At 39.2% G+C, this 56,623-nt stretch carries 45 protein-coding genes and 1 pseudogene; 25 read left to right on the top strand and 21 right to left on the bottom strand.

The features are described from left to right. Window positions 1-228 precede the first annotated feature (228 nt). Complete coding sequence (locus ORQ98_RS21360) at window positions 229-1,224, bottom strand: polysaccharide deacetylase family protein (RefSeq protein WP_274690858.1); 996 nt, start codon at window positions 1,222-1,224, stop codon at window positions 229-231. A 365-nt stretch (window positions 1,225-1,589) separates the two neighbouring features. Between ORQ98_RS21360 and ORQ98_RS21365 the strand changes: the two genes are divergently transcribed. The 5 genes from ORQ98_RS21365 (at window position 1,590) to ORQ98_RS21385 (ending at window position 4,988) form a co-directional block, all read left to right on the top strand. Beyond that, window positions 1,590-2,084: a cupin domain-containing protein gene (locus tag ORQ98_RS21365; protein WP_274690859.1), complete on the top strand. Its 495-nt coding sequence runs from the start codon at window positions 1,590-1,592 to the stop codon at window positions 2,082-2,084. Window positions 2,085-2,235: 151 nt separating this feature from the next. Continuing rightward, window positions 2,236-2,778, top strand: coding sequence for a DUF2058 domain-containing protein (locus tag ORQ98_RS21370; RefSeq protein WP_274690860.1), 543 nt, complete (start codon window positions 2,236-2,238; stop codon window positions 2,776-2,778). Further along, complete coding sequence (locus tag ORQ98_RS21375) at window positions 2,778-3,269, top strand: gamma-glutamylcyclotransferase family protein (RefSeq protein ID WP_274690861.1); 492 nt, start codon at window positions 2,778-2,780, stop codon at window positions 3,267-3,269. Before ORQ98_RS21370 ends, ORQ98_RS21375 begins: the two co-directional genes overlap by 1 nt. 161 nt (window positions 3,270-3,430) lie before the next feature. Further along, on the top strand, window positions 3,431-4,222 hold the full coding sequence (locus ORQ98_RS21380) for a type 2 periplasmic-binding domain-containing protein (protein WP_274690862.1): 792 nt from the start codon (window positions 3,431-3,433) through the stop codon (window positions 4,220-4,222). A 55-nt stretch (window positions 4,223-4,277) separates the two neighbouring features. Further along, on the top strand, window positions 4,278-4,988 hold the full coding sequence (locus ORQ98_RS21385; protein WP_274690863.1) for a substrate-binding periplasmic protein: 711 nt from the start codon (window positions 4,278-4,280) through the stop codon (window positions 4,986-4,988). 17 nt (window positions 4,989-5,005) lie between these two features. Here ORQ98_RS21385 and ORQ98_RS21390 read toward each other — a convergent pair whose 3' ends face one another. Beyond that, window positions 5,006-5,950, bottom strand: a complete 945-nt coding sequence (locus ORQ98_RS21390) for an AEC family transporter (protein ID WP_274690864.1) — start codon at window positions 5,948-5,950, stop codon at window positions 5,006-5,008. 134 nt (window positions 5,951-6,084) lie between these two features. Continuing rightward, window positions 6,085-6,963 carry a LysR family transcriptional regulator gene (locus ORQ98_RS21395; protein WP_274690865.1) on the bottom strand — a complete coding sequence of 293 codons (879 nt, stop codon included), beginning with the start codon at window positions 6,961-6,963 and terminating at the stop codon, window positions 6,085-6,087. Between the two features lie 699 nt (window positions 6,964-7,662). Here ORQ98_RS21395 and ORQ98_RS21400 point away from each other — a divergent pair. Next, complete coding sequence (locus tag ORQ98_RS21400; RefSeq protein ID WP_274690866.1) at window positions 7,663-9,750, top strand: trypsin-like serine protease; 2,088 nt, start codon at window positions 7,663-7,665, stop codon at window positions 9,748-9,750. A 206-nt stretch (window positions 9,751-9,956) separates the two neighbouring features. Here ORQ98_RS21400 and ORQ98_RS21405 read toward each other — a convergent pair whose 3' ends face one another. The 5 genes from ORQ98_RS21405 to ORQ98_RS21425 all read right to left on the bottom strand — a co-directional run bounded on the left by ORQ98_RS21405 (window position 9,957) and on the right by ORQ98_RS21425 (window position 16,670). Further along, window positions 9,957-10,784: a hypothetical protein gene (locus ORQ98_RS21405; RefSeq protein ID WP_274690867.1), complete on the bottom strand. Its 828-nt coding sequence runs from the start codon at window positions 10,782-10,784 to the stop codon at window positions 9,957-9,959. Between the two features lie 264 nt (window positions 10,785-11,048). Then, complete coding sequence (locus ORQ98_RS21410) at window positions 11,049-11,357, bottom strand: PepSY domain-containing protein (RefSeq protein WP_274690868.1); 309 nt, start codon at window positions 11,355-11,357, stop codon at window positions 11,049-11,051. Window positions 11,358-11,838: 481 nt separating this feature from the next. After that, window positions 11,839-14,928: an efflux RND transporter permease subunit gene (locus ORQ98_RS21415; RefSeq protein ID WP_274690869.1), complete on the bottom strand. Its 3,090-nt coding sequence runs from the start codon at window positions 14,926-14,928 to the stop codon at window positions 11,839-11,841. Then, on the bottom strand, window positions 14,906-15,967 hold the full coding sequence (locus ORQ98_RS21420; protein ID WP_274690870.1) for an efflux RND transporter periplasmic adaptor subunit: 1,062 nt from the start codon (window positions 15,965-15,967) through the stop codon (window positions 14,906-14,908). Before ORQ98_RS21420 ends, ORQ98_RS21415 begins: the two co-directional genes overlap by 23 nt. 109 nt (window positions 15,968-16,076) lie before the next feature. Continuing rightward, entirely contained in the window at window positions 16,077-16,670 is a 594-nt protein-coding gene (locus ORQ98_RS21425; RefSeq protein WP_274690871.1) for a TetR/AcrR family transcriptional regulator, read from the bottom strand. A gap of 470 nt (window positions 16,671-17,140) precedes the next feature. Between ORQ98_RS21425 and ORQ98_RS21430 the strand changes: the two genes are divergently transcribed. Further along, window positions 17,141-17,785: a hypothetical protein gene (locus tag ORQ98_RS21430; protein ID WP_274690872.1), complete on the top strand. Its 645-nt coding sequence runs from the start codon at window positions 17,141-17,143 to the stop codon at window positions 17,783-17,785. 69 nt (window positions 17,786-17,854) lie between these two features. On the opposite strand, the gene ORQ98_RS21435 is transcribed toward ORQ98_RS21430, so the two are convergent. Continuing rightward, window positions 17,855-20,041: a M14 family zinc carboxypeptidase gene (locus ORQ98_RS21435; protein WP_274690873.1), complete on the bottom strand. Its 2,187-nt coding sequence runs from the start codon at window positions 20,039-20,041 to the stop codon at window positions 17,855-17,857. Between the two features lie 612 nt (window positions 20,042-20,653). Between ORQ98_RS21435 and ORQ98_RS21440 the strand changes: the two genes are divergently transcribed. The 8 genes from ORQ98_RS21440 (at window position 20,654) to ORQ98_RS21475 (ending at window position 30,600) form a co-directional block, all read left to right on the top strand. Next, a complete protein-coding gene (locus ORQ98_RS21440; RefSeq protein WP_274690874.1) occupies window positions 20,654-21,847 on the top strand; it encodes a putative manganese transporter in 1,194 nt (397 codons plus the stop codon). Window positions 21,848-21,942: 95 nt separating this feature from the next. After that, complete coding sequence (locus ORQ98_RS21445) at window positions 21,943-22,782, top strand: 23S rRNA (adenine(2030)-N(6))-methyltransferase RlmJ (protein WP_274690875.1); 840 nt, start codon at window positions 21,943-21,945, stop codon at window positions 22,780-22,782. Between the two features lie 164 nt (window positions 22,783-22,946). Beyond that, entirely contained in the window at window positions 22,947-23,852 is a 906-nt protein-coding gene (mepA, locus tag ORQ98_RS21450) for a penicillin-insensitive murein endopeptidase (protein WP_274690876.1), read from the top strand. A 361-nt stretch (window positions 23,853-24,213) separates the two neighbouring features. Further along, window positions 24,214-25,482: an ABC transporter substrate-binding protein gene (locus ORQ98_RS21455; protein ID WP_274690900.1), complete on the top strand. Its 1,269-nt coding sequence runs from the start codon at window positions 24,214-24,216 to the stop codon at window positions 25,480-25,482. A gap of 185 nt (window positions 25,483-25,667) precedes the next feature. Then, window positions 25,668-26,639, top strand: coding sequence for a carbohydrate ABC transporter permease (locus ORQ98_RS21460; protein ID WP_274690877.1), 972 nt, complete (start codon window positions 25,668-25,670; stop codon window positions 26,637-26,639). Between the two features lie 270 nt (window positions 26,640-26,909). Then, the gene (locus tag ORQ98_RS21465) at window positions 26,910-27,746 is read left to right on the top strand and encodes a carbohydrate ABC transporter permease (protein WP_274690878.1); all 837 of its coding nucleotides are present in this window, start codon (window positions 26,910-26,912) and stop codon (window positions 27,744-27,746) included. Window positions 27,747-27,757: 11 nt separating this feature from the next. Beyond that, window positions 27,758-29,398 (top strand): alpha-amylase family glycosyl hydrolase, encoded by a 1,641-nt coding sequence (locus ORQ98_RS21470; RefSeq protein ID WP_274690879.1) that lies wholly within the window; start codon window positions 27,758-27,760, stop codon window positions 29,396-29,398. A gap of 146 nt (window positions 29,399-29,544) precedes the next feature. Then, window positions 29,545-30,600: a LacI family DNA-binding transcriptional regulator gene (locus tag ORQ98_RS21475; RefSeq protein WP_274690880.1), complete on the top strand. Its 1,056-nt coding sequence runs from the start codon at window positions 29,545-29,547 to the stop codon at window positions 30,598-30,600. Window positions 30,601-30,738: 138 nt separating this feature from the next. Here the strand turns inward: ORQ98_RS21475 and ORQ98_RS21480 are convergent, their stop codons facing one another. The 8 genes from ORQ98_RS21480 to ORQ98_RS21515 form a co-directional block, all read right to left on the bottom strand. Continuing rightward, window positions 30,739-32,700, bottom strand: coding sequence for a winged helix-turn-helix domain-containing protein (locus ORQ98_RS21480; RefSeq protein ID WP_274690881.1), 1,962 nt, complete (start codon window positions 32,698-32,700; stop codon window positions 30,739-30,741). Between the two features lie 199 nt (window positions 32,701-32,899). Next, window positions 32,900-33,514 (bottom strand): hypothetical protein, encoded by a 615-nt coding sequence (locus ORQ98_RS21485; RefSeq protein ID WP_274690882.1) that lies wholly within the window; start codon window positions 33,512-33,514, stop codon window positions 32,900-32,902. A gap of 777 nt (window positions 33,515-34,291) precedes the next feature. Further along, window positions 34,292-34,747, bottom strand: a complete 456-nt coding sequence (locus tag ORQ98_RS21490; protein ID WP_274690883.1) for a hypothetical protein — start codon at window positions 34,745-34,747, stop codon at window positions 34,292-34,294. A gap of 547 nt (window positions 34,748-35,294) precedes the next feature. Continuing rightward, entirely contained in the window at window positions 35,295-35,489 is a 195-nt protein-coding gene (locus ORQ98_RS21495; RefSeq protein WP_274690884.1) for a cold-shock protein, read from the bottom strand. A 219-nt stretch (window positions 35,490-35,708) separates the two neighbouring features. Further along, window positions 35,709-36,299 carry a thymidine kinase gene (locus ORQ98_RS21500; RefSeq protein ID WP_274690885.1) on the bottom strand — a complete coding sequence of 197 codons (591 nt, stop codon included), beginning with the start codon at window positions 36,297-36,299 and terminating at the stop codon, window positions 35,709-35,711. A 146-nt stretch (window positions 36,300-36,445) separates the two neighbouring features. Continuing rightward, a complete protein-coding gene (locus ORQ98_RS21505) occupies window positions 36,446-37,186 on the bottom strand; it encodes a substrate-binding periplasmic protein (protein WP_274690886.1) in 741 nt (246 codons plus the stop codon). 219 nt (window positions 37,187-37,405) lie between these two features. Next, the gene (locus ORQ98_RS21510; protein WP_274690887.1) at window positions 37,406-38,050 is read right to left on the bottom strand and encodes a lysophospholipid acyltransferase family protein; all 645 of its coding nucleotides are present in this window, start codon (window positions 38,048-38,050) and stop codon (window positions 37,406-37,408) included. Window positions 38,051-38,084: 34 nt separating this feature from the next. Continuing rightward, complete coding sequence (locus tag ORQ98_RS21515) at window positions 38,085-39,008, bottom strand: phosphatidate cytidylyltransferase (protein ID WP_274690888.1); 924 nt, start codon at window positions 39,006-39,008, stop codon at window positions 38,085-38,087. Window positions 39,009-39,429: 421 nt separating this feature from the next. Here ORQ98_RS21515 and ORQ98_RS21520 point away from each other — a divergent pair, with 421 nt between their 5' ends. From ORQ98_RS21520 to ORQ98_RS21530, 3 genes are all read left to right on the top strand, one after another. Then, entirely contained in the window at window positions 39,430-39,990 is a 561-nt protein-coding gene (locus ORQ98_RS21520) for a hypothetical protein (protein ID WP_274690889.1), read from the top strand. Between the two features lie 67 nt (window positions 39,991-40,057). Further along, a complete protein-coding gene (locus ORQ98_RS21525) occupies window positions 40,058-40,831 on the top strand; it encodes a ferredoxin--NADP reductase (RefSeq protein WP_274690890.1) in 774 nt (257 codons plus the stop codon). A 165-nt stretch (window positions 40,832-40,996) separates the two neighbouring features. Then, the gene (locus ORQ98_RS21530; protein WP_274690891.1) at window positions 40,997-41,899 is read left to right on the top strand and encodes a hypothetical protein; all 903 of its coding nucleotides are present in this window, start codon (window positions 40,997-40,999) and stop codon (window positions 41,897-41,899) included. 135 nt (window positions 41,900-42,034) lie between these two features. Here ORQ98_RS21530 and ORQ98_RS21535 read toward each other — a convergent pair whose 3' ends face one another. Beyond that, window positions 42,035-42,901, bottom strand: coding sequence for a LysR family transcriptional regulator (locus ORQ98_RS21535; protein ID WP_274690892.1), 867 nt, complete (start codon window positions 42,899-42,901; stop codon window positions 42,035-42,037). Between the two features lie 101 nt (window positions 42,902-43,002). Between ORQ98_RS21535 and maoP the strand changes: the two genes are divergently transcribed. The 3 genes and pseudogenes from maoP to rimK all read left to right on the top strand — a co-directional run bounded on the left by maoP (window position 43,003) and on the right by rimK (window position 45,074). Beyond that, complete coding sequence (gene maoP, locus ORQ98_RS21540) at window positions 43,003-43,356, top strand: DUF413 domain-containing protein (protein WP_274690893.1); 354 nt, start codon at window positions 43,003-43,005, stop codon at window positions 43,354-43,356. 287 nt (window positions 43,357-43,643) lie between these two features. Beyond that, window positions 43,644-44,057, top strand: a pseudogene (locus ORQ98_RS21545) (ATP-dependent zinc protease family protein); the annotation flags it as partial. Window positions 44,058-44,096: 39 nt separating this feature from the next. After that, on the top strand, window positions 44,097-45,074 hold the full coding sequence (gene rimK, locus ORQ98_RS21550) for a 30S ribosomal protein S6--L-glutamate ligase (RefSeq protein WP_274690901.1): 978 nt from the start codon (window positions 44,097-44,099) through the stop codon (window positions 45,072-45,074). Window positions 45,075-45,411: 337 nt separating this feature from the next. Here the strand turns inward: rimK and ORQ98_RS21555 are convergent, their stop codons facing one another. The 3 genes from ORQ98_RS21555 to ORQ98_RS21565 all read right to left on the bottom strand — a co-directional run bounded on the left by ORQ98_RS21555 (window position 45,412) and on the right by ORQ98_RS21565 (window position 52,073). Further along, window positions 45,412-48,837: an ATP-binding protein gene (locus ORQ98_RS21555; RefSeq protein ID WP_274690894.1), complete on the bottom strand. Its 3,426-nt coding sequence runs from the start codon at window positions 48,835-48,837 to the stop codon at window positions 45,412-45,414. Between the two features lie 793 nt (window positions 48,838-49,630). Continuing rightward, window positions 49,631-50,674, bottom strand: a complete 1,044-nt coding sequence (locus ORQ98_RS21560; protein ID WP_274690895.1) for a sensor histidine kinase — start codon at window positions 50,672-50,674, stop codon at window positions 49,631-49,633. Then, on the bottom strand, window positions 50,664-52,073 hold the full coding sequence (locus tag ORQ98_RS21565; protein WP_274690896.1) for a sigma-54-dependent transcriptional regulator: 1,410 nt from the start codon (window positions 52,071-52,073) through the stop codon (window positions 50,664-50,666). Before ORQ98_RS21565 ends, ORQ98_RS21560 begins: the two co-directional genes overlap by 11 nt. Before the next feature lie 415 nt (window positions 52,074-52,488). Between ORQ98_RS21565 and ORQ98_RS21570 the strand changes: the two genes are divergently transcribed. The 4 genes from ORQ98_RS21570 to ORQ98_RS21585 form a co-directional block, all read left to right on the top strand. Beyond that, window positions 52,489-52,656 (top strand): hypothetical protein, encoded by a 168-nt coding sequence (locus ORQ98_RS21570; protein WP_274690897.1) that lies wholly within the window; start codon window positions 52,489-52,491, stop codon window positions 52,654-52,656. A gap of 81 nt (window positions 52,657-52,737) precedes the next feature. Then, window positions 52,738-52,980 (top strand): hypothetical protein, encoded by a 243-nt coding sequence (locus ORQ98_RS21575; protein WP_274690898.1) that lies wholly within the window; start codon window positions 52,738-52,740, stop codon window positions 52,978-52,980. A 655-nt stretch (window positions 52,981-53,635) separates the two neighbouring features. Continuing rightward, window positions 53,636-55,843 carry a DUF6531 domain-containing protein gene (locus ORQ98_RS21580; protein ID WP_274690899.1) on the top strand — a complete coding sequence of 736 codons (2,208 nt, stop codon included), beginning with the start codon at window positions 53,636-53,638 and terminating at the stop codon, window positions 55,841-55,843. A 67-nt stretch (window positions 55,844-55,910) separates the two neighbouring features. Continuing rightward, the coding region (locus ORQ98_RS21585) for a hypothetical protein (protein WP_425347700.1) at window positions 55,911-56,623 on the top strand (713 nt) is incomplete at its 3' end.

Genomic DNA, 56,623 nt, shown 5'->3' on the forward strand with positions numbered 1-56,623 from the left:
GAGGAGTTACAATCTAAAGTCACGATCTGATTAAGTTATGTCCAGATTGGTTGTATTCTCACCTTGAAAGGGCTGGTTAATAACACTTAAACTACGTCAGCTAATTGGTAGAATATTTGGTACTACTTTTGTTGGGTCGGGTTTGGTTTTAGCGTTTCAGTCTAGTAAGTAGGAAGTCTAGCCCATTGTTAGATAACAATGGGCTAGATAATTAACGGTACCCTAAAGCTAATTAAAGCTAGCTGGATCTAAGGGTAATGTAGCCCACTCAAAAGGAATATTATTTTCTTTTGTATAATCTTCAAAAAGATCTACCGCTTCACGAATACGGCTGATATATCGTGAAGCAGATTCTTGATGGAATCCAATAGAAATATATACATTTTTCTCAGGGTTTTGACGCCACTTATTTACGTTGCGCTTTAAAACGGTGAGCATTTCTTTGCCAGTAATATAGTCAGCCAATATCCCATTATCAGGTAGTTCCCATAAGGGAGCATAGCTGGGGCCAATTAAATAGGGTTGAGAAACGGTATTAACACCACCCCATAGTTCAGTGAGCCAATTATATAATCGATCTGACCATCGCCTTCCTTTTAATAAAATGGTGGCAGCTGCTGAAGAGTCAAATTTGAATCCTTCTGCAGAAAGTGCATTGATGACGTGAGGAGCAGCCATCCAACCACCAGCACGAAAACTAACAGGGTAATTAAAACCCGCATCAACCAACATTTGATTACTAAACTGAATAATGCTTCTTAACTCATTATGTGTATAGGCACTTATGGGTACATTATGACCACAATCACCTGTTAGGCGACACCTGTTTAGCGTGATAGGGCCAGGGTATGACCAGTTGGGTTCTGTACGAAAGTTGACACCTGCTGCTTCAACTAAAGAGCGCCAGGCATGAATATGCAAGCCATGCTCATCACTGGGTCTTAATACTGAACGGATGGCTTGAGTAACCATTTGATGATTGGTATTTGGTTTAGTGTAGTAAGCAGCATTTAAAAACTGAAGTAAACCTACTTGGGGGTAGTCATTACGAAAATCATTCATGGCTTGTAAGTTTTCAGCCTCTAAGGTCCTACCTTCCCAGTCTACACTAACAATGGCAATCACTTTGCCTTGTGCATTTGCCGTATTCCAAAGGGTTAAGAATAAGAGGAGAAAAAAAATAATTATTTGAATAGAGGTGTGATGGTATTTACTCGCTTTCATTTAAATCCCTTTTATACTCTTCGCGAACGATTTTGATGGCTTGTTGTCATCACTTTTCGCCAGAATCACCTATTATTTATAGGATTATAAGGCTTGGTCACTTGATGGTCGCTTCTAAAATCCATTTGCACTGAGTACATTATTGTTAATAAGAGTTTAGCGCTATATTGCTTATATTCGGTACAGCTTCTGCAGATCATACTTAAAAGTAACATTTTATGGTAGAAATGAATGCAGTATAATTTTTAGAAAATGATTAAATATATTTTATTAGTACAACAATACTAATCTATACCCTTCGCGAGTGATGTGCCCTAATCTTGGGAATCCACTGAAACTACTTTAAGGCATAATAAGGCAGAGCTATGAATAGGGTTGAAGATATCATTTCGTTGTTAGGCTTAGAGCCGCACCCTTTTGAATCTGGGTACTATCGACGTACCTATGAGTCAAAGTATTATGTTGAAGGGATGGGAGAGGATAATAGTAATAGAAGTCTATGTACTTCTATTTTTTATTTGCTCACTAAAGACCGTCCAATTAACGTGCTGCATCGTAACAAGTCAGATATCATTCACTTCTTTCATTTGGGTGGTGCAATTAAGTATACAACTGTTACCAATGCAGGAAAGATAAATCAGCAGATACTAGGTTCTAGGCTTAACCAAGGTCAACACTTACAACTGTTGGTATCGGGTGGTATTTGGAAAGCAGCTGAACTGCTTGAAGGAGAGTATGGGCTAATCAGTGAAGTGGTAATCCCTGGCTTTGAGTATGTTGATAACGAAATAGCCACTGCTGAACATTTGCAAGGCTTTGCGGCTGCCATCCAGGCAAAACTGCAGCCGTTGCTCAAATGATAGTAAGATTACGTCAGTTTTAGCGGGTATATCTACTATCCCTGGTAAGATTGCGTATAATAAGGGTGCCTCTACTAAGGTTTACAGTCAGGTTAACAAAGGGTTGGGAGTAGCAAAGCAAACCAGCCCTGATCATTATCAAGGTTACAATATGAGCAAGTCGTTACAAGATCAGTTACTAAAAGCGGGGTTGGTTGATAAGAAAAAGGCAAACCAAATAAAGAAAGACCAACATAAGAAGAAGAAAACCAAACAAAAGAGTAAAGAAACAGCTGTTGATGAAACTAAGCTTAGCGCTCAACAGGCTATCCAAGAAAAAGCTGAGCGAGATAGACTATTGAACTTAGAATTAAAAGCTGAGGCTGAAAAAAAAGCTATTACTGCACAAATAAAGCAGTTAATTGAACTGAATAAAATTAATAAGGGTGATGGAGAGGTCGGCTACAATTTTACTGATGAGAAGAAAATTAAAAAAATTTATGTAACCGAAACACTCCAAATTGATCTTAGCAAAGGCCGACTGGCAATTGTAAGACTTAATGAAGGTTATGAGTTAGTGCCAAAAGCAATCGCAGAAAAAATTATGTTAAGGGATGAGTCTTGTATAGCATTTTTGGCTGAAAATACACAACAAGAGATGGATGAAGATGACCCTTATGCAGATTATCAGATCCCTGATGATTTAATGTGGTAATGTTGTATTTTGCCTACGGTTCTAATATGTCTGTGCCACGTTTGCAACAGCGTATTGGCGATGTCAGCCTGATTGATATCGCCAAGTTGAGAAGTTATCAGCTACGCTTTCATAAATGTGGTATGGATGGATCAGGTAAATGTGATGCTTACTATACTGGGAATAATATTGATTATGTTTGGGGCACCATTTATCAATTAGAGTCAAACCATAAACATCAACTTGATAAAATTGAAGGTCTTGGTAAAGGATATTTAGACAAAATAGTTCGTGTAATTAATCCACAAGGAAAGGAGTATAATGCTGTTACATATTATGCTACCTGTATCGATGATAGCTTGATTCCTTTTGATTGGTATAAAACACATGTTGTATATGGTGCAAAATCTGCAAATTTGCCTTCTGATTACGTTCAAATGATTTTGTCTGTAAGCGCTATAAAAGATGCTAATTCTTTTCGAACTCAGCAAGAATTATTGATTTATAAATAGCGCGCATTAAATATATTGTAATTGTTTGGCAATGTTTTTGAGAAAACACATAAATAAAGTTTGACTTATCATAAAAACAAACTAGCCTTAAAAAATATATTTGTCTACTGAAAATTATAATGGCGTTTAGTGGTGTGTATTACCTCTTTCGTGGGTGGCTGTTGATAGTATTGGTCTTTTACTGTTTGCTGACTTATGGAGAAAAAATATCAGTAGTTATTCATGTCGATGATAATTATAAGCCTTACTCATATAAACTCAAGCAACAAGCAAAAGGAGTCTATATTGAAGTATTAGAGGCTGCTTTTAGCAACATGGAAGATTTTCAGGTGACTATGGTTCCTGTCGCATGGCAACGTGGTAAACAAATGATGGAAAAGGGCCAAGGCTTTGGTTTGGCGCCGGTATTTTTTCATGGGCATGACTGGCCATATTTATATCCATACTCAATCCATTTTTATGAAGAAAAAATATTAGTAATTTGCCAACAAAAGGTGCTGGAAAAAAAGCGAAAATTTTGGCCAGATGACTATACAGGTCTACATATTAATAATGTTGTTGGTTTTGATGGATGGGGTGGAAGCCGATTCAGGGAGTTTATCAAGCAGGGTAAAATAAAGTATGGTGAGGTGAGAGGTATTGAAAATATTATTCTGATGACAGGGCTTGGGAGAGGGGATTGCTTTTTAGCAGAAGAATCATCATTTGATGTAGTTTATGCTAAATTAATACAGTCAAAGCAGTTTTATGTTGGAGTAAGGTATGTAAACCTGGTAAAAGGGGCTGTGGTGGGACTAGACCCTGTTTATATTGGCTACTCGGAAGTGGCGATAGAGCAAGGTAAGTATCCATTTTATAAAAAATTTATGAAAAGTTTTGATATAGAGTTATATAAGCTCAAGAAAACTGGAGTGGTTAAAAAAATTATGCAAGAGGCTTTGCTGAAGCACTAATATTAAAAATCAATGTTGCAACCCTAAAAATGGTAGTGGTGCGGGAGTATAAACAATGAAAATTTATTATTTAGTTCTGGCTTTTTGTGGCACTTGTTCAATGTTTGTAAATGCTGAAAAACTAATGATTAATACTGAAGAATATGCACCACTAAGCTTTACTGATAAAGATGGTAAAGTAAAAGGCATTGCGACAGAGCAAGTTGAGTTAATACTAAAAAGAGCAAGTATTGATTATGAGCTGAAAGTATACCCATGGGCTAGAGCGTATAAAAATGCTGAAACTACAAAAAATCACTGTGTGTTTACAACTTCGAATACCCCCGCAAGAGAGAAATTGTTTAAATGGGTTGAGCCGCTTTCGCTAAATAAGTCTATTTTAGTTAAATTGAAAGGCTCAGATATTAATGTGGCAAGTTTAGATGATGCTAAAAAATATAAAATTGGTATCCAAAACCAGGATGTAGGTGGAGAGTATTTGAAAAAATCAGGCTTTCCTAAATTGAGTGCTGCTGGTGATGCAGATAAATCGTTGAAGAAGCTAAAGTCAAATCGAGTAGATATGGTTGCAATGGCTGAGTCTCGTTATAAAGCTTTAGTTGATTCTGGAGAACCTTTGGAGAAAGTTACTGATATTTTTGCACTAAAAATGGGGTTAGCTTGTAATCAGGCTGTATCAGATGACACAATTAGTGCATTACAAAAAGAGTTAGATAAACTCATTGCAGATGGTACTCAAGAAAAAATAGCTAAGAGTTATCAGTAGCTATTTTTATCGCTGTCTCATAAATTACTGTTGAATATAAAGAACTGATTTGCTATCCACAGCGAGATTGGCATTGTAATAAATGACAACATGGTTTGTGCTGTAATAATTGATGCCATAGACTGATGATCGCCTCCCAATTGCCTTGATAAAATATAAGATGAAGGGGCAGTGGGAACACTAAAAAATATAATAATTACGGTAGCTGTAATGGGCGTTAGGGAAAAATAACTGATGATAAATAGCGCCACTATAGGTTTAAAGCCAAACTGAACAAAAGAAGCTAATAGTGAAGGTTTCCAGTCACTGAATAGTCGCCTTAATTCTAAACCAGCACCTACAGCCATTAATCCAATAGGAAAAGCTGCCCGGCCTAGTAGTGAGATTGAGTCAGCGATTGCTTTTGGAGGATGAATATTAAAAGCGTTGAAGAGTAATCCAATTAAGCAGGCAATGATTAGAGGGTTTTTTATTAACTGGTTGATAAGAGACGGTGAAGCTTGATTTTCTGTTTTAATTAATAAACAAAAGGTAGTGACACATAAAATATTGATTAATACAATCATGGTGACAGCGACGAGCGCACCAATCACTAAACCTTCATCGCCAAATAATGCATTGGTAATAGCAAGGGCGATAAATGTGTTAAAACGAATTCCTCCTTGAAATACCGAGGTAAAGGTTGGCTTAGATAAAGACTTGTCAAACAATAGCCAAAAGGCTAGAACCAGACAACAGGCAAAAATGGTCGTGTTTGTCACCATCACAATGGTTGGCCAAGGTAATTCGGCTAAAGAGTGGCGAGTAATGGTATCAATGAGAATCGCTGGGGCGAGTACATAGTAGGTGATCTTTTCAATACCAGACCATACGTTGGTTTGGATATTTGCCAGTTGTTTGATGATATAACCACTGGCAATGGCAAAACAGATGGGAACAAGTGCTTCAATTATAGTAATCATAACCAGGCTTTTAAGCTAGAATATTTTTTGTTTAAAGCAGTGATGGCGACTGCTTAGGCATAGACAGAAAGTATTATAATGCTTAACTAGCCTTTAAAAAATTTTAATTTTCTTGATGGATAGTTTAAAAAAACTCAACTAATAACATTCTTCACCATCAGCTCATACACAAGCTTGGTAACAGGAGCACGACTATTGTTGAGTTTTTGGTAAACCCCAATAGAGCGCTTTAAAGGCGGGGCACCAAATGGAATTAGCTGGAAAGATTTAGCCAGCTGTTGTGATCGCTGCCTGCTTAATGGCATGATGGTAATACCCAAGCCATACTCCACCATCCTTAAGGCTGCTTCCATTGAATCCAGTTCCATCCACTCGTTAACTTGGATTCCACGCTGCATTAGTTCTTCATCAATAATGGCACCAGCCCAGGCTTTTTTGTCAAAGCGAATAAAGGGAACTTGATGCAATAGCTTGGTTTCATTGGCTATAGTTGTTCCTTGATTCGAAACAATATAGAAGGGCTCTTCGGCATAGGGAGTAAAAGAGCAGTTAGAAGCATAATGGGTAATCGGCTCGGTGATTAGGGCTGCATCAAGGCGGTTTTTTTCAACCCCTTTTGCCAGCTCAGCTGACTGGCCTCTTCTGACTTTAATTTGCAGGTTAGGGTGGTCTTTATGCAGGCTAGCCAAAATAGGGGCTAAAGGGCCAATTTGCACACTATGAATTGCCCCAAGAGAATATTGACCAGAAAAATGCTCACTGTCGTCTAAGTCGTAGCCTAGCTGATTATATAGGTTAAGTATCTGTTCAGCTCTAGCCAACACTTGTTGCCCATTATGATTGAGCTTTGCATTACGACCCGATCGATCAAATAACGAGGTATTGAGCTGTTGCTCAAGTGTCTTAATTTGCAAGCTTACAGCAGACAGTGTTAACCCCAGCTGGTCGGATGCAGCAGCAAAGCTACCAGTTTCTGCAATGGCTTTTAAGGCACGTAGCGCTTTAATAGACATGACAGTAGTAGATGGCTCCTATTACTTTTGGACTGATCGTTAAATAAGCTGTTTCTTGTATATTGGTTATCTCTAGTCTTCTATTATATAACTTTTTTCAGATGATTGATTGTTATTTCATGTAGTTAAATAGGGGCAAGTAACCAGCCTACCATTAGAGCGTGAGTTCTAGAATATTTTAGAGAAAGTAGCAAAGTCTCAGAATATGAGCTTAAGTGCATTCATTGAAACGTTGTATGAAGAGACACTTAACTAACTATCATGACCAGGTACGTAACTTCACATCGCTGTTAACGCTCTGTTCGTGTTATTTATTTAAAAACAACATAAAGCTAGCTATTCAGAAGTAAATCCACTTAATTTGTGAGTAAATAATAATAAATATATGGGCTATTTGTGTCTGATGTATAAATGATTGTGTTTGATATATAGTTGAAAGCTTGTTCATCCCATATTTATGAGATAAATAACTGGATCTAGCCATAAATAATTTGCATTGATCTTATGAAGAATGACTAAAAATTACGATAAAAATAAAGGGATGCTTAGTTTATTATGCTTTAGTGTAATAGTTACTATTATGTAATGAAATATCTGATTAATCTTCACGGCCATACCTTTCACAAATAAATTTTTTAGGGTTAGTTACACCTTAATTTTTAGTATTTTACCAGATCAAGATTAACAGGACTCACCGCAATGATAGTGAAGCCATTTCCCCCATACTCTATACGATTAACGTTATCTACTTTATGTTTGGCAATTGCAAGTGCCAGTCATGGAGCTTCTATTAAGCATGAAGCAATTCAAATTAATAATAAACTGGTGCATGATAATGCAAGAATGGAAACAATAGTTGGAGGGAAGGAATCGAACTTTGCAGAACGAAAATTTATGGTCTGGCTGGATGGCTGTGGTGGTAGTATCTTGAATAATGAGTGGATTCTAACTGCTGCTCATTGTAAAGGTATAAAGCGAGCAACAATTGGACGTTTTGATCGTACTAATACCCGTGAGGGAGAAGTGATTTCTATTGAACGCTTTATACCTCATCCAAATTATAAGCGTGGTTCTTCAGATAATGATATTGCATTGGCTAAACTGAGCCGTCCAATAAAAGCAGATATAGATTTTATAAAAATAGCTGACATTAATATTCATCATTCAGCTGCTCAACCAGGCGCGATGATGACAGTTGCTGGTTGGGGAGAAACCCGGCAGAAAAATATTACAGCTGCTTTAGGTTTGCCTAGAAAATTACGTGAAGTAGACGTACCTATTGTTGAACAACAGGAATGCCAGAGAGCTTACTATGGTTTAACTGACAATATGGTGTGTGCTGGCTATAAAAAAGGTGGCAAAGATTCTTGTCAGGGTGATAGTGGTGGTCCTTTATTTGTTAAGTGGTATAACGAGCTATACCAAGTAGGCATTGTTAGTTTTGGTCAGGGCTGTGCCAAGCCAGGATATCCCGGTGTGTATACTAAAGTGGCTAATTACACAGATTGGATTAAAAAATATGTGGATGTAGGCTCCAATCCTAAGCCAAACCCGAATCCAAAACCTAATCCTGATCCAGGTAAGCCAGATCCAAATGACCCGAATGGGCCTGGTTGGCCAGACAAGCCTGGCCCTGGGAAACCAGATCCTACTGATCCAGATGGCCCTGATCAGCCTGACCCAAGTGATCCTAATGGTCCTGGCTGGCCTGATCCTGATAATCCAGATCCTAATGGTCCTGGTAAACCTAACCCTAAACCAGATCCTGACCAGCCAAATCAAACCTGTAATAAACCCGATTTAACTAAGGGTAACTTACTTGAGCAGCCAGACTTTAACCAGTTAACAAAGTGGCGTGCGTACTACACTAAAGCAGTAAAACTAAAACAAATAACAATGAAAAAAGACTGTGGTAATGATTACCAGGTCGATGTGAGTGGCCGTGGCAGTTATTATGATGGTGTCATTCAGAAAATTAAAACCCCATTGAAAAAAGCGACAACTTACCAGTTCAGTGCCAAAATGCAATTAGCAAAAGGGCAGGCTAAAGACTTTGGTTTTGCGGCTTTAGCGTTGAAAAGCGAAATAGGAGTTTACTACTATCAATACATTGGCATTGACCAAATTACTGATCAGCAAAAAACACTAAAAGGTGAATTTCAGTTAAATACGGTAGGTGGAGAAGTAAAAGCAGCACACTTATTATTATTTGGTCCAAAGGGTAAAAAGAGTCTGATAATTGATGAGGTAAAAATTGCTGAAAAAAATCCTAACCAGCCGGATCCAGATGTAGTACTTAAGCATGACTTTGAAACCAATACTCAAGGCTGGCAGTCAGCTTGGAAAATGGGTGATCTCAGCCAAAGTGCAGATCGAGCGAAAGATGGCCAATTCAGCATGCATGTTGGTAAGCGTAATCATTGGTATGTCGGTGGCGTTCTAGAAATTACTGATAAAATAGCTACAAATCAAGGTTATACTTTACGCTTATCTGCAAGCCTCGGTAAGTCTGTTAAAACACCACAAACGTTGGATGTACGTATATTTTATGTCGATGATAAGGGCTACCACTGGAAGTCAGTTAATACAAGTAAAATCCCTGTAGGAGAGAGCTGGTATGATATTGCTTCAGATTTTGTGATTAACCCTACAGGCGAACTGAAAAAAGCAGAGCTTTATATATTTGGTCCTGAGCCAAAAGCAGACTTATTTGTTGATGCAGTGAAGCTTGTCAAAATAAATAATGTACCTAATCCGAAACCAGATCCAAAACCCGATTCCAGATGATAATGACAAACCAGGTGATGACATCAGTGGCTCTGGATGCCCATTATCCATTTGGCGCAGAAATCCAGGCCCCATCAGTGTAAATAAAAAAACTCGGCAAGTCATGCTCTAGTTGCTTGCCGAGGATTCCCTCAAAACCCCCTAGTAAAGACAGACAGTTTCTTGCACTGACTTTACGTTAAATAAATTTTTAAATAGTAGTATATCTATACTCTATGGGCATTTGGAGTTAATGTGACTATTGATTTTTCAGCTAGCAACTTTTCAGCTTCTATTCTTATTGTGGTTAATGAATTAAAAGCTGTTTTTAACCAGAAATCATCTTTCCCGCTCATTGCAAGCTCTGAAAATTCACTCATTAGTGCTTCATTCTTATTTGGGTTTATTTTTCCAAAGTAGTCGAAGCTTTGCAGTTGAGAGGTAATCCACTTATTTATTTCTGGTTTTGTCAAAGAAATCTCACTACCTTTTCCATTATCAGCTTCAAACTTATCTTTTAAGAATTGTAGTCCAATTCTAGTTTCATTACCTCCACTTACATTTTTCCACTGATTATTTTCAATTTCAACTTTATCGATTGCTGCTAATACAGCTTCTGGTGGAGCATCTATGTCAATAGGAAGGTATTGTGAATGATTGGTGAGTTTTTGCTCTCTCACTGCTGCTAACTCGTCAATAAGGTCACCGTATTCAACGGAAACAATTTCTTCAGAGTTAAAACTTCCTTGAAAGAGGTATGAACCATCATTTAACTGTGTAATTGTTCCATCAAATTTATCCTGGATATCACCAGTAAATATATTTTTTAACTCGACAAAGCTAGTCATTTTAGTCAGTGCCGATAAACTACCAGTTTCATCAGGAGTTGATGAGGTTAGCTGTTCGATAAGCGCTGCTGCTTTTTGTTTATCTGGTCCATTTAAACTTTGTAAATGGTTGTTAAGTCCAGTTAGCCCACCTTCTTTTGTTGCTTGTGAGCTCGAGCTTATATTATTTCCAAGATTAAAAACAGACAAGAAACCATTAATATTCATACTCTTCTAGCTTCCCATTTTTGATAAAAAATTCTTATAGTCAAAGATAAAAGAGTTGTAACTTGATAACTTGTACATTAATCCGTTTTTTTTTATAAAACCAGTGTGTTTTTATTTAAAAACAAAACCGCATGTATAGAATAAGAGGGAGCGTAAAACTGGCCAGAATGGTATCCTTAACTTTATAGTCAACGTTAAAAACTAACCAGCTCCTGGGAGTTGGTTAGTTTATTCACTATTTACTTCATAGCTAAAAAGACTTTATTAGTCGTCTAGCTCAACCTCTACAATAGCACCAGTCTGTGCATTGATTTGGATTTCCCATAATTTGTTTTGAGCGTCTTGTACTTTAGCCTCATACTCATACACACCAGTATCATCATCTTGCTCTATATTTGAATAAATAACGGTTGTGCCTTTCACCTGGTTTTTTGCCTTATTTTCTAACTCAGCTAGCGGCTTGATAGTACCAGCTTTTGCTAATTGGTCGGCTTGTTGTGGAGTGATATTAATATCAGCAACAGCAGTACTGGCAGCAAAGACTGAAATAAAGGCGACTAACATAGGTTTCATTGTAAACTCTCCATTCTCATACGAACTAAGTTTGTTTGACAGTAGTGTCGGTTGATGGGGTAGAAGTCTATAGTGCTTAGCTTAACTCAAGCTTAAAAGAATTAAATTTATTCTGACCGGTTAGGTCGGGTGCTATTCTAGTTAAATGCAGATGCATGATAAATGGTTGTAGATACCAGGTTGTTGGGCTGACTAATAAGGAGTTTCCGTAATCAGTTTGTAAATATCCTTATACGGTCTTTGCATCGATATTTGATACGGCAATGGTGCTATAAATAAAGTGAAAGACTGAGCTGTAAACAATAGTTGTGTATAAAATAGAACTGAGTCTGGTTGGATATTGTTATGTCACCTGATAGGTTTTCTTTTTCAATATAGGTTCACAATGTTTGTCTTCAGAAAACTTCTTGCCAAAAAAGCAAATGACTGTGAAATTTATACATGGGCTGTCAAAAGCTGGACGAATTAGCCCAGCGCTAAACTATTTTTTTGCTTTCCGTTGCATCGACATTTGATACAGCACCGGCACTACAAATAGTGTTAAAAAGGATGAAAATACTAAGCCCCAAACAATAGCGGTAGCCACTGGTGACCAAATTAGCGAATGCCCCCCTAAACCAACTGCCAGGGAAAATAACCCGGCAATTGTTGTTAATGTCGTAATAATAATGGGTAGCATCCTTCTTCTAGCGGCATAAAACGTGGCATGCATTAAGCTCATATTTTTGGCCAGATTGTTATTGGCGGTGGAAATTAAAACAATAGCTGCGTTTACAGCAATACCTGCTAACGCAACTATGCCATACATTGTAAATAAGCTGAGTGGGTTACCAGAAACTAACAGGCCTAACACTACCCCAACAAATGCCATTGGAACGGTTATTAAGACCATCAGTGGTTGGAAATAACTTTGAAACTGGGTGCTTAAAATTAAATACATTAAGCCAATACCCAGTAAGAAAAGCATGGCAATGGCATCAATACTTTCTTGAATATCATCCAGTTCACCAGAAAAATCTAATGAAACATTCGGGTAATTTGCGGCAATGGTTGGCCAATAGTCTTGGATCAACTGATTAGCTGCTACTGTGTCAATTTGTAGTTTGTCGATATCGGCTTCTAAGGTAATGGTTCGCAGGAAGTTATAGTGACGAATATTACCTTTGACTTGCTCAGTATTTGCAATGACCAGTTCGCGTAGCGGTACGTTGTTACCCTGAGCAGTGGGTACTGATAGCCTAAGTAATGCTTCAGTGTCATCGAATTGATTATTGACGGCAGATGCAGACTGTAAGCGTAGAGCAATGCGATCTCCCTCATGTTGTACATAACTGACAATTTCGCCATCGATTAGCATTTTAACGGTACGGTGGATATCTGAGGGAAGGATATTTAATTGATTAATAGCATCGTAATTTAATTTTAACGTTAAGCTATAGCGGCCTTGACTGTCGTCGTCAGAGATATCTCTAAACCGATTGTCTTTTGCCATAAAAGACTTTAGTGCGTCGGTAGCTTGGCGTAATTCCACATAATCTTTGCCTCTGACTTTCACGCTAATCGGTTTGCTGGTAGGTGGGCCGCCAGCTAATTTTAAGAAGGAAATATTAGTGGGGCCTACTACAGTGGCAACATCGGCACGCATATCTTCAATAATCTGCTCGACACTGCGTAAACCATCAGCTGGTGGCTTTAAACTCACTAGGACTTGACCTAAGTGTTCACCAAACAGGGGCTCTGTTTCAGTGAACATTTGTCCGGAGTAACTCACAATAGAGCGAGTTTCTTCTGTTGATAAATCCTGGTACGCCAGCCGTTCAACTTCCAGCACCTTCTCCATGGTTTCGTCTAGTGAACTGGTAGTGGGCATTTCAACATTAATATAAAACAGGCGGATGGTGTCGGCGGCAAAGAAATCCATTCTAATTAAACCGCTGCCTACGGCAGTTAAAGAAAGAATAAATAACAGAACCAAGGTAGCCAATGTTTTGATAGGGTGGCGCATAATTTTGATTAAGGCAAATCCATAATACACTTTTAATCGGTGGATGAATATTTGCCGGTATTTATCTACTTTTGAGGGGTTAGCAAACGACACCTTAGCAGCGAGAATATGACCTGGTAGCATCCAGTAAGCTTCAATTAAGCTGATTGCCAGCGCGGTGGTAACTACCAGGGGAATAATCATCATAAATTTGCCTAAAATCCCTGGCAGCAGCATGAGCGGTAAAAAGGCAGCAATTGTTGTAAGCACCGAGGCTGTAACAGGGCTGATAACTTCAGTTAACCCTGTCCAGGCTGCTTCAATGCCTGTGATTCCTTGTCTTAATTTGCTGTAAATGGACTCTACCACTACTACCGCATCGTCTACGAGCATACCGAGAGCGATAACAATAGCTAACAGCACTGATGTATTTAAGGTTTGATCAAGAATATTCAGGGTTATAAATGTGCCAGCCAGGGTAAAGGGAATACCAATGGTTACCAGAATGCTGATCCGTGACCCCAGGAATATCCAGGAAACAAACAAAACAAAAATAAGCCCCAGTAATGCGTTATTTTGCATAATACTAAGCGCATTACGAGTAATTAGCGTTTGGTCGTCGATTAAACTGATATTAACACCAAGCTCTTCAGCATAGGTATTTTTCTGTGTAACAAATTGACTAATGCGCTCAACAAGCTCCAAAGTGTTGGTGCTTTCCTGCTTCATAATGGCAAACAGAACCGCTGGACGGCCTTGAAAGCGAACCAGTCGATCTGCTTTGGCTCGTGCTCGTACGACAGTAGCTATATCGCCCAAGCGGATTTCTGACAGGGTACCTTCATTAGAGAGGATGGGTAATTTAGCTAATTCATCAGGGTTGGTGGTGGTGCCTTCAATACGAATTAACCATTGATCCAGGCCAATACGGGCACTACCTGCTGAAATATCTGCATAAAAACTACGAATGGAATTAGCAATAGTGACTGGAGAAATATTGAGTAATTGAATTTTTTCAATGTCAAATTGTACTTGAATTTCTGGGTCTTTTTCACCGGTTAACTGTACTCGATCAACACCGGGGATACGAGCTAACTCGTTTTCTAAAATACTTGCCTGGCGCCGTAAGTTTTCATCATCAGCAGGGCCTGCTACTACGACTGTTGCAGTAGGGAACGCGTTTGCAGAAGTGATTTCCACAATATTGGGGCGTTCAACTTCTTCGGGTAGCTCATCTTCAACATTATTAATTTCTCGACGAAGATCAGCCATTCGTTTATCAAAAAGGCGTTGACTGATATCTTGAAAACGCACCAGAATGCTGGATACTCCCTCGCGACTGGTACTGGAAACAAACTTAATATCTTGAACCTTTTCTAACGACTCTTCGAGAATATCAGTAACTTTTTTTTCAATATCTTTTGCTGAAGCACCTGGTAGCAAGGTAGTAATTTGAACCCAATTGAAATTAATACTGGGGTCTTGCTCTCGTGGCAGTTGTTGATAAATTAAATACCCCATTAATAATACTAACCCAAATAACAGGTTAGTTAGCTTGTGGTTTTCAATTAAACTGCGAAGCCACATTATTGTTCTGCTCCTTGGCATTGGTAAGCTTAATGGTTTGCCCTTCAACAAGGCCATGACGACCATCAATAACCACTAATTGGTCAGTGGCAATACTTAAAGGGATTGGACGGCCTTCCTGGGCTTGTTCCGCTGCTATAAATTGTGCCTTATTATCATGAATAATAAATACACCATATTTGCCATTACGTTTTTGTAATAAATGAGCAGGTAGGTGGGGGGTAGGGCTTTTCCATTGCAGTCGGCCAGTGGTGCCTGCAATAGTATTGTTAGATGTAAACACTAAACGTGCTTCGCGGCTTCTGGTACTATTTTCGATAAATGGCAGAAAAGACCGTAACTGTAGTGGATATTGTTCACCATTGGTTTTTAAAGAAAAGGATTGTGCCTGTTTAAATGAACGTTCATCAGTCAGTGCTATTTGGGCTGAGACTTCTAGTTGGTTGGTTTGTAATAACTCAATAACTGGCGTACCAATGGCTAGCATTTCTCCCACATCAGCCATTTTTTTTGTTACCAAACCTGCGAAAGGTGCAGTGATTTGACAATATTGGGTATTCAGTTTGGCAATAGCTAAAGCTGCTTGCTGAGCTTGTAATTGTGCTTGAATATCTGCCACATTGGTTTTATTGCGATCAAACTCTGCTTCACCGATATTTTTTTGTCGAGCCAGCTTTTCACTACGCTTAAGCTCACGTTGATTAAATGCCAGCAGGCTTTGTAACTGAGCATACTTGGCTTGTTGCGACTGTTGATTGAATTGAGTTTGTTGGCAATCTAACTTGGCAAGCAGCGCTCCTTGCTTAACTAAATCACCGACATTAACAGGCATATGAATTAACCGAGCATTTATTTCTGCAGGTATCTGACTTTGATTAAGGGCTACAACCTTGGCGGGAGCAGACTGCTCTGGATAGAACTGTAGTTGGTTGACAGTTTTAGCGCTGACCAAAGTAGGAGTGTCAGACCAGCTCAGTTGGGTTGTGGCCGTAAGACTGATAGTGATACAAGCTTGAAGAATGATTAAAAGAGATCTCATATTAAAGCCTGCTATTTTACAGAGTCATTGCGTTGCAATGACAGTAACACCGACCGACTGGTCGGTCAATAGAGTAAGTGCAAAATTTCCATATGCTGTGATGTTGTTGTCAGGAGTTATTTAAGTAACTTTCCAACATATCAACAAAATCTTGCCAAATAGCCTGATAACGCTGCTTGTCTTGAAAAATACTTTGATGCACGCCAAAGCCAATACTGAAGATATCTACCATACGAATGGCTCTTGTTACTTTTTCATCACTGACTTTATTACTATAAAATTGCTTTATAGCTGGAGAAATCTGAGCGCAAACACTATCTAACAGCTCTTGGGCCAATGACCGAAATTGAGGGTCTTGCATTCCTTTTGGTAGAAAGCCATAAACCGTGTTAATTAGTCGTGGATCTTGAAAAAAGCAATCAAGCTGGTACTGCCCAACTGCATAAAGGTATTCTCGCATAGAGCGAAATTGTTTAATAGGCACACTTTGCATACAGTCTTCTACGATTTTTCTAATAACCGCAAAAACCACTTCATCTAAATTTTTGAAGTGATGATACAGTGTACCTTTGGCAATGCCTGCCCGTTGAATAAGTGCATTAGTCGTCAGCGCCTCATAGCCTGAGTCGCCAACAATTTCAAAAGCTGCCTGGATGATGTTTTGCCGGGTTATTTCTGCCGAAGCTTTGCGTGTAAGTGACATATGCTTTCATAACTATTATGAGCTAAGAATCCATTTTAGGTTTCACCGACTATGTGGTCAATGAAATCTTGAGGATGAGTTAAGGGCTGGCTATGAGAGTAGTGGTGCCCTTAAGTGCGTAGTAAAGTAGATTCAACAAGATTATCTGATATGACGTGCTAATATAGGCTCGTGCTCAACGCTTAGTTAAACAAAGGGATTGTGAAGGCTTCTTTATTGCGTCACAAAATAATGTTCGTGACCAATATGCAAAAATTTCTGTTCCAATTGCTGCCCAGGTATGGACGGGGTATTTGCTGAAAAAAATCCACCTTTTTTGACTGAACTCAATAAAAAAGTATCACTGTACTTAGAGAGAAATAACCACTAGCTGGTAGAGAAGAGCATTGTAAAAGAAACAGTTGCTTTAAAAAATAGGAGCGTGATATACCTAAGTTAATTCTTAAAAGGACATATTTTAAAGGACGTTTATGCTAACTTCAGCAAACCATGCTGGTAACCGTAATACTTGTTACGCTGGTAATAAGAATGTTGATAATAAACAACTAGCGGAAACATCTATTGCCAGAAAAAATACGAATAGCAATAACCAATGTACTGGATTAGTAAAAAATAAGGTAAATCAATATAAAGATAAGACTAAAAGTGTAGTTGGTAATAATAGCTCTAAAGTGAGGAGTGTTAAAGAACAAAGCCCTTTTAGAGGCATAATGTCAGATTTGGTTTCTGTCAATAGCAGTAGACTTAGAAGTGTGAGTTTTAATAAGTTGTTAATGAATACATCTGGTGTAGGAGATATCGTTTCAAGATCAAACTTACCGGAAGATTTTCCTGATATCAGGCCTGCACAGGAGGCTGTAATTCCCTACGTGCTTGAACAAAAAAAGCATTATCTTAACGCTTCAACTAAACCAATCATTATTGATGTTTGGCAAAACCCCAGAAATAAAGCTTTATATATACAAGATGGTCAACATCGTTTTGTAACTGCTTGTATATTAGGTAAGCAAATCCTGTTAAGACTAAAAAAAATGGGTTTTTCTGCTTTTAATGGTAGCTGGGAACAAACTAAATATATTAATACACTGGCTGCTAAGGATCGAATTAAAGCCTAAAAGCCAGTTGTGAAGGATATAATATGACACGGACTATTGAATTTAATAGTCCGTGTCATTAAAGGGCAATTAACGAGAGAACTGAATTGACCAACCTATAATAACCCCAGTGATAGGGTCTGAGTTATTAGATGTGTCTTTAAAAGCGAGTTGCCAGTTTTTTCCTTTTAAGTTATTAAAAACATTAGCAGGGATCGTTGATGTATAGGTTTTTTGTATACCGTCTGCATTGTTGCCATTATTCCGCAAGATAAAGTAGCCTGCTCTTGTCGCTTGACTGACCAAAGCTATTCTTAGTTTGCTATGATCCCGGTGTTTGACTGTAAAGCGAACAATGGCTGATTTTGCGTTTGGCGCATTCTGCGGAATATCAAGTCCTTTGCTGAATTCATATTTACCCGGTTTAATGCCATAGGCTTTACGGTCCTGATAAATATACTGACCATTGTCGTTGTTATCGCCATTATCGTCATCTGGAGTAGTATTGCCTTCTTTAATCTGTAAGAACTGGGCACTAACGGGTCCCCATTGACCACTAGTGTCTTTCGTTCTTACATACACAATATGTCGTCCAGGCTCTAAACCAGTGGTGTCTATAGTGCCGGTAATATTACCCTGTCTTCCTGTTATCTCGAGTGGTACTGCCGTGTGGCCTGCAGTCCAGAAAGGGGTATCGATTGAATATTGGGCTTCAGTTATCCTTTGTGTGCGTTCTCTACCATTGCTGTGGTTAAAATTGGCATCAGTTGCGCTAGCTGTTAGCCTGACTTGGGTTCCAGGTTCTACTTCACTATTCTCAGTGTTGAGGGTTAAATCAAGTGTTTCTGGACCTGATGGGGTCATATAAGGTGTTCGGGCAACTTTTGCTGCATAAAGCAGTGCTTTTAAGTTATTTGGCTTAACTGTTTTATTAAATGACTCACAGGGTTCAAAAAAGGTGCCTGATTTACCTAGCTCAAAAGTAAATGCAGCAACGCCTAACTCACCATAGGCAAAGTCATCACTGGCGCCAGTAGTAGGGTATAGGCCTGAGGCCTGCTTAGGTGAGTATTGATTAAACCAGGCAAAACGACGCCCTAATGTTTGTAATTCCTTGTTATTTGGTGCTTCTTGGCTTGAATCCCCCCAAGGCCATAATACGAGGCCACCATGGCTATGGATATCAATAAAAATACCTTTGGTATTTAGCGGGGCTTTGTCTGTTCGGTTGGGGGCTCTGTTATCTTCCCATATTTTTCTCATATAGTTTTGGATTGCTTGGGTTTCTAACTCAGAAGCCTCTCTTAAGCCGCGATAAGTATCGTCACATGCATTATCACTCGCGCCAGTAATATTATCTTCCCAGTCGTGGGAGAAGTTGCGATTCAAGTCAACGCCATTTTTATAAACAGGGCGACAGCTCCCTCCACTCTCAGTAAAATTAGCATTTTTTCTTTGAAACTTGGTTAAACGGTTTTCAGCTATTTTTCTGCCATCAGGGTTTGAGTGAAGCATAAAGTGGACTTCATGATGATCTAAAATCCAGGTAATATCAGCATCTTTACCATAGTTGTTGGTCAAATGACGAGCAAATTCTAATGCCAGAGGGGCAGTGGCATATTCTCTAGCGTGTAATCCACTATTTAAAAATAGCTTGGGTTTATCACCTTTAATTGCTGTGTTGGTTAATTTGAGTACTTTGATATCGTAACCTTGACTACTATTATCTGGATGCTGTTTTTTCCAGGAGTTACCGACATCCAGCCATTGAGCAATATTGGAGAACTTGTTAGCTATTTGTTGCGCTTCTGCAAAGGTTTCTTCAACTGTCTCATAACATTGAAAGCCAGGAATACCGCCAGCGCTTTCATCGAAGCCTGAGCGTAAAGAAAGAGAAGGTTGTTGCATTTTTTCTTTTATTTGCTCGAGTTCGCGACTTCTTTTTTTAATCCACTGAGTGGCCTTTTGGATATCAACTTTAAAGCCTTGCTGTTTGGCTGTGTCGGTTAGTCTTTGTTTTTCTTCCTTGGATAAGTCTACAATTAAGCTAAACGATTTATCATGAGACTCTAGCATTTGACCATGAAAGCTTATTTTGGCTTTATTGTAGATTTCTTTGCTGGCAAAGGTTACTTTGTAAATAGTGCTGAGCGCAGCTTGTTCCTGATCTATAAAGATTATGGCTTCAGAATTCTGTTCATTCTCAGTAGCTGCCGCTGGAAGGGTTATAACCCCTAAGGTTACACCTAATAATGATGCAAGTGTATTTTTCAGCATGGAATTCCTTACTTTAATTTAGTAATGAAGTAGTCTATTTTTTTGCTCGGAAGTATGGCGACTGATTGAGCTTGGTTGTTTATTAAATGCAGTCAAATAAAGGATTGACTGTTAATAGGATTATAGGCTTTTGATATTATTTAAGTTATTAACTACGTCATTAAGTAAATTGTAAAAACACTTATTGTTGATTTGTGTGATAAAAAGCTCATCTGCTAATGTGCGCTACATATAGGGTAAATATTGATTTTATGTTTCTTTAGTGTCTGAGTTTTTATGAAATATTTAGCGTTGTTTTAAAGTTTGTCTTTTTTTGATTTAAATACCTGAGGAATATAAAGAATAATAGTTGAACATTTTTTCCAAAAAATAATTATTAGCTTATAATTTTTCTTCAATATCCTGTGATTCCATATCAGACACTAGACTTATTTTCTGCAATATACTTAACCCGTTACAGCTAGCGAACAATCCAGCCCCCTTTGAAAAAGGGGGGGACTATTCAAGGGTTAATCATAGAGATTAGCTATCTACTTGATAATATCTATCATTTTCATTTACCATCTGGCTTTCCTTACACTGGCGATATGGTGCAGTAGGGGAGGTTTGGTGATGTTCATACAGCGACAACAAGGGTTACGTGTTTCATTGGCTCAGCAAGGTTGGCAGCTAACTAATAAACGGTTGTTGCTGCCAACCGTTTTATTTGCCTTGTTGCTTACTGACAATACAAGAGAATTAACCATTGGAGTATTGGCTGATGCCTTTTGGCAAGTGGCTGCCTATGTCGCTGCCACCTTGGCACTGTTTCATTATTTAACCGAGCGTTTTGATAAAAGTGGTTTTTTTCAGGAGAAACTGGCCGGCAGTAATACACTGCAAGTATTGTTTGCTGCTTTTATGGGGGCTTTGCCTGGCTGCGGTGGTGCGATTGTTGTTGTTACTCAATATGTTAAAGGCAACTTGAGTTTTGGTGGTGTAGTTGCTGTATTGACGGCCACAATGGGGGATGCAGCTTTTCTACTGCTGGCAAGCAAGCCAGCTGATGGTTTATTCATCATTGCTTTAGGCTTTGGAGTAGGCTTGGTTTCTGGGCTATTAGTGGACAAAATCCATGGTGTGGATTTTATGCGCCCTAAACTGAAGCAGCAATCTGCTCAAATCAATTGTGATAAACCCAATCCGTGTAATCGAAATATAATCAAGTTGCAGGGTAAGTTTTGGCAGTGGATGTTATTACCTGCCATGACATTTGCTGTAATGGGCTCATTCCAGGTGGATACCGACCAGCTATTTGGCTTTGCTGAAGGGACTTCTGCTGGACTAGGAGCGGCTGCTGCAATGATTGCTATTGTGTTGTGGGCAACCACACGAGAAGTGACTAGCTATGAGTCTGCAGTTGCGGAAGACCCAAAAGCTAATAATGTGGCATTGTTCCAGCGAGTGGCACAGGATACTAACTTTGTAACAAGCTGGGTAATTGCAGCCTTTTTAATGTTTGAGCTGGTTGTATATTGGTTTGATATTAATCTAGCTGCTTTATTTTCTGACTGGGCACCTCTTATGCCTCTAATGGGCGTATTGATTGGTTTGCTGCCTGGTTGTGGCCCACAAATATTAGTGACCAGCTTATATATCGGTGGTGCTGTACCAATGTCAGCACAGTTGGGAAATGCAATCAGTAATGATGGTGATGCACTGTTTCCTGCTATTGCCTTAGCACCTAAGGCTGCGGTAATGGCAACCTTGTACTCAACTATTCCGGCACTGGTTGCCGCTTACGGCTACTTCGTGATCTTTGAGTAACAATATACGCTTCATGAATGTAATAAGCACCTGGAGTGGTGCTTTATCAAGTTTGCACTATTAGAATGGCGCTTTTTGGAAAGTGAAGCGCCTTTATGCTCAGTTATCGCCACGCCTTTCATGCCGGCAACCATGCCGATGTACTTAAGCACCTGACAGAGGTGCTGATCCTGGATCATTTGCTGCAAAAACAGGGTAAGCCACTTTGCTATATCGATACCCACTCAGGCCCTGGGATGTATGCTTTACTCCAGGGCTATGCTCAGCAAAATGCAGAGTATGAGACAGGTATTAGTAAGCTTTGGCAGCAAGCCAACCTGCCTGAGCCATTGGCACGTTATGTCGAAGTGGTAGCGGCCCATAACCCTGGTGGGGCTTTAAAGTGTTATCCAGGGTCTCCTGCGATTGCAAGACAGTTACTAAAGCCTGACGACCGGCTCCAGTTATTTGAACTCCACCCAAAAGATTGTGAGTTGCTGCAAGAATGGTCGAAAGGAAACCAGCGGATTCGGGTGCAACGGGAAAGTGGCTTTGAACGATTAACAGCGATACTTCCTCCTCCAGAACGGCGGGCGCTGGTACTTATTGATCCACCTTATGAAGTCAAACAAGATTATCAGCAAGTCATCACTGTCTTGCAGAAAGCGCTTAAACGCTTTGCAACAGGCGTATATCTGCTTTGGTATCCATTGTTGGCCAGGCCAGAAATACAAGCCATGGAACGTAAACTAAAGCAGCTGGCTGACCGTTACCTGCATGCCAGCTTGCAGGTGCAGGATTCAGGTTCGGGTGGAATGTATGGCAGTGCTGTATTTGTGATTAACCCTCCATGGCGGCTAAATGAGCAATTAGGACAATGTTTGCCGTTTTTGCTCCAGCAGCTGGGGCAGGACTCAACTGCTAAAATAAGTCTGAACTCCCATGGGCTGGACTGATAGAAAATACAGCTAGGATATGGCCTGGAACTGGCATTACAAAATTAAATCAACTTGGTTAAACAAACCTTTGTCGCTTTTTAATAAAAGCAATAAAGGCGTCACTTGACAGGTTGTTTGCCCCAGTCATAAGGTTCATAAAGTATGCAATATTAAAATGGTGGATGATGTTTAATTCACGTAGAAAATTAGTAACGTTGGCTCTAACCAGTGCGATTGGCTGTTTTACGCCATTATCAATGGCGGCTAAAAGCCCATTCTGGACCAAGCTGACAATACCAAATGATGCACCAGCACAAGCGATTGGTACTTATCAGGCAGGCTGTCTGGCTGGTGGTAAGTCATTGCCGCCCAATGGTAAGGGCTATCAGGTAATGCGGCTAACGCGTGGACGGTTTTATGGCCACCCAGACCTGGTTGATTTTATTAAAGGGCTGGCAGCAGGCATGGATAAGCACAATGTTGGTACTTTGCTGGTAGGTGATTTATCCATGGCTAGGGGTGGCCCTTTTGTTAGAGGTCATCGGAGTCATCAAAATGGTTTGGATGCTGACCTGTGGTATAACCTGGAAAAAGACCGGCCTTTATCATTGCACGAGCGTGAAGCCTTAGGGGCTTATTCATTGGTAACGGCTAACGGTAGAACAGTTAAGCCCAGGTTATGGAGTAATAACCACCAGCAAATGTTAAAGCTGGCAGCTTCTAACCCTAAGGTGGATCGAATTTTTGTCAATGCCGCAATTAAAAAGCAGTTATGTAAAACTAAAACCAGCGCCGATGATGACTGGATTAGAAAAATTCGTCCTTGGTGGGGCCATGCAGACCACTTTCATGTACGGATGAAATGTCCAGCGGATAGCCCGCAGTGTAAGTCACAAGCACCAATACCGAAGGGAAGTGGGTGTGATAAGTCGCTAAATTGGTGGTTTGCCAAACACAAGCCGGCCCCCAAAAAGAAACCAAGTAAAAAACCGGTGAAGCCAAAACCAAAGTTACCTTATTGGCAACAAGTGAAGCTACCTAAAGCCTGTAGCCAGATCTTTAGGGCTAAATCTAAGTACTTTCATTAATACTATATCTATTTTGGTTTATAGCCTGCCTTCCTGGGCTATAAACCGCGCTATTTATAATTTCTCATCTTCTCTCTTGCGGCAAACTTGCCGTCATTCTCATAAAGTCTATTGAATGATCTGTTATAGGTTTGTTACACTCAGGTTATCTTAAACGATACAGATGGCTATTTTGCTGGGCCTGAAGAGTTTGCCCCGCTTTAATTATCTGTAGAAATAGAAACACATAAACCTGATAAATAAAAAACAAGAAATAAACGTTAGAATAAATAAAAGTTAGGAAGTCCTTCGCTTGTAGTATTTGACTGTAAGTAGTAGGGCTGGGCTTAAAAAAAACAAATATTAGGAGTTGCCCATGAAAATGATAGCTCGCTGCTTATCTGGTGGTTTGTCCTTAGGGTTGTTACTTTTAACCAATATTGCTTTTAGTGAAAAATTAACAATCTCTTGTGGGGCCGTTGGTGCAGAACTGTCTTTATGTAAAGAAGCAGTATCAGCTTGGACTAAAAAAACAGGCCATCAGGTGGAGGTTATTTCCACCCCTAACTCATCAACAGAACGACTGGCGTTGTATCAGCAAATATTCTCTGCCAAAAGCAGTGATATAGATGTGTTTCAAATTGATATTATTTGGCCAGGGTTACTAGCGAATCACTTAGTAGACTTATTACCCTACACTCAGGGTATAGAAAAACAGCATTTTCCTACGTTAGTCGAAAATAATACGGTCAGTGGTAAATTGGTGGCTATGCCCTGGTTCGTTGACACCGCGTTTTTATATTATCGGAAAGATTTACTTGAAAAATATAACCAGCCCGTTCCTACCACTTGGCAACAGTTGTCGGATATAGCGAAAACCATTCAAAACCAAGAGCATAAAAAAGGAAATGAAAAGTTATGGGGGTATGTCTGGCAAGGGCGTGCATATGAGGGATTAACCTGCAACGCTTTAGAGTGGCTGGCCAGTTTTAATGGTGGCTCAATTGTTGATAGTCATGGAAAGATTACCGTAAACTCCAAAGCAGCTGAGTCAGCACTTGCACTGGCTGGGCAGTGGGTTGGTAAAATTTCACCGCCAGGGGTTTTAAATTATACTGAAGAAGAAGCTAGAGGCGTGTTCCAATCAGGTAACGCTGTATTTATGCGCAACTGGCCTTATGCCTGGGCATTGGCACAAGGAGAAGAGAGTGCTATTAAAGGCAAAGTGGGTATTGTTGCATTGCCTAAAGGAAGCAGTGAAGGCAAGCATGCATCTACGTTAGGTGGTTGGCAGCTGGCGGTTTCAAAATACTCTAAATACCCTAAATTAGCGGCTGATTTAACCTTATTTTTAACCAGCTATGATATTCAAAAGCAACGGCTATTAAAAGGGGCTTTCAATCCAACTATTAAAAGCCTATATGAAGATAAAGAGGTTGTTGCTGCAGCCCCAGTGGCTGAAACATTAGTTAAATCCTTAGAGCAAAGTGTCGCTCGACCATCCACTGCAACCAAGTCAAAATATAATCAGGTGAGTAACTTGTTTTTTAATGCTGTGCACAATGTGCTAGCGGGTAAAACAACTCCCAAGCAGGCGCTTAAAAAGCTAGAAAAGAAATTGAAACGAATAAAACGTAAGAAGTGGAATTAAGCTATAGCCAAAGCGAATGGTTTTTAGGGGAGGCCGTCAAGCGATGAAGCCTCATGAGTTTATGGTTTTATAAATGATTGGGGTGACAGTTAAATGCTCCGTGCATTAACTGCATTTCCACCATCCTTGGTGGTCAAGAGCGATGACAACAAACCCTAAAAATCATTCGAGAAGGATATATAGCTATGGAACAGACACTTGCTAAACAACAGGCTCCCAAACGGACGTTAACATTGTTGCCAAAAAATTTGTCTGCTCAACAGCAACGGGTATTGTATGCCTGGGCCTTTCTGATACCAACCATCATTTTATTATTGATGGTGGCAGGCTGGCCATTATTAAGGACTATTTGGTTTAGTTTTACTGATGCCAGTTTAGCTAACTTGGATGAGTTTGAATGGATTGGTTTTGGTAATTATCTTTATTACGAAGAGGGGGAATACTTTGGGTTGTTAACCGATGGTGAATGGTGGCAGTCAGTTTGGAATACGGTCTTCTTTACGGTAATGTCCGTCAGTATAGAATTAGTGTTGGGCTTACTGATTGCTTTGGCTTTAAATCAGCAATTTCCAGGGCGAATTATTTTCCGTACGGTAGTGTTAATCCCTTGGGTTATTCCCACCATTGTTTCAGCCAAAATTTGGGGGTGGATGCTCCACGACCAGTTCGGTGTCATCAATCATTTACTGGTTTCAGCTGGACTGATTGAAAAACCACTGGCTTGGACTGCAGACTCGGATTTATCACTATGGGCAGTAATTATTGTGGATGTATGGAAAACCACGCCCTTTATGACCTTGCTTATTTTTGCTGGCTTGCAAATGTTACCAACGGATTGTTATCGTGCTGCCAAAATTGATGGTATTCCACCATTAAAACTGTTTTTTAGAGTTACCTTACCATTATTGGCGCCGACTATTATGGTAGCTGTAATTTTCAGAGCGCTTGATGCATTAAGAGTATTTGATGTTATTTATGTGTTAACGGCTAATAATGCCGATACCATGTCGATGTCGGTGTTTGCGCGTCAACAGTTAGTAGCGTTTCAGGATGTAGGGTATGGCTCAGCGGCCTCAACTTGTTTGTTCTTTATTATTGCTTTAATTACCTTGGTGTATTTGTACTTAGGGAGGAAACAAGTGGGAATGGATAAGTGATTAAACAGAATTCTAATTCCCCCCTCTGGAGGCTGTCGCGAAAGTCATTTTTAGCTCCCTCTCCCTCTGGGAGAGGGCTGGGGTGAGGGTGTATTACCTTAAAGCCACCGCTACGCGGGCCCCTCATCCTAACCTTCTCCCCCACAGGGGAGAAGGAACTTAATTTGAAGTACTTTCGCGATACCATCGAAAAGGGGACTAGGATGAGGGGGTGGTTTGAAATACTTATGAAATAGTCTCTGAAAAAAATAAAGGTATAACTTGTAGAAAATGAACAAAATAAAATCAGTTGTCTATAAAATATTTTTTTACTTGTTTTTACTGGTAGTAACAGTGTTTTCACTATTCCCTTTTTATTATGCAATAGTGACTTCCCTAAAAAGTAAAAGTGAGTTGTTTAGTGTTGACTTATTGCTAAATAAAATTCAGCTGACCAATTACCAAAGTGTGTTGACCAATGACAGTTTTTTATGGTCAATAGTCAACTCTGTATTGGTGGCCAGTGCGGTGGTGGGTATTTCACTATTGGCAGCAGTTACAGCTGCCTATGCATTAGGACGCATTGAGTTTAAAGGTCGACGCACGTTAATGGTTATTGTGCTAGCGGTGTCGATGTTCCCTCAGGTAGCGGTATTAGCTGGTTTATTTGAAGTCATTCGCTGGTTTGATTTATATAATAATCTATTAAGCCTGGTAATTTCTTATACATTATTCACCTTGCCGTTTACGGTTTGGGTTTTGACCACTTTTATGCGGCAGCTGCCAAAAGAGTTGGAAGATGCAGCACTTATTGATGGTGCAACTCCCTGGACTACGCTGGTTAAAATTTTAATGCCATTAATTTGGCCTGCTGTCATTACCACTGGCTTGTTAGCTTTTATTGCTGCGTGGAATGAGTTTTTATTTGCCCTGACATTTACGTTAACTGATGATCAGCGAACAGTGCCTGTTGCTATTGCACTTATTAGTGGCAGTTCTCAACATGAATTACCATGGGGAAATATTATGGCTGCGTCTGTGATAGTGACAATCCCATTAATTATCTTATTACTAATTTTTCAACGAAGAATCGTGTCTGGATTAACGGCAGGTGCCGTTAAAGGTTAGGAATGTAAAGTATGCAGAAAAATATTGATTGGTGGCGTGGGGCTGTTATTTATCAAGTATATCCACGTAGTTTTTTTGATAGTAATAATGATGGTATTGGTGACTTACCAGGTGTTACCGAAAAGCTACCTTATATTGCCAGTTTGGGTGTGGATGGGATTTGGCTTTCGCCTTTTTTTAAATCGCCCATGAAAGACTTTGGTTATGATGTGTCTGACTATCGGGCCGTCGACCCCATGTTTGGCCATCTTGACGATTTCAAAGAGCTACTGGAAAAGGCCCATCAGCTAGGCTTAAAAATATTAATTGATCAGGTGTTAAGCCATACTTCTGATCAACATGCCTGGTTCAAGGAAAGTCGTCAAAATAAAACCAATCCAAAAGCTGATTGGTATGTATGGGCAGATGCGAAACCTGATGGCAGCCCACCCAATAATTGGCTATCGTTGTTTGGTGGTTCTGCCTGGCAGTGGGATTCTCGTCGCCATCAGTATTATTTGCATAACTTTTTAGCGAGCCAGCCCGATTTAAACTTTCACAATGAAGCGGTTCAGCAGCAAATTTTAGAGGAAGTAAAATTTTGGCTGGATTTAGGGGTTGATGGCTTTAGGTTAGATACCGTTAACTTTTATGTGCATAGCAAAAATTTAGAAGATAATCCACCGCTACCAAAGGGTGCAAAAAAGTCTCTTGGGGTGCGGCCAGACAATCCTTATTCATTCCAACGGCATGTTTATGATATTTGCCAGCCAGAAAACGTTGATTTTATTGTTAGGCTGAGGCAGCTACTGGATCACTATCCTGGCACAACAACGGTTGGTGAAATAGGTGCTGATGATACTTTGCAAGTCATGGCAGACTATACCTCTGGTGGTAATAAGCTGCATATGGCGTATACCTTTGACTTATTAAACCCTCAACATGATGCTGCTTATATACGACAAGTGATTAGCCAGCTTGAAGGGCAAATCGGTGATGGCTGGCCATGCTGGGCGTTGAGTAATCATGATACTGTGCGGAGTGTTACGCGTTGGGGAGAAGGTCATCCTGCCCAGGCTTTTGCTCAGGTAAGTCTGGCGATGTTAATGAGTATGCGTGGCAGTGTTTGCTTGTATCAAGGGGAGGAGCTTGGCTTGCCAGAAGCCGATGTGCCATTTGATGCTATTCAAGACCCTTATGGTATTCCTTTTTGGCCGGAGTTTAAGGGACGAGATGGCTGTCGAACACCTATTCCCTGGCGACAAAGTGCAATAAATGCTGGGTTTTCTCAGGCAAAGCCTTGGCTACCGGTTGTTGAACAACATCGTCCTTTAGCTGTTAGTGAGCAGATAGTGAATCCTAATTCGTGCTATCAGTTTATCCGACAGTTTATTCAATGGCGGCAGCAGCAACCAGCATTACGCACTGGTACCATTGAGCTGATAGAAAATACAGGAGAGGCATTAGTTTGGTGGCGGCACCATTCAGAGCAGAAACTATTAGTAGCAGTTAACTTAACCGCAGATACTCTAACGATACCTTTCACAGATATTAGTGAAGAGCAATCAGCAATAAACGTTGAGGAGCTGACTGGTCACGGGTTTAACGGTCAGTATGAGAATGGCCTAATAGTTCTGCCACCTTATCAAGCTTTCTTTGGTCAACTATTTTAAGGACGTTTTTAAGACTTCTAAAATTTCAGTTAATAGCAAAACTATTTTACACTCACTGACAACAGCTGATGTTTATAGTGATATAGTCAACGCATAAATACCATAGCCTTGCGTCTGAGGCTATGGTTAGTGAAGGTGTAATTTGTATGCCTCGAGCAGAAGTAAAAAAGTTAACCCTTAAAGATCTGGCAAAAATTTTAGGTGTTTCAACCGCTACTATTTCTAACGCTTTTAATCGCCCCGATCAGTTGTCGTCAAAATTAAGAGATGAGATTTTAGCAGAGTGTGAGCGGCTGGGTTACACCGGCCCTAATATTGCTGCAAGGGCGTTAAGAACGGGGGAAACAGGCATTGTTGGAGTGATGTTGTCAGACCCGTTGCGATACAACTTTAATGATGCGGTTGCCCATGGTTTCTTGAGTGGTTTGGCTGAAGTGTTTGATGAACAACACGTCAGTATGTTACTGCTTTCCAGTAAGGAAGCACCCTATCATAAGCCTAGTATTGAAGCGGTACCGGATTATTTTATTGTTTATGGTGAGCCTCGTAACGCTACGGTGCTTGAGCGGCTTGAGTACCAACACAAAAAAATTATTACCGTTGACTTTGATTATAAGGATTATCCATCTATCAATATTGATAATTTTCAGGGTGCGTTTGATATTGCTCAATATGGAATTAAACAAAGTAAAGACTGTCGTATAGCTATTCTAGGGTTAAGGCTGATTGAAGAGTCAGCTTTAGTTAATATAGTTGGCGAGCAATTACTTGATGCCAGTCGTTCAATTTCTAGCCGTCGGTTAGATGGCTACTTAGCAGCATTGCAACAAGCTGGTATAGATATTACGCCTGAACAGATATGGAATATACCATTCAATGAAACAGAGATAAGCTATGAAGCGGCTCGACAAGTGTTGACGTCGGAAAACAGGCCTAACCTGCTATTGTGTATGAGCGATCGAGTAGCGCTGGCTGCAATCAAGGCCGCAGCAGACCTAAGGATATCCATACCTACTGAATTACGAGTTGTCGGTTTTGACGATATTCCTGAAGCATCCGTTTGCCACCCTGGTTTAACCACAGTCCATCAGCCATTTGTAGAGAAAGGGCGCGTTACAGCTAATCTGTTATTACAGGATCCTGCACCCATAGAGCAAAAAAGAGTACTGCCAGTTGAGGTAGTGAAGCGTGAGAGCTGCTGAAGCTGCGTAAAAAAGTCCAGAAAACTGTTGTCAGGTCAAGTCGCTGGACAGGACAATACACAGGCGAAAAGTGTATAATTGAGTGATCAGGTCTGAGCCACTACAGTTTACCAATAAAAACTATGTGACTCATATTTTTCAAGGTTTTTTAGGGCAGTCATCAATATTGTATTGTTTACAAATACCCGCAGCTCTTTGACTTATATAGTCAATATCAAGTGTTGTTAAATAGCGGCTATGCTGAGGTAGTTTATATCTTTTGTATATACCAGTAAGTGATTTTTTAAATTCATTAATAGCTAGATCACTCTTATTTTTCTTTAATAAGAGTATATATAACTCCTGGTCAATACTCACTTTGCTATATGAGTACTTAGAGGCATCCTGGTGTTGCTGATTCAGCCGCAAGCGTGTATTTAATTCATTTTCATTATATACTTCCTTTCCTTGTGAGTACTTCAGTCGTAATTCAATAAGTTCTAGCTCTTTTCTAATATAGTGAGAGGGAACAAACGCTTTATCATTAGAAATAGTTTTCAGTTGAGTTAAAAGTATTTCTGCAGTTGATAACTTATGCTGATAGAAGTTTGCTTTTGCAAGCAGCAAAAGCGTTTCAAAGTATCTATCTGTTTCAATAAGTTCTAGCCTCTCATAAATTTGTTTTGCCTCTAAAAAATAACTCATAGCTTGTTTCGGTTTGGAGAGATAAAACTCATGCTCTCCCATGTAAAACAATGCTCTAGCAAGCTCTAAATGATCATAAGGATAAATTATTCTATAAATTTTTAATGCTCGCTGAATATTTTGTGTAGCTTCTTGTGGTTTATTTGAGAAAAAAAGTTTAATTCTGCTCAACTCAGCCAGTGCAGAAGCAGTTTTCTTATGAAACTCACCTAATATATCATGGTAAATGCTAACTACTTTGTTGCCCCTAGTAATTTTTTTGGCAGTATCAAACTCAAACCAGTTTAGCAGCCATAATGAGTCAGCCACTTTTTCAGAGTATTCATCACCTGCATGTTTAAGGTGATATGAAAGCGACTGCTCAGCATGATAACGCCCCTGTTCCATACTTTCACTTCGTCGGCAAATTGGGTATGAGCAAAATAGGTTTGTATTACTCATCCAGTAGTGGGCATCACCCATCAGCTCTGTATCTTTGGCATGATGCAATGTTGTCTGCTTCAAAATTTCTTTTGCTTTATCATAAGACTGTTGGCGTTTCCCTTGTAACAGCATTATCTCAACCAGAAGCAAGCCTGCTCTCAATGAGTTCTTTGAAGCATAACCATAGTTATGATCCATTTCATTCATCAGCTGGCTAACCACAGCATAAGCTTGAGCAAGGTCACTTTTTTGTTTAAATAGAATACCAATTGCCTTCAGCGATTCATACCTTAGTTCAGTGTGTAAATTTGCACCTGGCAATTCTAGTTTAGCTTTCGCTTTACCTAGAGCCAGTGAGATGGCTTCTTTGTTAAACTGAGGGTGCCTTTGTATATCGCCAATTAATTCTTGATACCATTGTTGTTGATATTCACTAATAGATAAGCGCTTTTTAAGCAGATTTGTCTCTTCATACTTACGATAACTAAATACACAAGAAATGATTAAACAAGTAGCTGTAAGCAATAAAAATACTCTATGCCAAACGGTAGTACTTAAGCTCTTTAATGGGGTTGACCTGGTAGACTCGATGTTACTATATGGTTCTTCATCCTCCACCTCACTTTGTTGCTGACTTACCGATGCCATTAAGCGATAACCAACTTTTGGTACAGTGAGTATTATCTTTCTCTCTTTATCCTCAAACACTCTTCTTAGCTGACTAATGCTTTGAGTGAGAACATTTTCACTCACATAACTACTACACCAAACCTCTTGAAAAAAATGCTCAGTAGTTAATGTAGCACCTTGGTTTCTAACTAAGAATAATAATACATTGGATGTCTTATTTTTGAGCTTAGTTTCAGCCCCACCAACCAAGCGGATAGTATTTAGTTGTGGAAAAAACAACCACTTTTTATTAATCAAGTAAACTACATTATCATTAATAGTAAACGCAAGCTCACTGGATGGTTCTTGTAATACGACACTCATACTTCTATAAAACAAAAAATGCCATATTGTTTTTGAAGAATATTTTATGTTTATTATTTATACTATTCTGCTGCCAGTACACTTAGTTACCCTCGCCGAAATACTTTACAAAACTTCAAAATTATTTACAGAGGGCTTTATTATAAGGTTAGTAACTCAAAACTCTACAAAAATTGGAGCCAAAATGGCTCCAATATTTTTATTTTTTACCAAACTTTAAAACATAAACATCTCTGTTATCTTGTTGGTCGTACGCTGCTGCTGCATACTCACGACCATTATAGGAATACCAGCAAATATCATCTATATACTTTCCAGTGACGGTATCTCCATCCACACCGCCTTGTGCTTTTTGTACTACTTTACAAACAAATGTGGAAAAACTGCCCTCTGAATTATTTCGTATCATGCCATCATAGTTAGTTTCTACTCTTCCAGTAACTAGATCCCAATGATAATTGTTATTGTCAATAACCAGCATCTGATAGTTTTCATTCCCATACTCTCTACCTCTTAAAGGAACCCAGCAAATATTATTGACTAATTTACCGCCTAAGTTATAACGATCTCGACAAACAGAGGTCTTGCTTTGGTTGTGTCTTCCATAGTTTTCATATCCTCCAGACCATACTGCATAATGGTGTCCTTCACCTCTATCACCATTTACCCAACGACAACTGTGCTCATTTGCTGCTTCTCTTCCATCCCAGTATTGACACCTAACTTCACCTCGTCCATCTGCGACTGCTTGAGCTGTTACAGTACAAGCAATAACCATAGCTGATACTAAAGAAGTAACATTTAACTTGTTCATAAACTAATCCTACTTTGGTTTCGATGTTGTTGGCTCAATGTAGAGCCGGTACATAAAGTAAGAAAAGCAGAGACTAAAATACTGAATTTTTCTAAATTTTACGTGAATAATTCCTTAATTTTTCTGAACTCACAGAAATAAACTCTAGAAAACACAAAATGTGATTAATTAAACGCCATCTCACAATAATATAAAGCTAGGAAAACAAACTGTTAGATAGTTGAAAAATAATTAAACGCAAAAAATACCCCTCCTGAAGGCGGGAGACTAACCCTGTCCACCAGCAGTCAGGCAAAAACTTATTCAAAAGACCCACAATATAAAAGGTACGAAAGTACAAACTAAAAGGTTGTTTGACACTTGGTTACAAACATAATAATCAGATATAAGCTATTTTTGGGGATGTAATGGTCTTTTTGCTTGAGAGACTCTATGAAGTTACGATTGTGGCTATCAGCCTGGTGTCTTCCTCTATTTTTGAAAGTCTAACAGTAGATGTGTGGTATGTTAAAAACAGTCAGCAGATAAACAGGTTACAGTTTGATGTTAAAACTTACTAACATAATAGGTGTGCAGGCAACGGTAACCACATCTATGGCTCCTTTGATATGGGTTGATAGTTAGGGCTTAGAGCAAAGCTAAGCAAGCGGTATATGACTAGGTTGGAGCTAACTTGGTAGAAACAGTAAGGATTGAAGCAATTATTGTCGTGCAATTGAATCAGGATGGAAAATAGACCTTCCTGATTCAAAGATGGAATACTATTTATACGACGAATTAGCTAGCTTTAGCTCTTTTTTCAGCACTGACAAAAGTTCCTTTAGAAACATCCACAATGGTTCTGTTTCCATCTTCTGACATAGCAAAGTATAAATCCCCTTCATTACTTAAATAAAGATTACAATTGTTAGGGCCTTGCGCATCTGTATACCAGTACGCACTTCCATTATCAACAATGACTAACCGTCCGTTATACTTTCCATTTAGGTCTTTACTACCTGCGACAATTGCATATGAGGTTGCTGGAGATATTTTATGGTTTGTGCCACCATTTTGAACTACTTTTCTAGGGTCTTTACTTAACTGTTCATAAAGGACAATATTTCCGTCATTCTGATATTGAAGCTGATATTTGTTATTTGGGCTAATTAGCCCTTCGTTGATGTTTTTTTTATCTTGTGGGTTTGTAGGAAGTAAAGCTTGGCCTGAATTTAAAGCTCTGGCATTATTCATAATATTCCCTTTTAAGATAATGGCTGGTAATACCCTTTGCTTTGGATATAGGTTTTACTTGTCTTCTATACTAATCATGCAAATAATTTATTAATTAACAAATTGCCGGTCGATGAGGAATATAGCAGATATTAACTTCTTGTATTAGTGAATTTAAGTTGAATATTGTTTGATGGGATTAAAATCTATTTAAATCAAATCTTATAATACAGTCAGGCGTACTAAAGCTAAAAAGGCATATATTTAGCATCACTGCTTACCCATAATATTGAAATAAAAAAACTTTAATTGTAAGAAATTGTTACAAAGGAAGTGCAGTTAATAAAGCTAGTTAATCCAACAAACTGGTGCAGTAAAATATTAACTTAAAGGTCATGCTTGACTAATTCTATTTTTGATAGAAAGTGTATCTGGCACTAAAAATAGTGTTGGGCATAGGAGATTTCTATGCCATAAGGCACGACTAGCTTACAACGGGCAGGTGCTGTCGCTACATGACCAGTTTTATTTGATGACGACCTTCCCGTTGAGAGTAAGCTACATTTAGCTATCCAACAACACGAACATTAACCGCGCATGGACCTTTCCGCCCTTGACCTACTTCAAACTCTACCTTATCGCCATCGCGAGGCTCTTGGCCTTGAATTTCTGACATATGAAAGAATAGGTCTTTGCCTTCATCTGGGGTAATAAAACCAAAACCTTTGGTTGAATCAAAAAACTTAACTTTGCCTGTGCTCATTTTTCTCTCTTATTCATGTGAGTTCAGAATGATTTATAGGGGGTAGTTAATAATAAATCAAATGTTTTCGACAGTATTCACAGCAGTACTAGGCCTTTTCCAAGTCTATTTAACCAGCAATCAGTGTCAAGATAAGTTAAAGCAAGTCATTCACAAGCAATAATTAGACGAGACTCAGTGAGGTAATATCGGTCTACAGAGCTTGGTTCGTACCATAATCTAACTAATCGACTTGGTTTGCTGTGCTTGATGAAAATGTAGGCGGCATAAAGAAACATAACGTTCATTACCGCCTATTTCTACTTGTGACCCTTCGGTTATGACTTGCCCATCTGCACCTGTGCGAACCACCATTGTAGCTTTGCTGCCGCAATGGCACACTGTTTTTAGCTCAGAAAGCTTCTCAGCCCAAGCCAGTAGATAGCGGCTGCCCTCAAATAACTCCCCCTGAAAGTCTGTTCTTAATCCATAACAAAGAACAGGAATGTTCAGTTGATCTACCACATGGCACAGTTGCTGAACCTGCTCACGGGTTAAGAACTGGGCTTCGTCTAATAGCACGCAATCAATGGCTTCTTGGTTATGTAGGTTGGCCACTTCTGTAAACAAGTTGCTAGACTCAGTAAATAGTTGTGCTGGGGCTTGCAAGCCGATTCTTGAGGTAATTGTACCTATCGTATAGCGGTCATCGATAGCAGCAGTGAATAGCAGGGCATTCATCCCGCGTTCTTTATAGTTATAAGCTGATTGCAGCAATGACGTGGACTTGCCGGCATTCATGGTGGAATAGTAGAAGTAAAGTTGTGCCACTGTATATTAAGCCTGATACTTTGAATAATGGAGCACAATATACCTTTTGCAAACCATAGAGGCAAAACTAAAAAGCCACTACAGTTGCAGTGGCTTTTTAACAATCCATGGGGATAGATTACTCATCCATGAGTGGCAGTTGCCAACTATTTATATTGGCTAATGATTTCTTTCACTTCGCCTTTGGTTTTCATTTGCTTTAATGTGGCGTTCAACTGTTGGATGGTTTGATCATCTGTGCTTTTGTTCATGGCCAGCCATAAGCCATTTGAGTTAAACGTGTACACATTTTTTAAATTAAGCTGGTGGCGTTTAGCGATATATGGCCCTGATAGTGAGCTGGTTGCCCATAAATCTATTTTGTTGAGTTTTAATTTGGTTGCATTAACCACATCATTTTGTGCTGTTTCTATTTTAACGCCTTTTTCTTTGAGATAGTCGCTAATTGAGTCAGACTCAAAACTACCTACTCGATATTTATTTAAGTCTTCCAATTTGCTGATTTTAATGTTGCTTTTAGGGTTGGCTAAAATAATCCAGTCTTCCATAAATAGAGGGCCTACCCATTTGAATTTACTCTCACGTTCAGGGGTTCTAAATGTGGAATAAATACCGTAGTTTTGCTTGGTTAATGCTTTATTAAAGCCCCGATCCCAGGATGCATATAAAGTAATTTCCAGATCACTGCTAGTACGATTGAATACTTCGCGAACAATTTCTGTGGCAAAGCCAGTCACCTTTTGGTTACGGCCATATGTGCTATCCGTAATTGTCATATTTAAAGGGGGAAAGGGCTCAGTCACCAAGTGAATTGATTGAGCGGATGATGTGTTTGATGTTAAGGCAACAATGGCGAATAAACCTGCGATACAACGGCTAAACTTCATTAATGTATTCCTCGTAACGTAACAATTTGTCTGCATGGTTAAATTTTGAACGATTTTATATTAAGTGAGTCACGAATAAATTGTGAAACCCACCTATTTTTGTAAGTAATTACCGAAACATATTTAAAAAATAGGCAGTAAAATAAATTCTACTGATAAAAAATGCAAGTTGCTGATAAGTGGTGCTTATGGAGCACCACTTATCGTTGTTTGCTGTTTCTAGTCTAGAATCCGACCTGTATTAACTTGCTTGGCAAGCTGTTGCATTTGCTGGTTAAGCGCTGTCATAAATGTCTGGCTGTCGTTATGTTGGTCAAGTGGGGAGCCAATGACTACATCGCTAAAGAAGGGCACCAGTAGCTTTTCCCCTTTGGGAAGTGACTTACCTAAGCCATAGGTAAAAACAGGGATAACTTTGGCAGTTGGGTGGGCGTTGGCTAGATGAAAAATCCCTTTTTTGAACTCGCCTAATTGTTCAGGCTTGCCTCGGCTGCCTTCGGGAAACAGGATCAAAATATCACCATCTGTTAGTGCTTGATGGCACTCGCTTAATAGAGATTCTTTAGGAATAGAGCCATCTCGATGGAGTGGGATAATATTTAGAACTCGTAATGAAAACCAGCGAACCCAGCGGTTTTTCATAAAATAATCAGCAGCAGCTACAGGACGCAAGCGATATAACTGTTTAAGAGGAAATAAGCTCATTAACACTAAGGTATCCAAATGGCTGTTATGATTGGCAGCCAGGATAGCGGAGCCTTCAGCTGGTAGATTTTTTTTGTGATGAACATTAAGGCCTATAATGAAAAAGACAATTGGTCTGACCAGTAATGCAAAAAATAAAACTTTTAGCCAGTTTTTCATTAGTTAATACTTCCGATTTTTTATAAATTATTTGTTAATAATGTAAATAACGAATGAAATGAAAAAATAAAGGAGCAGTAAAAATTAAGCTATCAACACGATCTAAAACACCACCATGGCCAGGTATCATAGAGCCTGCATCTTTAATCCCTAAGTCCCGCTTTACCGCAGAAATAGAAACGTCGCCAATAAATCCAAACAAACTGATCAGTAAGCCAGCACAGATACTATAGGTCAGGCTCAAGGGAGTTAATAGTGGCGCAAGCAGTACAGCCAGCAGGGTGGTTGCTAAAATACCACCTAATAAACCTTCGATGGTTTTTTTCGGGCTGACGGTTGCCAGTACTTTGTTTTTACCAAAGAGTTTACCAAAAGTGAACTGAGCAACATCATTAAACTGGGTAAGTAACAATAAAAATAAGACTAACCCTAAGCCTGGCAGAGCACTATCATTGACAGGTAATTGAACTAAAAAGGCCATATGGCCTAAAGAAAAAACAGTGAGTAGCAACAACCAATTAATGGTGCTGGCAGCAACGGTGAACTGTTTGGTATTACCGATGAGTACCATTCGCATGGGGATAAATAACATCATATACAGAGGAATAAAGATAATAAACATGCCGTACCAGCCGATATATATCCAATAAAACTGGATGGGAATAGCGATGTAGGCCCAAAAAATTGGCCGATGGTCTGTCCGACGGGTAGGGATTATGGAAACAAACTCTTTAAAGGCTAGATAGCTCAATACGCCAATTGCGGCAATCGTAAAGCCTTCCCCTAGGGCAAAGCAGGCTAAAATAACCGAGACCATTACCCACCAGGAAACGATTCGTTGTTTAAGCTCTGTAACATCTCTTTGCTTCAAACTGATCCCATAGCAGACAAGAGATGCAAGGGTTAATAACCCATAAATGCCTGCAAATACCTGTAGGATAACAGGGGGTAACGACATAAAGTTTGCTCCAGGTTGAACACTTAGGGAAAACCAAGTGAACTATAGTATAGGTTTGTTGCCCTAATAAACACTGTTAGTGAAGTATAACTACATAATACTGAAGGACTCACCAGATAGTGCAGAACACTGGTTGATGGCTCTCTAAGGGGAAATGTCGAAACAAACATAATTTTTAAATTGAATTGTAAAGACTCAGCTTGCTGTGAGCTAGCTCCTATAAACGGCAGTAGTGGAGTGGCAGAATGCTGAAAATATTAGCACCACAAATTTTTACTACTGGTTTTTATCTACAGCGGTCTGAAACCTAGGGTTAGTATAAGGGGGATGATGATCGCTATGAAGATGACCATGAAACAGTTTCTAATAATTACGTGAGCTGGAAAATAAAGAAAAGAGGACTGAGTGGAGATCATGAAGGATGTTAGATGTCAGCCCAACTTCAGATAAACCTTTCTTTGGTGTTGTTCAACTTTCAACATCACTAGGTTATAAACAGTTATTTCACCCAGAAGCTGCAAGGCACAGGCCTGATGTCAGTTATCTTGCAGATATTTTGCGTCATACTTATCAAGGACCTAATAATCGAGCAAAATTAATAATTCACAATGAACTGCGTCAGGAATGGAACAAGCTTTTAGAAGAAAAGCATCATTTACTTAGCCACTATGTCACTCAAATCAAAAATCACTACCAAAATGAGATGCTTAATTGGCTAAATTTTTTATCAAAACAGAAAAAAATGGTCGATATTCCATGGAATGACCCAACGGTTTGGCAGTTAATTCGCATGGTATTACTGTTTGATGAAGGATGTCATTTTTTAGTCTGTGCTAAAAAGCAACAGCTAATTACTGAGCAATGTTTTAGCAAAGCTTATTTAGAGCTAGTTAGGCCCATTCGATTTTGTCTAGCAAAGATGTTACGTAGTCTGGAAGAACATCATTTATCTTTCGATAGCAATCGTAAAAATAGCTTATAAGTTTATTTGGCGGTAACATTATTAGAGGTGTCGTTAAAGCTGAATAGTTCTAGAAAGGGAGGTGAATATGGGGCCAACTTATCAGATGACATTGGTAGAGCAATATGAACTTGCTGAAAATGTAGTTGGTTTTCGTTTTTCACTCCCTGATAAAAACTTTCAATTTATTTCCGGGCAATTTATTTCACTACAAATCCCATGGCAGCAGCGAATTATCAAAAGAAGTTATAGCATAGCTTCAACACCAGTATTGGCTCAACATCAAGGATTACTAGAAATATCAGTTGCCTTAATTGAAGGGGGGCGAGCCAGCCAATATTTAACCAATATGCAGCCAGGTGATCAATTGGAAATGGCAGGGCCTTATGGCAGACTGGTATTACCAGAACAGCTACCTAAACGTATTGTATTGGTAGGGACTGGTACGGGTATTGCGCCTTATCGAGCAATGCTCCCTGAATTACGCCAGCTGGCTCAACAATCATACCAAATTGATATTGTAATGGGGGTCAGAGCCCCAACCCACTTGTTTTATCATCGAGACTTTACAGAGCTAGCTGCAGAATTCGATAACGTACATTATTGGGTATGCTTTAGTCGCCAAATGGCTAATCATTCTGTGTTTGATTGTGATTACTCACATTTAAATGACAGCTATAGACAAAAACAAGGCTATGTACAAGCGCTGTTGCCAGAATTGAAATTGAACCCAGAAGAAACCATTGTATTTTTGTGTGGCAATCCAGCAATGATTGATGAAGCGGCAGCACTACTACAAGCAGAGGAAGGCTTCCCCATAAAGCAAGTAAGGCGAGAGAAGTATGTTTTGTCAGGTAGTTAACGCCTATGAATACCCTTTTCATTTATCAGATACACTTGGTTACATTTATTTATTGTAAATGAGAATCATTTTTTATAAGCTTGGCTTCCTTAATTAATGGCACTTTTAAACACTGATTTTTTAGAAGTGCTCTTACTTTAATCACCAAGGAATACAGGTTATAAAATGAAAAAAAAACTTGCCTTTTTAGCAACCTTTTTTTGTTCTACTAGCTTTGCGCAAGAGCCAATTCGGGTTTTAGATATAGGAGTAATGGGGCTTGCTTCACACGACTTGTTTCAATGGAACGGAAGAACGAAAACCAACGAAGAAAATGGTCGATTTGATTTAAGTACTATTTTTGATTATGGCAATGGTGAAAGAATCAGGCAGGGTGGTAATAGTAAAAACTCAAGTAATGCCGCTGTATTTACAGTTACTCAGAGTTTAGTGAGTTTTTACTATGGGCAAAAAACATCTTTGCTTATGTCCAGACGGTTTACTGAAGAGCAAGCTCACGAAATTGCCAGAAAAGCAACTGTTACCTTTTTTATTAGTATGGTAAAAGAGTCATACCAGCGGTTTAGTGGTAAATCACTGCCAGAAGTAGCAAATAGTGGCAGTGTTTCAGATGAAGAACAAGCCGTAATGCGAGCTTTGCATGATATTCTTCCTGGCAAAATTACAGTTAACCGGGGCCTTGCATCTCAAACGTTTGAGGTAACAGACTATAAAACGGCGATGACTTTCCTATCACCAACAGAGCTTAACCAAGAAGTGAAGTTTTTTGATGGGAAATATGATGTTGAATATTTAAATGTTACAGTGCCAGGACCACGTGGGCCAATAACAATTAATTTACAAGAAGCAGACCAGCAATTTGTAGAAGGGCAAACAGGCTTTAATTTTTCTATTATGCTGGGTGAACTGGGTCGGTATGGCAACCAAACCCGTCAAAGTACTCAAAGCTTGGTTGAGTTTACCAGCTTTGGTTATCATCTAGAAAACCTGTTTTCTAAAGGCTTATGTAAGCAGAATCCGGATGGTACTGAAAATAAATGGGTGGTGCCTGGAATAGCTTGTGAGTAATTAATTTTTATTGATCAGCAACGATTTATTTCAGTTGTAAAAAAATAATAAAAATATACACCAGCTATGAAGCATTTTTAGGTTTAAAATTATTCGCAAAGAGTGTGGATTAAAAAAGTGACTTTTGTTGTTAAGTCACTTTTTTGTCTCAGGCGCGCAAATATATCCTTTAATTTGCTTGGTCAGTTGCTCAATTTGTTCAAGATAATCGGAAGAAAGGTGCCAGGCGGCGTATATATGTCTGGTAATAACCGGGGCATTCTTAAATACCTTGATAGCGCCAGACTCAATATACTGGCTGACTAAGCTGACAGGTAAATAAACACAGCCTCCACTGGTCAATAAAAAGTCTAATGCAATTCGAGTGTTGTTGGTGTGGAGGATAGGGGGAGGCGGGTTAGTTAGCTGTTTACTAAGCTCGATACCAAAGCGTACTCCCCAGTCCATCATAACCCAACGGTCTATTTGGGGTTTACCATCTTGGTAGGCGATGTGGGTTCCTACTAATACAAGCTCTAAGCTTGTCAGCATTTCATACGACAGTTCATCAACTTTGGGTGGGTCTAGTATTATGGCCAGATCCAGAGACCTTTCTAATAGGCGCCTTGGAATTATCTCAGTACTCAAGCTTTCTGCACGGATAGCTAAACTAGGGGTACTACCAAACACCCGGTTAATGTTTTCATGTAAGAGAATATCCCACACATTGGGTGTAGCTCCAATAGCAATTTGTGCTTGCTGGGTTTCGTTGATAACTGCAACTTGTTTGGCTCTTTCCCAAGCAGTTAGCACAGCTTCAGCATGAGGCAATAGCCTCTCCCCACCAGGTGTGAGCTTTAAGTTGTGGCGATGACGACTGAATAAAGGTACGCCTAGGTGTACCTCTAACTGTCTTATTCTGGCGCTAACCGCAGACTGGGTTAAATAGAGGTTTTCCGCTGCTTTACCAAAGTGGCGAGTTTTCTGTACTTCAAGAAAGGTTCTGAGCAGCTCTGTATCCACAAATATTACTCCTGACGAGAAAAAAATTTCATTTTACAGAATTTCCATTAGTGATTAAAAAGTCAGTGTAGTGGGTATGTCTTACTTATGGGTAGTGTGACATGAAAGGGCAATATGATCTTACTGGTTTTTTTCGCAGCAATGCTGCGTGGTTTGACGATGTAAACTATTTCCATGGTTTTCACCGTTGTGGTGATTTCTCGGTTAGTGAGGCTGACTTTCTAAGCTATTATGGTCGAAGCCTGAATCAACTAAGTACAGGCATTAGAGAGCCTCAGACTGAGCAGGAGCAGGCGCTGCTAGATGTGCTCAATGGTCATAAACAGGCTGAGACGTTTTATGAGAAAACCTGGCTTAAGTATTTAAACAAGACCCGAGATATTCCAATCGTTAGCTCTGTGTACTACTGTGATCACAGTCGGTCTTATTACGATAGTATTGAAGAATATGGCTAAGTAACGATGAAAATGGTTATGTAAATAGCCACTATTAAAAATAGTGTGTGGCCAATACTAATTGGCCACATTATATCTGTTGTATTCTTTCCCCTTCTTGGGCTAGCATTCAGCTCTGTTCTATCGTTTCTTAGGCTACCTCTAATAGACCCTGTCGACTTGCGCAGAGGCTGTAAACAATTATTAGAGGTGCTCTTACTATCATCACACCAGTGTTTGTGATCAAACACTGGTTTTCTTTATTAAAATTTTTATATGAAAACCAAATCACTGGAGACCATTTAAAGATGACAAATGGAGAATTCAACAAATTGATTGTCGGAAGTGAAGAATGGTGCAGCTTTCCTGACATTCACATTCCGGCAGTCAAGGCACGTGTTGACTCCGGTGCTAAAACCTCCTCGCTACATGCATTTAATATTAATACCTTTAGGAAGGGCACAGAGCCATGGGTAAGCTTTGAAGTACACCCACTACAAAATAACCGTAAAGTCACGATTCGATGTGAAGCTAAGGTTGTTGATCGTCGCTCAATAAAAAGCTCCACAGGTATTAGCGAAAAGCGCTATGTCATCCAAACGACACTAAATATTAATGGCCAGCAATGGCCTATCGAGTTAACGCTGGCTAATCGTGACTCAATGGGGTATCGGATGCTATTGGGACGGGAGGCAATGATTGGCAGAATGCTGGTTGATCCTTCCAGTAGCTTTTGTTTAGGAGAACTGAGTACAGACAAACTGAATGAGTATTATGGCGCTACCTCAAACCAGACGAGTGGGCTAAAAATCGGGTTATTAGCGAGTAATCCAGACTTATACAGTAACCGTCGTTTAATGGAAGCGGGGGAAGAACGTGGCCATGAAATGATATTTCTTAATATCAAGCAGTGTTATATGAAGCTTGATGCGGAAAATCCTGAAGTACATTATCGAGGTGGTCACTTACTTAGTAGTCTTGACGCGGTCATTCCTAGAATTAAACCCAGTGTTACTTTTTATGGCTGTGCGTTAACTCGCCATTTTGAAAGTTTAGATACCTATACGTTAAACTCGGCTGAAGCCATTACCCAGTCCCGAGATAAGTTATATTCATTACAACTGCTGTTAAAAAATGGGCTAGATATTCCTACCACTGGTTTTGCCAATTCCCCCATGGATACTAATGATCTGATTGAAATGGTGGGTGGAGCGCCTTTGATTGTTAAGCTGTTGGAAGGGGCACAAGGACGAGGGGTGGTGCTGGCTGAAACTAAAAAAGCAGCCGAAAGTGTGATTAACGCTTTTAAATCACTCAGGGCAAATTTATTAGTGCAGGAATTTATTAAAGAAGCCAGTGGGAAAGATTTACGTTGCTTTGTTATTGATGGCAAAGTCGTTGCCAGCATTGAGCGTCAGGCGTCACCCGGTGAGTTTAGAGCTAATATCCATCAGGGAGGAACTGCGTCAGTGGTCAAGGTAACGGCTGAAGAAAAGAAACTAGCAATAAAAGCATCGAAAACGCTAGGCTTAAAAGTAGCGGGTGTCGATATTATTCGGTCAGATAAAGGCCCGTTGCTTTTAGAGGTAAATTCTTCACCAGGGCTTGAAGGCATCGAAACTGCCACAGGCAGAGATATTGCTGGCGAAATGATCCGTGCCATCGAAAAGAAACTAAATTGGAAGCCCGCAATGCTAGAGGCAGTGATCCCAAGTAACCTGGAAACTGAGCAGGTGTAATTAGAAAGCTTTTAAAGCATTCTTAAGTGGCTTTTAAAAGAAAGCCACTTATACTCTGCAGTTATTTAAAATTTATTAAAAAAGTAATGTATTTAAGAATGAGTATGTTTAAGAAATAAATAATTTAAATGCAGTATGATATAAGAAAAACAAATGATGTGCTTTAATGCTGAGGAGAAGCTTAAATAAAAAGGTGTGTTGTATAAAATAAGTTAAGCCAAAGTGAGAGTAGGGAAGTAACCATTATGAGGGGGCAGCACTTCATATAAAATAGTCATCAATCAGACCATTATTATTATATTGAAGTGCTACGACAACGTTCAAAAACTAAATAATATTAAGCGCTATTCTCTCTTTCCAGTTCGACTTTTTGTCTGGCTTTTGTCCATGGTGACTCTTTATCCGAAATTGACTCAAACCAATACATTTCATCGGCATTTCGTGGAGCCACACCGGTACTTAATATGAGTCGTTTAAAGCCCAATTCGTATAAAGTTTTACCCCATTCACTGCCTCTGATGGGAAAGTCTAAAAACTCATCATCAATATAAACAGGGGTTTCTTTATCTATGTGCTCAGCATACTGCTCAAACTCAGTTGGGCTGGATAGTGACAGTAGTTTTGCGCCGTTTAATTGGGCTTCTAATTTCCAAGCCGTTCGTATGGTTTTAAAATCATCAACATGTACCGCATCGTAGCGAACGGATTCCCATGGGGCTACCTCAATGGAAAGCCAATTTACTAAGGATTTGGGTAGAATTCTAACCCCTAGTTTTGAGCAGCGTTCTTGTACATTGGCACTTTTATAATGGCTGGTTACTAGAATACGAGTACTGGCGTTTGCGGGGATCATTTCAATAATATCCAATCCAGTTTTGGACTCCCCTAGTAGTTCGTAGTCAGATAATAAGACCAAAGGACGATTAGCATCTTTTTGTTGTTGCCAAAATTCCCCGATTTGTGCTTCATTACGGAAGTAATATACATCAATACAAGACTCCTTTAATGGCAGTGAGGCTAACCGGCTCTGCCAAACATTGTGCATACTGGCATCATCATCTAACACCATTAGCTGTGCATTAGCGGGTAGTAGTAAGAAGGGTAAGAACCATTCAGGTGCAGGCTGGATGGGGAGGACAATCGTAATTTGTGTGCCAACACCAGGGTTGGACTCTAAAGTAAATTTACCTTTCCATAGTTCAATGGTTGATTTAGCATGAGACAAGCCTAAACCGGTGTTACCTGTTTTCCCCATACTGATCCCACGCTCTAAGACTTTATCTATAAGCTCATTAGGAATGCCCTGGCCATTATCAGTCAGGGTAATGACTGTCTTATTGTTTAATACTTTCAGGGTTATTTGAATACTAATCTGGGTTTGTTCACCTATGGCTTCTATTGAGTTATTGAGTAAATTAGACAGCACTCGTCGTAGCGAGTTGGCATGTATATTCACAAAGGTACCATAGGCATCACTATCAATTTGCAGTTGAAGAGCGACCTCAGTTTGGCGGCGATATTGAATGCGTTTTTCTGATATCACTTCCTCTAGGATGGTAGATAGCAACTGTTTGGAAATTTGTTGTTTGGCGGGATCTTTATCAACACTTTGCTCTCGTTCAACGACTAACAAACCATTGACAATATCACTCATACTCTCGATTGCACTATGAAGAACTATACGGTTTTGTTCAGGAATCGCTTCAGCAGAATGTTCAGCAATTTGTTCCAGCGCGGTGAGGGGAGAGCGGATGTCATGGGCCACTTGTGCCGCCATTTGGTTAATCCCTTCCAAATTGGCCATACGTTTTTCGTTTTCAATAAAGTCATTAAACTTGTTGGCCATGATGGCAAACTCATCAATAAAGTAACGCTCTTCGCCATTAGTATCCTTGAGTTTGTCTGATGTCTTATCCATGGCAATATCTAACACCATCGTGGCTTCACTGCAGATACGTTTGACAATGCGGTAGGTGATACTAAACATCAAGAGAACAAAAGCAACATAAATAGTTGCCACAATAATCAAGTGTTTTAAGGTTTTTTGATGGATTATTGAGTCATTAAAAAAAATGGTATATGAACCCCGTTGATTTTGTTTAATCAGTGAGTTGAAGTAGATATCCTTAGAAACAGAATAAGTTGATTGGCTTGTATCACAAGACGTTTGTTGAATTAGATCAATATTAATGTCTACGCAGTCGACATTTGCCATAATGTTAAGTGAATGGAGCAATTGACTGGCTTGCGAGGTATTTTCTATAAGAGAGAACTGTCCAGCATATTGTTCTGTAATGACCTGGTCTTGCTGACGTTGTGCTTCAGTGGCTTGTTTAACGAAGTACCAGGTTTCGCTTAAAAATACGACAAAACTGGCAATAAAGAACATAATGCCAATCACCATCCCTAAGCATTTTTTTAAGCTGGCACGCTCAAATTTACTGACGTTTTCTCCTTTTTTATAGTTAATTACAGCGAGGGCAGCACCAATAACCCCCAATACTGACATCATGACAAAAATACCCATATGGGGTACCCCTGCAATTAAAATCAGCCCGGCAATCATTGCGTAGGTTAATCGTGCTAGTAAGGAGCCACCACTAAACCAGCTGGCTTTAAATTCATCAGGAACAAAACGATGGCTATCAGAGGTGATTTCAGCACGTAAGGCAAAGCAAATGGGGTCCGCAATTAGTATCACTAAGAACATACAGGAAAGTTTGGCAATTGTTGAAATATCACTGTAAAAAGATATTGCTACTACCGCTGATAAAAAACCTAAAGCGAGAGTACCTAGCCATCGAATAGCCCGAAGGCCTGGTTGTATAGATAACCAAGGAATAAAAAAGCGAGATATAGCTATTCCTAAAAAACTACTGATAACAGCAGCTCCCATACCACCGCCCCAAACTAATATTTGAGGTAGATCAGCATCCTTAAATAGATAGTAAGACTCACCAATTAAAAACATGTAAGTAACTTGTAAAAAAAGGTGAGCAAAAGCATAAGTGCATAAAACAGGTAATGTAGCTTGTGCGGATAAAAATAACTTAGTTACTGTTACATTTTGGGTTGAATTTCCATCTTTAATAGATATGGTTTTAAAATTCAGGTCTTTAGCCATTTTAAAGTAGGCTAAGACTTGAATCATAAGAATGTATAAGATTAGTCCTAAAGGAATAAGTGTTACATATTCCTTTGCTATATAAGTAAACTGCTTTGTTTGTAGTAATAAGCCAAGTCCAAGTGCAAATAATGGTAGTCCTAAACGGATCAATATACCGTACTTGTAGCTGGAAAGAAAAAGTGGAGGGGCATTATTGATTGAGCTATCGTTTTCCTTGAGCTTGTCTTGATACCAACGTTGATAAGCTGCTTGGTATGAACCACTGGTAAATGCACCATTAAGTGCACTACAAAGCTGGCGCAAGGCTAAGAAAATTAACATTAGAGTATATAAGCCGTAAATTGCACAAATAACCGTTAAGCTAAAAAACAAGGTGGCTGCAAAATCACAGAAAAGACCTAACCTAACAGAAAACTTCCAGCCAAAGCGGTCACCTAAATACCCTGTCGGGATTTCTAAAATTGCTGATAAAAAAAATAATAAAAATGTAGAAAGTACAATTCCTTCTCGGCCAAATCCCTCTGTTGTGGCAATAATGCAGTAGACAATTAGGCCTGTTGCCATATTGCCGCCGCTTAACAAACCATCCGTGCGACCAAACTGCCTTAATAGCTTGTCAGTATAAATACTGGACATATAAGTTCCTTCTGAATCATGTCTATAGTATGCTTAGTGTTTACTTAATTTAGGCAGTACGAAACGAAGTACTACTAAATAATCCTAATTGATAAGTTTTCATAAAGAGTAAGTATAAACAAACAGAAAAAATGAACTTAACCATTTGTTAAGTCTTGATTTATTGAGTTGTTAAGATTGTGTGCTAATTTGTAACATGCCATACTCTATATAAGTAACTTAATTATTACTCAAAAGGAGGAAATAGCATGGGAAATACATTCCAGTTACATGGCGATGAGCGTTAGTAAAGAGAGTAAGATCGAAAAATTCACGTTGTTTAGCTATTATTCGATTAAGCCTAGGTTGCTGTTTGCCGAAAACGATTTTTAAGGGGTGCAGTTTACCCCTGACTATTATCTGAGTAGCAGCATTTACTCATATCACTTGCAGCTCATCTACTTATCACTGACTAACAATCCAATAGTTATCATTTTTGCGATTAAATAAATCAAAACTCCTTTTCAATCACGTTGGCTTTCTGAGAGCAATATTACTATTTTATGAATAAGATCTACACAGTACCAAGCCAATTATGATTAATCAAGCATTTAACTAATATTAAATAGTCTAAATTATAGGCACAGTTGTTTTGTGTGATTACTCTAATACTGAAGCCTCATTGTATCGTTATTACAAGGCAGAGGCAGGATATTTAACTCAACTTTTATCTCGCTGTTAGAGTGATAAAAATGCAAGCTATATGCCTACTCCGTTAATTTGGCTGAGATCAGCTTTTCAGCCGATATACTATTTATTGGTTGTTTATTAAACAGTCGAGTTCGATACTAAATAAAGCACCACCTGTCTTATTATTGGTTGCAGTGATAGTTCCGTTATGTATATGTATGACTTGTCGTACAGTTGCAAGGCCAACTCCTTTGCCGTGACCTTTTGTTGAATATAGCGGCAGAAATAACTTATCTATCAGTTCTTGGGGGATACCCGGCCCATTGTCCGCTATATTTATTACGGACTTGCCTTGTTCTGTATGCAAGATGTTCAACTCGATTTTTCCATGAGTTGTGTTGGCTAGTGCGTCGACTGCGTTATTCACCAACTGGATTAAAGCATCTTGAAGTAACACAAGGTCGCCTTGAATCTCTAGGTTACTATCAGATAGGTTAGTGACTAGGGTAACTTTGTGTTCGATACACAACTCACCACAGATATCATTAACTGTGCCTAGCAGCCAGTTTAAGTTAATTTTCTGAAAGCGTGGTGAAGGTTGAGAGATGATTTTTTGCAGTCCATTATTATAGAGTTTTAGTTTATTAGTGGAGCTTAATATATTACCCATCACTTGTTCAATGCTGACACCTTCAAGCTGCATTTGGTTATCTGGAAGTCCTTGACTGAGTGCACTACTAAAGATGTCTAATGGTGTGATGATGTTTCCCAGTTTATGGCAAAATAAGGTAGCTATATTTCGCCAAACATTCACTTCATGCATGTCTAGCTCTTGTTGAATAGGTTGCACTGAAACAATCTTGCTGACTTCACTGTTTCGAGCTTCACTTGCCAAAAGTATTACTGGAATAGTTTTATCAGCCAGAGTGATTGAAGATAAGGTCTTTTGATTTGGCTGGATACTAATAATATCCTGTTGGGCCGTACTATCTAGCGCTGGCGTGCCTCCCAGTTGCTCTTCCTGAAAAAGAAGACAAGCTTCTCTGTTGAGTAGCTTAATATTCTCATTTGAATAAACAGCTAATAGTGCAACTGGTACTTGATCAAGAGAATCGACAGGGCTTGACTGTTTATTTGTCTGACATAGATTGTAGATATTAGAGTTCATACTTTTCGATCCTTCTATAAAGTGCTGCACGGGATATCCCTAGTTCTTTTGCTGCATGAGAAATATTGCCAGTGTATTTTTGTAAGGCGTCCTTTACTCTCTGCTTTTCCAGGTTGCCCAATTCCAGGGGTTGAGTTTGCGCTTGTGTTTTTATAGAAACTTCAGTTTTGGGTTGGCTGGCTGCTAATTGAAAGTCACGAATAAATAGTTCAGATTCGTTGCTCAGAATAATAGCTCGCTCAACACTGTTTTGTAACTCTCGAACATTGCCAGGCCAGGAATAACGTTGTAATGCCTTGAGTGTTTTCATTGAAATATGAGGTTTTGAGCGGTTGTATTTAAGTGAATACATATCCAAGAAGTAGTCAACCAAGAGGGGGATATCTTCACTTCTTTCCCTTAAAGCGGGTAATGTGATTTCAACGGTATTCAGGCGATACAACAGATCTTGCCGAAATCGAGTATTATCCAATAGCTCTGATCGAGGTAAATTAGTAGCGGCAATCACTCGTATATCAACCGACTTGCTTTGATTGGCACCAATAGCCTTTACTTCCCGTTGTGATAATACGCTGAGTAATTTGGTTTGAAGTTGGGTGGGGAGATTAGCGACCTCATCCAAAAACAAAGTACCTTTATTAGCTTCAACAATATGGCCCACTCTATTTTGGGTAGCGCCGGTAAAAGCCCCTTTTTTGTGACCAAACAGTTCTGATTCAAATAGACCTTCTGCAATAGTGCCTAGATCAATGGAGATAAATGATGATTTGTTGCGACTCGATTGTTGATGTATTTCTCTGGCAATTAACCCTTTACCTGTACCATTTTCACCTAAAATCAAAATATTGGCATCTGTTGGTGCTGACAAATAAATAGTATTCAACACTTGTTGTATTATAGGTGACTGACCAATTATCGGTTGTTCTGAGGGTTGACGAAGGTGAGACTTAACTGATTTACATTTCGTTACATTTTCCGTACATTTTTTAATTGAGGTTTTGAATTTGTAAGCTTCGGTTACTGTAGCCAGTAATTTAGTCTTATCCCAAGGCTTTACAATAAAATCACTGGCACCGCTTTTCAGGGCTTGAATGGCAAGGTCAACTTCGCCATAAGCGGTCATCATAATAACCCGCGTTTCTGGAGATATGTGATTAATCTCAGAGAGCCAATAAAGACCTTCTGCACCTGTACAACTGTTAGGCGAAAAGTTCATGTCTAGTAAAACGACATCATAAGTTGTATTATCTAAAAAAGTTGGTATCTGTTTTGGCTCATCACAAAGTTGGATGATATCAAAAGACGAGTTAAGTAATAGTTTGACGGAAGTAAGTGTTTCTTTGTCGTCGTCAACGATAAGAATGCTGGATAAATTGTCTTTGCTCATTGGTGCTTTCAACGTTCTGTTACTCCATGTACTGGCTTTTCCAGGTCAAAGTGTCCGGTATCGAACGCTAACCGTTCATTTTCGAACACTAAATATTTTGGATTATTCTGGTGCTAAGTAATCCCCAAGCGCTTCAATACTAGTCTATAGCAATATTTATAATTTGGCACATTGTTTGCCTTATATATTTCTGTAGGAATAATAAGCTGCACCTACTTACTGAGTCAATAATGAGGAAAGCAAAAATAGTAGTTAAAGGCAGTCGTAGTAATAAAACGAGTGTGGTGTGATAGAGCTTATTAACTATTGACGTTACTATAATACTGCTCAGGTTAAAAATAATAAAAGTAGAAACAATAAACTATCAACAGGCCAGTCGTTGATAGCTACTTAACTGTGTACCAATTAATGTAGAAGATTTAGAAAAATGAAATGGATGTTTGATGTGCTAAGCGCTATTGGTGGCATGTTTGCTATTTATTTAGCACTTAGCTTGATTAATGAGGGAAACCTATGGAATCTAGTGATTACTGTCGTTTTTGTACTGGTGGTGTCTATAAAAGGCTGGAAAGATGGAGGAAATTATCAACTATGAATGTGATAAATGAGTGTAAATTAAATTAAAAGATTTATTTAAAGTGTATACAGGGTGTAGTAAATTGAGGGATAATAGCCAGTGGAATATGTAAGAACCAATAACAACGCTGAAAGTTGTTCGTCGAACCTACTAAAGTGGATATTAGATGAACTAAAAGCAGAAGAGCAAAAACAGCCTATCAAACAAGGTAATAGTTTAACGCTAGGTCTTTTGTCATACCATGCAACCTGCAATAAAAGGCATGAAAAATTAATGCATGCTTACTTTGCATTAAAAAGAGAAAAAAATTTATCGAAAGCAGAAGCGATACTTAATTTATAAATATTTACTTAGTTTCACTATACCTGTGGTGAAGTAAGACATGGAGTATCTAGTAGTAAGTTGTCTTACAATAGTGAAGGATTTCACCTGATATTGTCAGGTGCAGGTGAGCTATAATAACCAGGTCTTTAAGCAGTAGATATTGGATCGTTTATTCAAGAATTAATTACTAGGTGTATTATGAAAAGGAATTATATTTTAACAGCAGTTTTCCTACCATCTAAGCAGATATCATCCACTTCCTTAGCATGGGAGTGCATAAATTATTCATACCAGCAAAGCTTTATCCAGTTAATAAATATTAGCTGTAAAAAATAATAAAAGTTGGAAAGAAAAAACCGAAGTTGCTCTTGGGGCGGTAACCTTTGTTGATACTTATACCACCACTATATTATAAGCCTCGAATATCAACGTACGGTGGCTTGGTTGGCCAGTCATCCAGGACCACTTTGGCGCGGTAAACAGTGGTATTGGATAATAAAGATGCAATACCTTAATCAGCTAAAAACATTAAAGTGAAATTGCACTTTGGTATAGGAGAATAATAGATGGATGTGCAGTCACAAATATCTACTACTCAGTAACTAGACGCTATAAGCAACAATACCAACATTAAAAACAACCAAAAATAAAAGTTAAAAGGTAACTTATTCTTATGAAGAAGCGAATAAGCCTAGCGCTATTTTGCTTAGGCACCTCATTGCTATTTTCAGCTAATAATACTTATGCACGTTCGGGATTTGTGGCAACCAAAGCCATAATAAAAAATAATATTGCAGTTGGAGATGTAAAATCAGACCCATTTCCTACCTTTAAACAAGCTCTAAATTGGGCGGCAGTAGAAGCAAGAAAAGTTTATGGCCGCCGATCTATTGCTGATAATTTAATGTTTTTAAAAGCAGGCAGCGCAAATGGTAAGCGTTACTGGGTCTATGCTGATAATGCTTTTAGACCCTATGTGCAACCTATAGAGTCACCAGAAGCTGTCAATTATGTTTGGAATGCAGACATTAGAGGCTGTCCCCATATTATAAAAAGAGGTGGACAAAGGGGTATTAGAGCTTATTTCAGTGACGACCGTGTGGCTATCATTGATTATAATTATTTTGGACAAAATCAAAATATCTACAATGGTACAGTATCAAAATCCTGCTCTTACCGTAGTGGCGCTAGTTACTCAGGCAAAGTCTATTTATTAAATACTGTAAAAATTTATGAAGTTGATCTCGGTAATGTAGAGCCACCAGAAGTACCAGCAACAGCCAAGCTTGAAAGACCACAAAAGGAGGAATTAGGCGACAAGCTCTGTAGTGGTAACCTTAAAAATAATCCCGTCAACGTGACCACAGGCAATAAATACCAGCCATTTAACCTACCGTTAGCTGATATAAAAATAGACAATACGATTCACTACAACAGTAAGTCCTCTGTAAGCGGTTTATTCGGTAAAAACCGCACATCACTACTTGATACCCATGTCACTGTTAATGACAACAAAGCAGTAATCCAAATGCCAGACGGCCAGATTTTGCACCTATATAAACAAGGTCATAAATGGGCGCGTATTGATGTCAATTTTGAACTGGTAAAAGCCACTGATGGATGGGTGTTAAAAGACACAACTAGCAAGCGAAAACTGCACTTTAACAGTCGAGGGCAGTTAACGGCTATCACTCAGTTTAGAGGGTTCGTCACCAAGTTAATTTATACAAGTAGTGGTGTAATTAGCCAGGTACAAGATCACTATGGTACTGCGGTTGATGTGCAGCTAAACAATGGCGTTGTTAAGTCTTTAGCCCTGGTTGGTCAAGATAATGTGGTTAGTTTTGGCTACGATGGCAAAGGCAACCTAAGCACCATTACCCACAAAAACGATACTTACGAATTTAAATTTGATGATTCCCGCTACCCTCATGCACTGACCAAACGCTTAAAAAACAATAAAGAGCTGGCACGCTACGGATATGATAAAGAAGGACGAGTTGCTTATAGCCAAATTGGAGAAAAGACAGGGGAAGGAACAGTTGTAAATAAGTTCACGTATGAATTTAAGGAAAATAAAACGATTGTTACCAACCCGCTAGGGAAGAAAACAACCTATCACTATGAGGTTTACCCAACAGCTTTCAACATCACCAAAGTTGAAGGCCATAAGTCAAAAAACTGTATAGCAGCCAACCAAAACTATACCTATTACCCTAATGGTATGATTAAGTCGCAAACCGATTGGAAAGGCAATAAAACTACCTTTCAACATAATGCGCGAGGGCTAGAAGTTAAACGAGTTGAGGCAGAAGGAACTGAACAAGAAAGAGTTTTCTACACAACATGGCACGATACATTTGACACTCCACTAACCATTAACCAGGGCAACAAAACCCAAGCTTTTACTTATGATGATGAAGGGCGAGTCCACAATAAAATCACTCGCAAAAAAATAAATAGTGACCATCAAATTAACCCTCATGACGGCAGTGTTGATCCTGCACTAGTGGAACCAGAAGAGCCAGTAGAACCTGAAGAACCTATAGAAGTGCCTATCGAAACAGGTCCACCTGATGTCAAACCGTTGAAATCATTTCATATTCGTTCCTGGTACAACTTCGGAGCTTGGTCATGCAGAGAGAATCCAATCACTGTTAATGGTATTCCTGTTCAAAATAGCCGTATTTTATTAGACGAAGGTAAGCATGTTTTAAGTTTTAATAGCTCGTGCAGGTGTACAAGCAACATTACTTCAAGATGCTCTCTTAATGGTTACATTAAGATCACTGGCCCTAGCAATAATATAGAGCTGAATTTTGCAAACGGCACTAAGTACTTCTCAACCAATCGTTATGGACGCTTAAAAGTAGGCTGGTAAGGCTAATTAATAAAAGAATGATTTTAATTTAATGCCAGATAATTAATGAAAATAAATTAGGTTAAACATGAAATATAAAAAATTAATTGTTGCATTGGGGCTAACCAGTGCACTTCCTATGGTTCACGCAAACGCGGAGCAAAACGAAATACTCAGTTATTCCTACACCTACGACACCCACGGCCAGGTTAAAACCGTTGACGGTCCTCGGAAAGATGTAGAGGACATAACCACTTATGACTATGAGCAAGGTAATTTAACTAAGGTTACTAATGCATTAGGCCATACAACAGAAAGTAAGGATTTTCACGACTATTACGGCTTGCCTCAGACTCTAATTGATGTCAATGGCATTGTTACCAAGCTTGCTTATGATGAGCAAGGACGCTTAAAAACTAGCACTTTAAAAAGCAGTGCTGGCGATTTAACCACTACTTATGTTTATGATGATGCTACTGGCTTAGTCACCAAAATTAACCGGCCAGATGGTACTGAGACTAACTACGAATACGATGCATTTTTTAGGCTAAAGGCGACGTATAACGGCTTAGGGGAGCGTATCGAGTATGAGCTTGATGATATGGGCAATATCACCAAGCAAACCATTAAATACATGAACGGCACCATAGCCAAGCAGCATAGACAAGTATTCGACGAGCTAGGCCGAATTATTGAAAGCGTTAGTGCCAACGGTAAGAAAACCACGTTTACCTACGACCCGAACAGCAACCGCTTATCCATAATTAACCCGCTTAAACGGACTAGTGGCCAGGCATTTGA

The sequence above is a fragment of the Spartinivicinus poritis genome (assembly GCF_028858535.1).
GTDB classification, from domain to species: domain Bacteria; phylum Pseudomonadota; class Gammaproteobacteria; order Pseudomonadales; family Zooshikellaceae; genus Spartinivicinus; species Spartinivicinus poritis.

Coding starts and splice junctions, on each gene's coding strand:
- ORQ98_RS21390 (WP_274690864.1), bottom strand. CDS start 5,950: ATGATTACTATAATTGAAGCACTTGTTCCCATCTGTTTTGCCATTGCC.
- ORQ98_RS21455 (WP_274690900.1), top strand. CDS start 24,214: ATGATAGCTCGCTGCTTATCTGGTGGTTTGTCCTTAGGGTTGTTACTT.
- ORQ98_RS21510 (WP_274690887.1), bottom strand. CDS start 38,050: ATGAAAAACTGGCTAAAAGTTTTATTTTTTGCATTACTGGTCAGACCA.
- ORQ98_RS21370 (WP_274690860.1), top strand. CDS start 2,236: ATGAGCAAGTCGTTACAAGATCAGTTACTAAAAGCGGGGTTGGTTGAT.
- ORQ98_RS21365 (WP_274690859.1), top strand. CDS start 1,590: ATGAATAGGGTTGAAGATATCATTTCGTTGTTAGGCTTAGAGCCGCAC.
- ORQ98_RS21385 (WP_274690863.1), top strand. CDS start 4,278: ATGAAAATTTATTATTTAGTTCTGGCTTTTTGTGGCACTTGTTCAATG.
- ORQ98_RS21520 (WP_274690889.1), top strand. CDS start 39,430: ATGTTAGATGTCAGCCCAACTTCAGATAAACCTTTCTTTGGTGTTGTT.
- ORQ98_RS21485 (WP_274690882.1), bottom strand. CDS start 33,514: ATGAACAAGTTAAATGTTACTTCTTTAGTATCAGCTATGGTTATTGCT.
- ORQ98_RS21525 (WP_274690890.1), top strand. CDS start 40,058: ATGGGGCCAACTTATCAGATGACATTGGTAGAGCAATATGAACTTGCT.
- ORQ98_RS21415 (WP_274690869.1), bottom strand. CDS start 14,928: ATGTGGCTTCGCAGTTTAATTGAAAACCACAAGCTAACTAACCTGTTA.
- mepA (WP_274690876.1), top strand. CDS start 22,947: ATGATGTTTAATTCACGTAGAAAATTAGTAACGTTGGCTCTAACCAGT.
- ORQ98_RS21420 (WP_274690870.1), bottom strand. CDS start 15,967: ATGAGATCTCTTTTAATCATTCTTCAAGCTTGTATCACTATCAGTCTT.
- ORQ98_RS21580 (WP_274690899.1), top strand. CDS start 53,636: ATGAAGAAGCGAATAAGCCTAGCGCTATTTTGCTTAGGCACCTCATTG.
- ORQ98_RS21360 (WP_274690858.1), bottom strand. CDS start 1,224: ATGAAAGCGAGTAAATACCATCACACCTCTATTCAAATAATTATTTTT.
- ORQ98_RS21505 (WP_274690886.1), bottom strand. CDS start 37,186: ATGAAGTTTAGCCGTTGTATCGCAGGTTTATTCGCCATTGTTGCCTTA.
- ORQ98_RS21475 (WP_274690880.1), top strand. CDS start 29,545: ATGCCTCGAGCAGAAGTAAAAAAGTTAACCCTTAAAGATCTGGCAAAA.
- ORQ98_RS21435 (WP_274690873.1), bottom strand. CDS start 20,041: ATGCTGAAAAATACACTTGCATCATTATTAGGTGTAACCTTAGGGGTT.
- ORQ98_RS21530 (WP_274690891.1), top strand. CDS start 40,997: ATGAAAAAAAAACTTGCCTTTTTAGCAACCTTTTTTTGTTCTACTAGC.
- ORQ98_RS21490 (WP_274690883.1), bottom strand. CDS start 34,747: ATGAATAATGCCAGAGCTTTAAATTCAGGCCAAGCTTTACTTCCTACA.
- ORQ98_RS21375 (WP_274690861.1), top strand. CDS start 2,778: ATGTTGTATTTTGCCTACGGTTCTAATATGTCTGTGCCACGTTTGCAA.
- ORQ98_RS21465 (WP_274690878.1), top strand. CDS start 26,910: ATGAACAAAATAAAATCAGTTGTCTATAAAATATTTTTTTACTTGTTT.
- ORQ98_RS21405 (WP_274690867.1), bottom strand. CDS start 10,784: ATGAATATTAATGGTTTCTTGTCTGTTTTTAATCTTGGAAATAATATA.
- ORQ98_RS21430 (WP_274690872.1), top strand. CDS start 17,141: ATGCTAACTTCAGCAAACCATGCTGGTAACCGTAATACTTGTTACGCT.
- maoP (WP_274690893.1), top strand. CDS start 43,003: ATGAAAGGGCAATATGATCTTACTGGTTTTTTTCGCAGCAATGCTGCG.
- ORQ98_RS21480 (WP_274690881.1), bottom strand. CDS start 32,700: ATGAGTGTCGTATTACAAGAACCATCCAGTGAGCTTGCGTTTACTATT.
- ORQ98_RS21425 (WP_274690871.1), bottom strand. CDS start 16,670: ATGTCACTTACACGCAAAGCTTCGGCAGAAATAACCCGGCAAAACATC.
- ORQ98_RS21515 (WP_274690888.1), bottom strand. CDS start 39,008: ATGTCGTTACCCCCTGTTATCCTACAGGTATTTGCAGGCATTTATGGG.
- ORQ98_RS21570 (WP_274690897.1), top strand. CDS start 52,489: ATGAAATGGATGTTTGATGTGCTAAGCGCTATTGGTGGCATGTTTGCT.
- ORQ98_RS21555 (WP_274690894.1), bottom strand. CDS start 48,837: ATGTCCAGTATTTATACTGACAAGCTATTAAGGCAGTTTGGTCGCACG.
- ORQ98_RS21495 (WP_274690884.1), bottom strand. CDS start 35,489: ATGAGCACAGGCAAAGTTAAGTTTTTTGATTCAACCAAAGGTTTTGGT.
- ORQ98_RS21470 (WP_274690879.1), top strand. CDS start 27,758: ATGCAGAAAAATATTGATTGGTGGCGTGGGGCTGTTATTTATCAAGTA.
- ORQ98_RS21395 (WP_274690865.1), bottom strand. CDS start 6,963: ATGTCTATTAAAGCGCTACGTGCCTTAAAAGCCATTGCAGAAACTGGT.
- ORQ98_RS21400 (WP_274690866.1), top strand. CDS start 7,663: ATGATAGTGAAGCCATTTCCCCCATACTCTATACGATTAACGTTATCT.
- ORQ98_RS21440 (WP_274690874.1), top strand. CDS start 20,654: ATGTTCATACAGCGACAACAAGGGTTACGTGTTTCATTGGCTCAGCAA.
- ORQ98_RS21460 (WP_274690877.1), top strand. CDS start 25,668: ATGGAACAGACACTTGCTAAACAACAGGCTCCCAAACGGACGTTAACA.
- ORQ98_RS21410 (WP_274690868.1), bottom strand. CDS start 11,357: ATGAAACCTATGTTAGTCGCCTTTATTTCAGTCTTTGCTGCCAGTACT.
- ORQ98_RS21445 (WP_274690875.1), top strand. CDS start 21,943: ATGCTCAGTTATCGCCACGCCTTTCATGCCGGCAACCATGCCGATGTA.
- ORQ98_RS21560 (WP_274690895.1), bottom strand. CDS start 50,674: ATGAACTCTAATATCTACAATCTATGTCAGACAAATAAACAGTCAAGC.